Below are 53,296 nucleotides of genomic sequence, written 5' to 3' on the forward strand. Positions count from 1 at the left end.
ACGTCGAGATCAAGGACGACAAGGTTCAGAGCGACTTCATGAGCGTTCCCGTTCCGCAGAGGTTCATGGCCTTCAGGCACGTTTCCGAAGCGGGAACCGCTGTCAAGTTCATAAACCAGCTTGATGAGAGCGTCAGCGGCCCGATAGTTCTCCCGATACCGGAGGGGGCAAAGGTTGATCCAGAGGCCACGAACATAACCTACACAGTCCTCGGTGAGAGGCAGATAGCCGACCAGTACTACATAATGCTGAACGTCACGATTCCGCAGGGTGTCTCCCAGCTCGTTATTGACACTGGTGCAGACACCGAGAAGCCAGTGGTTCAGATAGCCTACCTTCAGCCGAGCCACCCCAAGCCGAACGCCAACTTCATGGCATACTTCACAGCTCAGGACAACCTTGGTATAAGAGATCTCTACGCCGTCATATACGACGAGAACGGAAACCGCGTTAAGTACGGCAAGGTCGACAAGTTCCCTGGAGAGCCCTCCAGTGGAAAGCCTGGAGACACCTTCTACATCGTCCAGCTCCCAGGTCTTGAGGAGGGCAAGTACAAGATTGAGATAGTTGCAGAGGACTTCCATGGAAACAGGGCGACCGCCACCAAGGAGATAACCATAACCAGCACCTCAAAGGCCGCTAAGACCACCACGGCCAAGCAGACGTCATCAGAGGGCAAGAGCACCTGCGGGCCAGCGGCCCTCGTTGGCCTCGCAGTTGTGCCGCTCCTCCTCAGGAGGAGGAAGTGACTTCCTTCCCTTCTTTTATTCCCGCCTACCGTAACTTTTATAAGAGCACCCCTCAAGTTCTCTCCAGAGGGCCCGTAGCCTAGCAGGATAGGGCGCCGGCCTTCTAAGCCGGAGGTCGCGGGTTCGAATCCCGCCGGGCCCGCCATTCTCCAGATAATAGCTTCCATGCGCGTCACCTTCTCTAAATGTTCCCGCAAAAGCTTGTTAACGAGGGCCGACAGGCTATAACCGGCTTCTCTGAGACCGCCGACCACTTCTTCATCAAGGTACAAATGAACACGCGTCTTTCGCCTTCTTTCGGGCCGTTCTCGTTTGTGAGAGCCGCTATTTTTGTGGGCCATATTGGGCTTTTGTCCCACTCTTTATCACCGAGGTCATATAGAGTATTATGATATATATGCATAGGGCATCACCAGAGCTCTGCAACTTTGCCTATCTCAAACTTCCACATCTTTGCAAGATTCTCCATCCTCTCGGAGAAGCGGTCGGAGAGCTTATACACTCCAGCGTCCTCTCTGACCATACCGAGGGCCAGGAGCTTTTTCATAACCCTAAAGTATAGGACCTTGTCAGCACCGTCCACGCCGAGGGCTTCTTGGTATTCATCCTTGAACAGGCCACCGTTCTGCTTGAGGTAATCAACAACTTTCCTGGCTATTTCCAGAGTCTTGCCATCAAAGAGGAGTTCAAGAACACTGTTCGGCGGCTGGTACACGGGAACTCGGATCGAAACATAGTCAGGGAACTTCCGCCTGCGCGGCATTATACCACCCCTATTATTTCGTTTACAACATTCATATTTTTCACCGTCCAGGACGCTTCGGAAGTTGGGAGGAATAGGTACAGGGCTTGTATATTATCCTTGGTTTTCTGGCGAATAAGGTTGGTTGTACGGGAAAGGTCCTTGGAAAAGAATGATACTATACGGGAAGTGTTAGTATTCAGCATGGCTTGGACACCACCCCTATAACTTTAGGACCGCTGAATGGTTCAATATTCACCTCATCCACCATGACCTCATCGAAGCATTGTTCGAAGTATTCTAATGCCAACCTTTCTGCACCTTTGTAATCCCAAGCAATTACAAGAACCTCCCAAACAGCTTCTTCCGCAAACGGGTCCAAATCTCTTGTCCAGACAGTTGCCTTGTATAACTTCAATTCACTCATCGCCCCGTCACCTCCCTCCAACCGCGTAGGCTGGCACCTGAGCCGGCTTCGACAAGTTCACACCGAGCAGGAGGCCGAGGTCATCCGCAAACTCCCCAAAGTCCCTGCTGACGACCACATCATCGAGGCTGATGACGGCGTAGTAATCTCTTGCCGAGCCACCGCGCCTGTACTCAAAAGAGGGCTCCACATTGGCGACATTGAACATCACGAACCGCTCCTGGCCCACTTGAATGAAGTAATAGAGCGGGAGAGTGAGGACTTCTGAAAGCGCCCTGAGCCTCTGAAACTGCCACCCATTCACGAGAAGCTCCCTCTTTGCCCATGAATCCTTAGCCACGCGCCAACTAATGAACTTGAGTTCAAAAGCCGCTAAAGGAACCTCAGAATGCTTTCTGAACACAAGGGCATCGAGGTCATAGAGCGAGAACTGACCAGGAAGGGCCTCTTCTATCAGAGTGCTGAACAAGTACTTGTTCTCTGCACTCCTGATTTCTCTTTGCATATAATCGAAAAAGGGCCTGTACACGTGGCGGCCGTACCTGGCCGCCTGGCGGATCATTTCCGCTCTTGCCGCGACCATCACGCCCTCACCCCGACGAACTGCTCCAGCGTCGCCTGGCCCTCGTGCGGCCTGACGCGACGGAGCTCCTCGCGAAGATCCTCAACTTTCTGGAGAACCTCAAGCCTGTTCAGGCGCTTTGGAAAGAGTATTGGAACCCCCTCGCGCTTGGCCTCGCGCTCCGAGAAGACATGTATCTCAACATCCTCGGAGCGGAGCCGGCCCTCGTGGAGCATCAGAGCGGCCTGAGCTATCGCAACCTCCCAAGCCGCGAGCACGTGAGGGGCTTCAGTGACGAACTGCTCGCCGTCGATGATGATGAGGTACTCGGTCATAGCCGTCCCTCCTGCACTTTCTTCTGAATGAAGCTGTCCTGATACGCGTAGGCGTACATCTTCGTGTTGATCTTGCCCGCCTGAATGTTGAAGTCAGTCCAGGCCTCTGCGATGAGACTCCTTGCAACATAGCCGTCCCTGCTCATCTCGAACAGGTCAATGACATCATTCAGCATGCCTCTCAGTCTGAGAAGCTCAGTGTAAAGCTCCTCTTCGTTCATCCCCACACCCCCCGGAGCGTGAAGCAGTACTCGTCCTTCACAACCGCGCCCTTGCGCCCGAGCTCGTCGAGCGCGCTGGCAACCTCTTTCGCGGGAAGGCCAGTCCTCCTGACCAGTTCGCTGAACGTGGCAGGGCCATCCTCGAGGGCCCTCTGGATTAGAAAGGCTGACGGGATGCGCGCGATCATGAGCGACCCTCCTCGACTCTTGGTGCGATCAGGAAGCTGACCTCACCGGCATCCCGAACCATGTACTTCAGAAGCAGTGGTATGTCAAAGCCAAACCGAATGATGACTTCATCAGCATCAGCGAGACTCCTTAGGATGTCCTCGAGATATGCAACCCCGTACGCACTCTTCGCCTTTGTCATCTTGTGCTCCAAGTCAAGGAGACCTGGATCCTCCATAGTGAGAACGGTTCTAACCTCGGAGTCGTTGCCCTCCGCCTTGAAAGTCAATTTCTCAGGGGTAGCCATGAAGTAGATTGAGTCGGAGACAAGCTTTGCGGCCTTAACGGCTCTTTTCAGAGCTCCAGCGAGCACGACGGCCTTGACAGTCCATGGCAGGCTCGGAATTTCAATCTCAGGAGTATTGGCGTCTATTAGAGGGAGCTTGAACCACGTGTTCTCATCACCGAGCAAGCCGACCTCGAGGAAATTCTCTCCACCCTTGCGGAGAACAAGCGTATCCCTGCTCCTTGCAAGCTTAAGAACCTTCAGGAAACGCTTTAGATCAAAGGCTATCGCTTCCTCACTCTCGACGGAGTACTTGGAGAAGAGCATTTCTGGAAGGTTGAGGTCAACGAGGACGACCCTGCTCGGGTCTATAGCACGCATCTGAATTCCTTCCATGTTAACCTGGAATACTGCCTCATCGAAGAACTTCTCAAGCGTGGCTATCAGGCTCTCAAACTCTCTAGCCGAATCAAACACAATCTCAAAAGTCATGCCATCACCTCCTCGGAAGAAGATGAAGAGGAGGGCTCGTCGCACTCATTTAGATACTCTTTCGTGTCGTCGGCGAAGACGTCAATGTCATCGTAGTCTATCTTCACGAAAACAAACGAATACTCTCTCATGCCCTCACCTCCCTGCGCTCGATCTTCTTCAGCAGGTCTTCAAGCGCGTCCGCGTACCCCGTCCAGTAGGCCGCGTTCTCGCGCTCTCCCCTCGCAGAGAGGGAGAACGCCGTCTCCCTGGCGATGCTGGCCTCGCGCTCGACGTACTCCAGCAGGGTCGGCACTTCCTCGACCTGCTCCAGCACCGCGTCCAGCTTGCGCTTCTCCAAAGCGACCCAAGACCAGATGGCGGACTCACTCATTCTCTATCACCTCCACGCCGTCGATGTCAAAAACCACTCCATAGTCCACGACCTCCCTTGCGAGCAACTCCCCCTTGAGCATCTCAATGGCCTCATCAGGGTCGTTATTGAGGAGCTCCTGGAACTCCTCGACGTCAATTCCCGGGGCTACACTCGAAAGGGCTTCAAGAGGCACGGCGGCCTCAATCTCCAGTCGAATATTCACCCACTTGCCCATTCCTCCTCCCTCCTTAGCCATACGCGGAACAGCTTGTAGCTCGACTCGACCGAGCGAACAACGAAACCATCACTTTGCAGGGCTTCAACCGCCTTGAGGAAGCCCTGAAAATCCTCCCACGAGGCTGGCGTCGTGAGGCTCAGCACTACGGCACCAGGAACCTCCGAGGGCTTGGTGATGCTCGTCTTCGGGCCGAAGTCAGGAGAGTTCTCCTGGAAAGGCTCAGACATTGGAAGCCACCCCCATAGGGCTAAATCTGAAAACAAGCGCGTCACGGTTCCGGTGGAAGTAAATACGCTCCAACTGGAACCCCTCCGCACCAAACACGGTCTCCAGATACACTAGCTCGCTGGCCTTGACCCCGCCATAGACTACCACTTCCACGCCGTTGCTGGCCGGCACTACATCAGCCCGGTTCGGAAAGGCCTTCACAACCTCCTCCCGGGCATACTCAAGCCCCGACATCATACACGACCACCTCCCGTGACGACATACGTGTCAACAATCTCAAACCCAAGCTCCCTCGCTCGGGCCTTGTTCAGAGAATAGCGCCCATCCTTCGGGAGAATCACCAACTCCCGCTCAAGCTCAGTGATAACCTCTCTGAGCTCCTCCTCCTGGACATTGAGGATCTTCAGAAGTTCGTCAAACGTGAAGCTGTTCACTGCAAGGACATCCACAACCCGCTCAGCGAGCTTGAGGTCAGCCTCAATCTTTGACTCCGAGACCCCGAGGAGATCAAAGAACTTATCGAGGGTTGTAACGGCAACCCTAGGCCTTGCTGAACCAAGTCTCCGTTGTACAGGGTAATCCCAATTAAGAAGATCGCAAAGAGTCTTGAAATTATAAACATCTAGTCTGGTGTCCGCCCTGATGGCTTCAAGTAGAGACTTCTTGATTATGACTTCATTACCTCTCACGACAAAGTATGGACTAAGCTCATGCTCCAGCACATAGAAGACTCTGTCTTTTGGAGTTGTGGAACTGTCCGCGTAGCGGGAATAACGGAAATAAGTCTCATCAAAGTGCCTCCTAAGCCATGTGACAACCTTTTCCCTCTTCTCATCATCAAGCTCCTCGCGGTAGTTATCCACCAGCTCGGCATTCTTTAGCCACTCAGGGATGTCAAGCCCGGCATACTCGTAAAGCCTCTTCACAAGTTTCTCGGCAAGATCTTCCCACGGTAAGGCAAGGAGTTCAGGCTCCTCTTTAATCACGTTGAAAACAAAGCGTCCAATATCAGCGAGGTAATCTAAGTACGGGACAATCGAAGTCTCAAAGTAGTGAGCGATCTCTGGAGGTATCTTATCCACCTTCGAGAACTCAACGGTGAAAAAGCGCCTCCTAATGGCCTCATCCTTAATCCCTGGCATATTAGCGTTGAAAGCAAGAGTTGCAAGGGCAGGATACGGCCTCCTGATGTTCTTCCCAACACTCTTGGTTCTGAAAAGGTATTGCTCGGGAGCGTTTTTAATGAGGTTGAAGAAATTGTCCCCCTCATCTCCAAAGTTCAGGGACTTGAATAGGGGCGCCGCCTCATTGATGACAATAACAGAAGCTACTGAAGAGATTGTTTCGCCAAAGTTGTAAACGCTCCAAGAAGAACCAATAGAGGTCACCTTACCAAGCGGCTTCCAAAGGTATGAAATTACCTTGGAGATGACCTGAGTCTTTCCTGTCAGAGATTCGCCTATGAACAAGAGATAAGGGATCCAGCGGCGCTTCTCGTTGTAAACTTTATATGCATAACCGAGGCCCGCAACTAAGGCCCACTTGAATATCTTTCCAAACTTGACCGACCAAGACTCATACCATCTCTTATCAGGATTGGCTTTAACGATCTTATCTAAAAGCTTCAACGCGTCATAAATCCTGACGCGAGAAGGCATTTGTGTATCAAAGCCGTACGCCTCAAGTTGCCTAGTCTTGGGGTTCCAGTAAATTCCGGGGGCCAGAGGTTCATGCACATGCTCAACAGCCTCAAGGAGGCGAGCAAGGGCAAGAATAGTATCTATCGCTTCCTTTGCGAGAGCCTCACTCAGAAAGAGACCTCCAACCTCATTCAACTTGTCGAGAAGCTCAACCTTTAAGGCAGGTCCAAGCTCTCGTATGTAAATCCCTGAGAGAGCTCTCTCGGCGATGACCCACCGATACAGGGTTGGAGCATCCATGTTGGCCTCCTCAGCGGCCAGCTCGATGGTGAAGTCGTGGACTTCTCTTATTGCAACAGGTACAAAGTTAAAGACAGTCCTGTCGTGAACAGCAAACTCTTCTTCAACTTCCTCGCCAGTATCTTCATCTTTATATTTCCTCTTCCGGATCCTGTAAAGCGCAACGCGGGGGTTCTTGTAGTCGAGGACCCAAAACTCCCTCCCCTTACGCTTGAAGAAGATTGTATACGGGTCGGGATCGTGAGGCCAGCCCCTGAACTCTGCAGGGAGAAACTCCATGTCGAGTTCTCCTGAGTCCTTGCTCGCTTTTGTAAGGAGGTCTCCGAATTTTATGACGATCGGTGAAAACTGAATGTTGTCACTGTTCCACTCTTCGTCCATTGAAACTCACCTCAGGTTTGCTCTACAAGCTCAGGCATCACATAGGCGAGAAGCGCGCGGAGGGTTTCATCCTCCGTCACTTTCTTTCCCCGTTCCATGAACAATTTGCCTCTGAACTTCTGAAACAGTTGATAGGTAGACTCCCGAACATACACAGCACGCCACCCTTCAGACGGCATCGTCACCACCATGTATACTGTTTATCAGTATTATACTGATTTTCAGGATATATAAGCTTTGTGTGGACCCTTTAAGACAGTATTGCTCAAAGGTGAGAATTTACAAATTCAAATAGTAAGGGTGTCACAGTCTGGCCAGGTGTGACGCAAGTGTGACGGATGTGACGGGGGTCTAAGGGCTTTAAATCCTGAAAAAAGGAATCTGCGGGGAGTTTAGTGTCACACATGTCACACCCCATAAAAATGTGCCTATATTATTTCACATAGCAACTCTTCAATATTCGTTATTATGACAATATACTATGGTTTAAATTATAGAATATTTGTCATTATGACAAAATACCGCGCAATCTGAAATTAATACCTTTATATATTTTTATAGAGTGTGACACTGTGACATTAAAGAAGACAGGAGAATGGCTTATTTCAAAAATAAAGCGAAAAAACCCTGCGTCACACCCGTCACACCCCGTCACAGTTGGTGGAACTGTGACACCCTTACTAATCATTATTGTAAATGCGCTCAAGTATCTTGCGCTCCTGCTGTTCGTCAATGGCTTCAAATTGACTTTTTGGGGATAGGGTTGGCCCCATCTTGTTCGTTATGAGCGACTTGACATGGATGTAATCCACAAGCAGAATCTCTACAAAATCGCCGACTTTAAGACCGAACCTGTCCCTGACGGGTTTGGGAATTGTGAAAACTCCACGATCATACAGCTTTGCTACCGCAAAAACGCGACCGATTATTTTGCGATTTTGATCTGGAATCCTTATTATTACTATAACAAAGTCTCCATCCTGCAAACCAAAGTATTCTCTGATATAAATAGGAACCATAACCCTACCCTGAGGTCTTACTCTGCTCTGAAACTTGGCTAGTGGCTCGACTACCTTTGCCTCTTGGTGATCCTGCTCGGTCATTGGTCTCAGCTCCGTTGGTTGTTTATCCCGTATCTATTCCGTATTTGTTATGGTTCTAATAAACTCTATGGTAGAAAAGGTTTGCGAAATTTTCTCCGCTATGGGAAGTTCCCCAAGGAGTGTTGAGAGAAAAGATAAAGAATTGGGTCTTTACTTGGGGAGGCCAAGGTTTCTTTTGAGTTGGGTGTCAATTTCCTCGAGGCATGCGTCACATATCCTGTCCTGTTGTTCTTGTGGGAAGTCTTTTAGGGCCTTGGCCATGGCTTTGTTGTACATATCCTCTAGTTTCCTAATCAAGGCGAAGATTTGTAGCAGGTGTTTGTAGTCTTGGGGTTCTATGTACAGCGAATAAATGATGGAACACTCTTTTTTCTGGTTTTCACAGTAGTATTTAGTAGCCTTTAGGATAAAGTAGAGGCTGTTGCCGAGGCATTGGAGTTCCATTAGGTAAAAGATGTATTTTCCTCCAGAGGTGCCGTCAGGATTGCGCTCAGTCCCTTTGAGTTCTATCTTTGCTATTTGGGTGGGGAGGAGGGTTATGTAGTCTTCGTAGGGTTCGTCGAATTCCCATTCTATGAGTTGTTTTAGGTGTTGGACTGTCTCAATAGTGTATGTTGTGGAGGTTGCAAGCTGGCTCCATACTTCGAATATTTTCCTCACTGTGCTCACCTCAGTCTCCTGGTTTCTTGAATCTGATTGCGAGGGTATCGCTGATTCGGTGATAATATATTCTGTCGAGGACCAGTCCGCCTTTCCAGGCCGCGTTTTCTATTTCCCTAAATTCTTGGCCAGAAATGCCTCCATGGATGTGAATCTCTATACCTCCATCCGTGATTCCTACATGCCCCTTGGTGGACACTATACGAGATACAATGTCTTGGAGTTCTTTTATAGAATACATGGGATCACCTCAATTCTAGAACAATGAGTGGTAGCTAATAAGACTTTTGGGTTTCATTATATCTCGTATCAGATCAAAACAGTATTAAGGAGTAAATATCATTAAGAGTTTTGGTGAAGTTGTATGGTGCGTGCTGTATATGAAATTGAAATTGGGGGGAAGATCTATACAATACCTTTCATAAACGGTGGTTCTGCAGGATATATTGTTGAAGAAGCCGAAGAGAAAAACGAACCGGCCGCATACATAGTCCCATTATCTTCTGGTCTTTTGGAAGTTATGATTGATTTAACAACGACTGAATTTGCACTGACTAAGGAGACTCAGGAGGTACTTAGGAAGCTGGTGCGAGAACTTCATAAAAAAGCTCTCTCAAATGATAATGAGCATGTGCCTAGAAATGAGTTGTGGTTTGAGGTCAACAGTGATTGGGTGTCCTTTTCTATACCTAACAGCCTTGTTGATGAAGCGGTTGCCAATGTTGCAAAAATAGCACTTAATCCTGAGAATTGGAGAAAGATAACTGTTCTGAGGTGCCCTGTGTGTGGCCGTAGAGTTAGGGAAACTGAAACAGATTTAATCGGTATCTTCCCTGATGATGAGAATATTCAGATTTTATTCTGTCCTGAATTTGATCAGCGGTTTAGGGGTCAACATGTTGTGGCGTTCAAGTGGGATGGAGAGTGGAAGCAACCAAGTTATTTTTACCATAATCCCGAGCGGGACGGTTTGATTGAAGTCAAGAAAGGTAGTTATGACAATGTGACTCTTTACCTCTTGTACTTGGAGGCAATTTCAGGAGACAATGTTAATTTCAAACGTCCTAACCTTGAGTGGATGAGGGCAAAGATCCTCTGGAAAAATGGGGAACCTGTTGGGTACTATGCATACTCGGTGGATGCCCATAAGTATCCGACACTTCATCAAATATTCGTGAGGAAGAAGTTTAGAAGACAGGGGCATGCTACAATGATGCTCAATGATTTTCTTAACTCGTTTCCGGGAACTGTGCTGATAGAAGATCCTAATGAAGCCACTCAAAATCTTCTTGTAAAGCTTAGCCTTGCAAGGCGCGTGGATAGAGGAATTGAATCAACCGGACGCATTATGTTTCTCCCTGGTGGAATATAGAGTATATTTCCTATCTTTTCCTCTCACCGTGGTCTAACCTGGCATGAAACTTGGCTAGTGGCTCGATCACTCGCGTTCCCTGCTCGTCTTGGCCGGTCATTACTCTTCAGCTCCTTTTGTCTTTTGGTGTGGTTTTGGGTGTGAGGAAGATTTTTATGTATTCGTCAATGTATTTTGTTTTGAATTTGCTTTCTAATTCGCGTACGGCTTTTCCACAGGTCTCTCTAAACATGGGTATCTGTTTTTTGTCTATGATTTTTATCCTCCAGGCGTGTTTGTGTCTGTGATTTCTTTTGAGGTACCCTTTTAGGGGCCCTGTTGAGAGTCTTTTCAGTGAATCATTAACTCTTTTCTTGATTAGATCTCTGTATTCTCCGTGTAGGAACTGGTAGATTGAGTAGGCGCTTGAGGTGTATAACTCGTGTGCAAGCTCTCCTGTAGTAAATTCGCGTTCGGTTAGGGTGTTCATATCAACTTCAAGATCGATTAGCATAATTAACTCGGCTCTCATTTCGTCTAGGGCTTTGCCAGCTTTCAGGAGTAGGATGTCTTCTGAGATTCTAATTTCGTCTTCCTCTACTTCGTATTTTCCTGGAGCTATCTTTTCGAGGGTGTTTAATAGTTGTTCCCATTTTTGGTCTTGCTCGTTGGGATCATCGATGGGCAATTCGCTCTTTTTGATTATTTTTCCTTTTGGGATGATGATATCATCTTTAAAGACCATCCCTTTTGTTGGCAGTTCTTGTCCTAATGTTGCAAATTCTATTAGTTTGTTTATGATGTGGATTTGAAAGATCTCAGCGTCGTCATTTGGATCAAAGGGGAAGAGTACATAAGAAGGTTTGTCTTTTAGTCTCCATTTTATTGGGAATACTTGGTTTAATTCGGGGTTTTTGTATTCTCCTTTTACTAACTCTATTTCTTTTACAACGGGATTGGTGGGGTCTTCGGATTTATCTGGTGGATTTATCTCGATGATTCTAATGATTTGGATCCGGGTCTCGTTGGAAAGCGTTTCGTTGTTATCTATGTCTTTATAAGAAAAGTATGAGACGTCCGCTTTGAGTTGAGTGGGACGTTTTTTGAAGGGTATTCTTGCTTGGTCAATTATTATTTCTGGATGCTCTATCAAGTAGAGATATTTTTGTAACTGTTCATGATTTGCTTGAAAGCTTTTACATTCAAAGACTACAATGTGTTCTTTCTCATAATTCGGAAGGATTATGTCGGGAGTTACCCCTTTCCCATTCAGGTCTTCTTTCTCTACATTCCTAAAATGGATGTGTGCTTCTATGCTGTTTTGTACTATTCTATAACCTTTTTTATAGAGATCGTTGGGGAATTTGGGTGTTGGGGTAGCAAGGTTTAGGATGATATTCATCAACTTAGTATGTGCTTTCTGGAATTTTGATAACTCTTCAAGAGTACGGATTGGGGTACCTTCATATTTAGATAGTTTAAGATATTTATCTAATCCTGATGCCATATTGGGGCACCTCGAGATAAGCTTTGGCATCATAAGTCTGTTGGATGTTTGCAAGGAGCCTTAGTGCAGTGTTCCCGCAGGAGCCCTTTGGGAGATATAATCTAGCCCACCAGGGAGTAACTTCTAACGAGAAATTATCTCCATTGTGAAGGTCAGTTCCGACTATAATATACATGTCTTTTTCTACTTGTTTTGCAAAGCCCCAAATCCTGAATGGCTCTTTGGGTGTTGTAATTGCTTTTGCAAAGAGATCTAAATCAGAGATTTCTTTTTTGAACTCATATACGAGTGGGATTTTCTTTTCCCAATCCCATGAGGAGTAATCAATAAGAGAGTCCTCTATGTATTTCAAGTTGTTTCTATATGTGTGTACAACACTATCGATAAATTCCAAATGTTCATCGAAGGATGTTCCTTTTGCTGTGAATTTACCCCAATAATACAGATCTTCTAAGACGAATTTGTCGGGGTACTCTTTCTCAACGAGTTTAATCCCAATTTTTGTTAGTCTGGTCATGTATCGGAACTTCTCATGCTCTTCAACGATCTCAAGGAGATCTTTAACCAATTCACCTGAGCCATCAATTCTTAGTTTGCTAACTTTGTTCTCCTTTTTTTCTTCCTCGGTGCTAAAAGCAGTCTCGTCATGTTTAATGGAGATGCTTCTAAGATAAACATCTTTAAAGGATATATGCATGAATTTCTTTAGAAGCTTGTTTGATAACCATAGTTTATCTAATCTCGATTTTATTTGGCTAACAAATTTGTTATAAGCACTATCAACGTCTTGGGCCTTGTCGAGAGTGAATACTCTCCAGAATCTCGAATCTTTGGCATCTAAGAAGAAGTGAACTTGAAGTTTTTTATCCTTATCCGTGATATCTATTCTGTATAGTAGGTAATCTTCAAGAGGTTCTACTTTAATTGAATCAAACAAGCCTCTCAGGACGTATTTGAGGAATTTTGGTGAGATATTCGACTCAATGACATACGTTTTAACAAGATTTTGGTCTGGTTCCAATTTTTGTTCTTCCAGTATCTCAGCATAACTGCGAGCCATGTTTACCTCTAACCATTCGTAGAGATCTCCACGAGTCTTAATGTCTTGCACATGTGTTTGCTGTCCTAATGTTTGAGGACTCATACTTCATCACTCTAAATCTTTGATGATTCAAATCTTAATTTTTTTGGTTAATGTTAATATGTCCTTGACTCCATTCTGCAACTTCGCTAGTGGCTCGACGACTCTGGCTTCGCTGGTGTCCTGGTCGGGCATTGGCTCACCCCTCTATGTTCTATCAAAATCAGAATATAATGTCTCCAAACATATTAAAACGTTTTCCAGCGTTTGGCAACGTTTAAAAATTAAATCGCACAATAAAAGAGGGGAGTAACTAGAGAGGGGGTTAGTGCATGCTCTCGGATGATAATAATTGGGTTAGTGGTTTTAATCCTTTCGATGAGGGTAGCAAGGAGGTCCAGCGCGAGATAGAATATAGCTTCTTCAAAAAGGCCGTTGTTGAGTTGCTACTGATCCCTCTGCTCGTGTGGTCTATAATGGTGCTCACTATAACTCCTTTCGGAGCCGATCCCAATTTTGAGTTGTCCTTTAGAAGTTTCCACGTTAAGGGATCTATGTTTGTGGTAGGGCCGTTTATAGTTATGCTGTTGTTCCTCTGTAGATTCCCAAGTGTATGGTATCAGATGTATCAGTTTAAACTCAAGTATATGGAAACGATATTAGAATCTCTTAAGCGTTCTCAAGAGTAGCGCAAAGCTGAGTATTCCCACAGGTACTGTCTTATAAATATTATCTTTCTTGGTTCTAGTTAGGGCTGTTGCAGTCTTGTTCACCCACCCTGTTATTGTGAGGTACCACGAGCCTTTTTCGAGAATGTAATAGTCCCATAATGGAATAAAGAATGGAATCCATTCCGAATGGAGGGCTATTCCAATTAAGGAGTATATGGTAATAGTTATACCCATTAAAAGGAGGGAAATCACGTTAATCTTGTTATCTACTTCACCAGCCTCTATTTTGTTAGTCACAAATTTCGAGATTATGTGCCAGTTTCTGAGCGTGAAGGCAGTATAAGCCAGTGCAAAGCCTGCAAGGGCTGTTCCTATGTAGCTCTGGAGACCGTAATAGTAGAGGATTATTATAGTTGGAAGTGAGCTGAAGAGTGCAAAAAACCAGTTAACCATAGCAAATACAAATATTATCTGTAACCATTCCATAGAGTCTTTCCAGGTTACTTTATAAGTATCTCTTTTTGTGAAAGTTACCTCGCTCATACTTCTCCCTTCGCTTGGTACTATATACGAACTCCTTAATAATTTATCTGTGGTTTAATCAGTACTATATCATTGCCTAGCCCAATAATCGTGGCGAAAGTTTAATATAGCTTCTCGTAAGAACTCTATCGCTTAAACTGGTTAAACAGCGGAGGAGGGCCCGGAGGATGAGCGAGGGTAATATTCCTTCGGTTAGGGATCTTGCTAAGCCAAAGAGAGTTCCTACGATTTATCCGGAGGGTGTTCGTTTCTCTAAGAAATTGCGATTCTTTAAGACAGCATGGGTGGGTGTTGCCCTTATTATTATAGCGTTCTTTGTGATGGGGTATGCGGCCGCAATGAGCCCTAAGTATTATTGGGATCCTGTTGACCACTGGTCTAAATCTTGGACAATTGGGCCTGGAGAAGTCTGGCACAATAGTTGGACCTTTAAGGAGCCTGCGAAGAATGAGCTCTTTGAAATTAATATTTCAGTAGCTGGAGGTAATAATGACCTCAAGGTTTATGTGGACACTCCTAAAGGTCGGATAGATTACGGGAAGCTTACTTCCCCGATTCACTTGAAGTTGAATATCACAAAGTATGGCTCTGGAGAGTATGTAGTTTATTATGACAATAGTTTTAGTGTGATTACTTCAAAGACAGTCCACGTAGTCCAAACCGCGTATGTCCTCAAGGAGGACACCACCGATAAGGATGGCCTATACTTTTTCGCAATCTTCTTTCTCATGATACCAGGACTGATCTTAGTTGGCGCAGGGGTGAGGAAGGTGGCGACTTTGACGGTTGATGATGATGTTATCGAGGCCAAGTTAGTCATGGGCGGTAAGCTTGAGCTGAAGGTGAACAATTACAAGCTGGACGAGCGCATAGATCATGCAGTTAAGTTCAAGGCAGGAAGGGATGAAAGTAGAATAGTGGAAATTAAGCCAATCAGAATTAAGTGGAACGCGCTTGGGTGGGTATTTTATGTGGATGACCAGGAGGTTGGCATGCTGCCGTGAGAAACATTTATATATTACATAATATATAACCCATAATGAGCCCGTGAGAATGATCGGGCGATGAGCCGCACTGGCATGAAGTCCCGTTGGGGACGGAGTTGGCGGGCCCTTTGAGTGGTGGCCCCGGCAGACGCTCATGAAGCCGGGGATGCACCGTGAGAGGGTTGGCGTCCCGAGAGGGTGCGGGCGATGAGCGACCGTGCCCGATGAAGATGAAAAGGGACGCCTTCACGGTCCTTTTCTCAAGAGTTCTAAAAACTCAAGGTCATTCTCCAGGTATGCGATTCTTGCAAAGTACGCAATGTTATCCACTAAGAGCATTAGGTGTTTGTACTGTTTTGCCGTTGTCTTGCTTTCTTTTTCTTCGATCGTCTTAAGGTCGGGATACTTTCGTTTCAGGATTGAGATAATGTCCTTATCTCCAAGTATGAATTTGCAGTCGGGATAAAGCTCTTCAAAGTCGTCATAGAAACGCTGTGGAAGATCTCTATCGCGAATTTTGCCAGTGACCGAGATTCTATAAACCCTTATGAAGTGTAAATGGCTGGTAAGGTTGGTGCGCTCTCCTTTGAGAGCGGCTTTTAGCATGTCCATTTTGGCCTTCTTCGCGCTTCCATATTTCTTTGCGTGCTTGAGATTGAGTTCTCTGAATATGATCCTTTTGAGATGTCCTACTTCAGAGTCCCAAACTCCGACTAATGCTAAAACAGTAAACCCTTTTCTAGTCTCATGCTCAGTGCTCCTGTCAATTATCACGATTAAGTTCTTAAAGCGCTTCATTCAACCACCAGCCAGCGTGGTCTTTTTCCCTCGGGAATAAGCTTGGCCAGTTCCCTGAGTTCTTCTGGAGTGAGGATGTAAACTTCCTCTGGAAGTTCAGCCTTGGACGGGATGTAGATAAGCCTTTGCTCAACGTTATAGACTTTTCCTCTTTTCTTTTGCTTTTTGATCTGCTTTCGAACCTGAACCTTAAGCATTCTCCTCACCATTATACGGTAGAAGGCTTTGCCTTATAAACTTTTCTACCGTAGAAAAGAAAAAGGCGGCTGAGGTGTTATTCTTTCTCCCTGCAGTCCACTCCTATTAGTTCACATGCAATACTATTCAGTATCATCAATTGTTCAAGGTCGTCGAGGATCTCATTGATCAGGATCCTGTCCTCTTTCTTGGGAGCATCGAGGTAAAGAATGCGGAGGCGCCGGACTATTGCAGTGATTAACTTTTTGTTCAGCTCCTTTTTAGGCAACCTTCCGGGCCTGCTGTTGCTACCCTTGTCTTTTCTATTTTCTTCCGGTTTTTGTTCCTCCTCGGAGAGTAGGCTGTCAAGTTCGTCGTTTACTACTGTGTAGGCCTCAGCCAAGTTAGACCCTCCAGCGCTTGAATGGGTTGTCTTCGAAGGCCACTTCTATGCCGCCGAATTTCTCTTCTTTTGTTCCCTCATCAGGGTTCTGTTGTTTAGTGCTCATGTAGGTCTTTATTCTCGGATTCATCTTCATGGCGTCTTCGACGACTTCTGGCACGCGGTAGCGGAGGATCGTAATAAGGTCCCAAAGCATGTCATTTTCCTTCTTGAGGGCTAGATAGAGTTTGGCGTCAGTTTCATCCAGGGCAAGTGGGATTGCTTCGTATTCGTAGTATTCGTTCATGATGAAGGCACTGGCTAGAATTGTTATCGTCTCGTCGCCGAAATAAGCGATTTTCTTGGGGACGCGAATTATGGCCGTTGGCGGGCTTTTACCCACGATCCTCAAGAGGCTATGGACTAGACTGTCGAGCCAGCTCGGAGGTCTGACTTGGTAGAGGATTACATAGTCATTGAGGTCCTCGCGAAGGCCAATGGGATAGCCGATTACTCGGCTCTCTTTCCCATTGAACCAAATAATGACGTTCTGCTTTGGCTCATAGACTTGGGCGAACTTATAGTTGAGTTCTCGGAGCTTTCTAGCGTGCTCTTGGATGCGTGCATCTGGAACTATTGGGATGGTATCAACTCTATCGGGGTAAACTTTTGTCTGCGAGGATTTCTCCTTCTTTTTCCCAAATCCGAACATTCTTCTCACCTCACAAGCTTTGTGGCGGGCGGAAGTAGATCCGCTCGGTGTACATTTTATCAAAGGAGAACCAACCTCGGCCCTTTAACCAGGGCTTCACGTCCTTATACTCGCGAAAGCTCTTCACTTTGGGGTTCTTGATGCGGTGGAAGTCCCTGATGACTTTCCTAAGAAGAAGCTCATCATCAGCGCTGGCTATTCTTCCGATGATGCCGATGTGTGCCGCCCCGTAGATCAGAAACGCTGGCAGGCCGTACATGTATTGGGTCCCGCTTATGATGTTTACCCAATTGGAGCGGCCCTCTCTATTCAGCTTATCGAGGGCTTTTCTGCCATCAGGATGTTCGAGAAGGTTCTGAACTTCATCAATGACGAAGAAGACGGGGGTGTTCCTGAAGCGGACGAACTTGGTGACGATGTACATGACTAAATGCTTGAAGATCCATGCCTCTTCTGCTGGTGTTAGCTCGGAGTTTGCTGAGAAGTCAATTACATTGATGACATCCGTAGAGAGCTCCGAAGTAAAGTCTTTGTTTTTTGAGAAGATCGTATCACTCCTCAGCAAAGCGCAGACTTCGAGGATGCTGAGGAGCGTTGAGCTTGGCACGGTTGAGTTTGGGCGGTATTTTTTCTCCCACTCGTAGCCGAACCTTTCAAGCTCATCAGGATCTCGTTTTTTCTCTAGATCCCAAGCCTGTCGGATGACGCGGCCATAAATAGTATTCCTGTTGATCTGTGCAAGTCTAGCTATGAAATCAAAGTCCACGTCTTTGTAGCGGATTTTCCCTTCTCTAGCGATGCAGTTGTTGTCTTTTTCTATTGCTTCTAGGTTTCTCACCGGACGGAAGACTATCCTCTTTACGGGGAACGCCTTTGGTTTTAGGCCATGCCAACTGAGGATCGAGTGTTTATCACCTGGAAATGGGGGATATAAGGTGAAGGGGTAGTTGGGCCAGCCAAAGGCGAAGTCCCCTGGCTTTCCGTGGAGCACTCCATCGTTTTTAAGAATGTTGTAATACTGGAGTAACGGTTGAAAGTTCTCTTTCACGAAGTCGGGGCCTTTCTTCTTCGTTATAATGGTCAAGAAATCCATTAGGTCTTTTGCCTTGTTCTTATCGTATTTCTGCTCGATGACGACTACTAGTGCTCCAGGGATGTTTTGGAAGATCTCTTCAGCTATGGCTCTCATAACTGTGGTCTTCCCGCTACCGCTTGGCCCGAGGAAAGTTATGTGGTTGGCTTCGTTTTCCTTTAGCTCCACGTAGCGTTTTTCTTTGTCTGTGTTCTTCCCAATATAGATTGATACTCCCATCTAACCCACACCTCTGTCTGCTTTCTATGATTGCAGGGGTCTGCGTGACATATCACGATTTCACACTTTTGGGCTTCCTCTACCCGTCTTTTTCAAGATGGGGGTTTCTCCTCTTGTGCTTTGAAAATAAAACTATGCAACTCTCCCACAATGCTTTTTTAGAGGCCGCCAAGTTCCCACGACCTTTTCTTCCTGTACAGGCCATACCCAATCAAGCCCACAACGATAACGCTGAACGCTATTGCCTTGATGATGACAGAGCCGACCAGCTTCTCTTTCTTTGCCTTCTCGATGTAGCTCTGCTCGCTCTTCTGCGAAGCATCTTCGAGAAGGGTCTGTATCATCTTCCTGTACTCATCGTTCTGCTGTTCAAGAAAGTCCGCTTTTGCCTTGACTGCGTTGTACTGGTTCGTCAGGTTCGCTAACTGTGCCTTGAGCTCGCGATTTTCCCTCGTCAGGTTCAGAATCTTTGCGTTCAGCTCGGCTGTGTTGGGCTGGTTCTTGAGCTTGCTCTGAAGCTCTGAAACCTGCTGCTTGAGCTGTTCGTTTTCTTTCGCGAGCTTGTTGTATTTGGTCGTCAGGTTCGCCAGCTTTTCTCTCAACTCTGTGTTCTCGTTCCTCAGCTCCGCGGCCTCGTCTGGAGCACTGAAACTCACTGCGAACGGCTTCTCGCTTTCAACGTGAACGTAGCCCTCATCGCCGAGCGCCGCGAAGAGTATTTCCAGGCCCTTAGTGGTGTAGTTCTCGCCGTCGCCGAGAATCGTTTGAATCTGGCTATCCTGCTCAATGACGAGGACGGTTTCATTTGTCTTGATGTTCTTATCAACGAGTAGGCTCAGGTCGTTGATGTAAACGCGCTCGCCGACACTAAGGCTCCCGCTCCAGTCGTAGAGAGTCCCTCCTGACGCGAGGCTGGCAGTCAGCAGGAACAAGATAAAGGCGAAAACCAGCCGCTTCATATCACTGTCCCTCCGGGTTGTTTACGATGACCGTCAACTTTTCAGGACTCAGAATCGTGATGTTGGCGATGTAGTACGTCGTGCCCGTGAAGTAGCCAGTCCCAATTATTGTTATGTTGTTGATAGTGACGTTCATCGGCTCCCAATAGATCGTATCCGGGAATATGAAGAAGAACTTGCCCTTGTTGGGGTCGTAGTCGGGCCTAATTGTCAGGTTCAGCTCCTGGATCGTCAGGTTTCCGCCAACGTAAACCAGCTCCTCGTACCTGTGTATGGTGAGTTCCGAAGTTGGGATTGTGGAGTTTGTGCTGTTAGAGGTGTTAAGTGGTATCGTGTAGGTCTCGTTGCCAAAGCCGATTATGATTCCACCATCACCCCAACCAATGCACCCTGCGGTACTCACAACCGCCGCGAGGACTATTATCATATATAATATATGAATATATGACTTCATACCTATGAACTTCATTCTTCTCACCCCAAAAGGCCTTTCACCGAGACCGCTCCCGTCTTCCGGTTCACCCAAATGAAGCCAGCAAAGAGCTTAGAACCACCAGTATCGAGCTTCAGCTCGAAAACCCAATACTTCTGGCCGTCCTTTTCCTTCTCAGTGAGGCTCTTTTTGTCTGGATAGAGCTTGTAGTTGTACTTCTCCAGTTTCTTGTTGTAGCTGGCTAGATACTGCCGAGCGATCTCGTACGCCTGCTCGGCTGTGACCGGATAGTCCTCAACATAGGCCCCCTGGACTATCGTGAGGTGTCCGTCAGCCCACCGTATTGTGTTGTTGCTGAAGATGAATCCCTCAGTCGGATAACCAAGCTCATACAGTCTTTCTTTTAGTGGGTCGTGCTCGGCAAACGTCGAATAGCTGAAATAAGCCAAAAAAATTAAGCTAACCACCGCGAAGAGCCTTAGAATGACTTTTGAAAAAGATGGGGTGGAGCGGTGGGCGTACATTTCAGCCCACCTCAACTAGAGCTCTGCTCGGTCACAACAACCGGCCAGGTAGCGGTCGCGTTGGCCTGAATCACATATGGGGCGGTCTCGTTGTAGAGCATGGCCTTGTTGCCGCTGATGTCCTCAACTACAAAGTAGAATGCATAGTAGTCATTCGCAGTGACGTTGGTGATAGTGATTGGCAGGGCCGTAGCGTTAACCTCGGTGAAGGTCGTAGTGTTGCTCACGGTGTTGCTGGTGCCTAGATCAGCCCAATAAACGTAGTACTTGGCTATCTGGTCATTGTCAGTCGCGTTGAAGTCAATGCTGAAGGTTCCAGCCGTGCTGTTATAATCGAGGCTAACACTTGAGAGGGTCGGAGCGGTCGTGTCGGTAACAGTAATGCTCTGAACGTCGCTTTCAAGGGTCTTGTCAGTGTCATAAACGACCTTGACCTTGTAGTAAACCACGTCACCGAATTTGCTTGGAATCTCAGCCTTGTATGTGCCGTTCTCGGCTGTGGCGTTCAGGGCAGTATAGGTCGCGTTGTTCGGATCCGCGACGTTGAGCGCGTAAAGAACCTGAACGCTGGATATGTTGAAGTGCTCCTCGTTGGCCAGTTGGAAGCTCACGAGAACGTGGCCAGTGCTCTGGTCAACTATAGCCAAAAGGTTGCTGACGGCGAGTTCATAAGTGGTGTTCTCAGTACTGTTGTCGCTCAGGGCATTGGTTATGTCAACAAAGCCGCCTCCGCCGCCGTGATAGGCCCACCAGCCGATGGCGGCGAAGAGTAGTATCAGGCCAACGGTTATGATCTGTCTCTCTTTCTTTCTCATTTCTCAAACACCTCCAAACGACTTAACAAGTTCTGGAATCTGTTTCAGGAAAGAAAAGAAAGTGTCAACTAAGCCGAATGACTTTAAGAGTGCCAGGGCCCCGAGAGCGTAGAACACCAAGCTCACCTTGCCTTTTGCCAGGACGCCGATGAGGATGAGGATTAGGCCGAGCGCGAGGTATGGGTGGCTTCCTGCAAGGTTGTGGAGCTGATCAATGATGCTGTTCGCGTCCATGTCAATCCCTCCTGTTCTTTGCTGCTAATCCTGCCAGAACGCCAGCTAAGCCGAAGCCCGTGACTCCCTTAATGAATTCCAGGGCCGTTGCTGTTGGATCGCCGGTAATCGCCAGCATGAAGATTCCGCCGAGGATAAGGAATGCCGCCGCGTCCCAAAGTCCCCAACTGTCTAGGTCGCTGATTCTGTACACTGCGAGCCCTATGAGGGCCGAGGGAATGAAGAGCGCCCAAAAGCCACTGAGGCCGAGGAGGTTGCCTGCTGTAACCATGCTGTTCTGGAAGTGGAAAATGCAAAGGAGGTAAGCGATGAGAGCTGCTGCAACCCTGCCGAGCATTGTCAGTCACCTCAGATCAGCCCGGGGATGTGTGGAAGTATTGAAATGAATGCACCTTTTGTGGCGATCGTTGCGGCGGTCCAGAACCAAAGTATCAGCTCATTGTTGCCAGTCTCTGGAGCGAAGATGTATAGGCCGATCAATCCGGAGACGAAAAGATTTGCTGGCCCGACATCGCCGATGTTGAGCGTCATGGTTCCTGTGATTGCCCACATGACCCCTAGCATTCCGAGCGCTGCGAAGAGCAAACTGATGAGGATTGCACCTACTCTGCTCTTCTTTTTGCCTATTGAGCCGTAGATTCCCGCGTAGAGCTTGTTGTAGTAGTCGTTCTTATCTGCGAGCTTATCGAAGAGTTCAACGAGCACTACGAATGCCAGCGGCACCGATGCCATTGCTTCTGTTGTCTGCTGTACTGTTATGCTGTGTTGTCCTGCATACCACAAAAGTAAACCAAGAAAGCCCGAGGCTAGGGCCGTCTTTAAGGCCCATTGCCCGGCCTTCAGTTTTTTTGGTTGTTGTTCCTCCCCCATCTTCAATCACCACCTCAAAGCAGTTTTCTCCAAACCACGAAAGCGCCAACTAACACGAACACTATTGCGAGAAGCGCCCAAAGTGGAATTCCGAGAATCTTCTTACTCAGCATGCTCTTTGCAGTTGTTAGGATGTCAATGTGTGGCTTGTACTCATCGGCAAGCTGACTCAGCTCATCACCCTTCTGTGCGTCAAGTTCGGCCTGTTCGTACTCGCCGTAGAGCGCCTTCTCAGCCGCGCTCATGTAGAAGTCTCCGGCCTGCTCAAGCTTTTTGGCAACGTTTAGCCAGTTGAGGTACTCTTGGACAGCATCGGTCTGTGTAATTTTGTTGAGAGCCTCAATGGCATCCTGGTATGCCTGTATCGCTTTCTCAGCGTAGAGGGAAGCCTTTTCATTGCCCTCGGCGTCTGCCTTCTTCTTGAGATCCTCGGCGGCAGTGATCTTCTCCTGGAGACCGTTAATGAGGCTGGCTGCGATCGCTTTAGTCTGATTGATCTCACTCGCTTCGAGCTTGCCATCGTCAGTAAACTGAACGAGCTGGTCTATCTGATTATCCGCCAACACTGTCCTTGTGTTCGGGATAACAGAGACCTTCGGATTGACAACAAGCCAGAGCGGTATTGTGATATTGTCATCTCTCGTGATCGTGAAGTAAGCCAGTCCATAGACCTTATAGGTTAACGTGCTCAGGTCTTCAGTGTAGTGGGCTGTCAGGAGCTTTTGAGTTGGAGTGTCCGGACTCATCGTGCCGAGGTTTCCAAATATTGAATCTGCAACTGTCCAGCTTAGATCCTTGTACTCTCTCACTGCTACGAACCTGAAGTCGTCATTGAAGGACGGATTAAGAGGCTCAAAATAGCCTGGATTAGGCACAATATAGAACTTGTAGTCTGCTGTTGAACCAATGACATGAACTGGAGTCGCAAAGGTCAGTATAATGAAGTTTGAGAGCGCTCCAGCGTACTTCTCCTGATAAAGCGCCCATTTCGTTGAGGCTTCAGTATTGAGGAACTTAACTGGTAGAGATGCATAGAAACCATCTGCAAGATCGGCGATGTCGTGGGCCATGCTCACGTGCCGCCAGGCGCTGGTGGTGTAAGCAGTATACTTAATGTCATCATTCCTAACGAAGACGTAGCACGTAGAGGTGTTTGAGTCCCACTTATGGTTAGGTTGAGCAGTACAGGATGACTGATCAGTGTACTGCGGGTCGTTCTGCCAGACCTCACGGTAAGCGTCAACCTTAACGAAGATCTCCCACGTTGAAGTGTTCGCGCTGAATATCTGTTCGATCAAGTCTCTAGTGACCTGACCGGTTTGAATAGCGTTCTGCACCTGGTAGACCCAATCGTCCGGAACCTTGAGAATTGTTGAATAAACCACACTTTGGCCGTTTAGGCCCTCGCTACCAGTTCCGTAATCCCAAACGCGCTTCCAGAGCGGGACGCTACTGTTCTCCTTCTGAAGATAGATCTCAACACTGCGAAGGTGTATGACGTTAAATGGTATGTTGCTCTCTTTTGTGTAGAGTTTAGCCTGGACGGGGAAAGCTGAAAAGCCATAGATCTTTGAGGGAGCATAGATCTCAATCCAGAGGTCGCCAGTTGCTCCATCTTCCTTAGTGTCATACCTCACCAGATCAGAGCGGAGCTTCGCGGTAAGCTCTGCAATCCTTTCATATGCCTGCTGGTTAGCGTCGTCTATGACTTTATTGAGTTCATCGTCATCGTTTTTGACGGTAGTTCCATTTGCTTGGCGCTCGTAAGTTATTGTTGCACCACTGTCACTATCTCCACCCCGAGACCCTCCAAACGCTAGTTCTAGCGCTGAATATGTCAAACCTGCGGCTGCCATTCCCATTGCAACGCATGCACCTGTACCGAAACCCATGGTCCCTGCCATGCATGCTCCGCCAACGACAACACCCACTACTGTCGAGACGACCATTTTGCCGGTGTTGCTCGCCCTCTCTTTGACACCATTCCACCAGCTGCCGAAGTCAAACGCTAGGGCTGGCTGTGCATAGATGCTTGTGGTAAAAATGAGGAGTAACAGTAACCCTGACAGGCGCTTTTTTCTATTACAGGTTTTCCTTTCCTGCTCTTCTTCCTCGCCTCCTTTCTGCTCAAAAAGTGAAAAGAAGAGCCTCATTACCTCACCTCCTCCTGGCAAGTCCAACTAAAGCGAGAAGCCCAAGCCCGCCAACACCGAGCCAGAGCCAGGTGTTCCCACTTGAGCCGCCGAAGAGCGTGAACCCTCCAGAATCTCCAATGCTAACGGCAACCTTGTCCTGGAAGACCGTCGCGTTGCCCTGAAGAACCTGCACCTGGAGCTCGTAGGCGTCGTAAGTCAGGTCTTCTGGCACGGCGAAGGCTATGCTAACATCCTTCTCGGTGAGCGGGCCGACCGAAATGCTCTGGTTGATCTCGCTCGGCAGGAAGCCGCCCGAGACCTTGATCGTGTAATACTGCACATCGCTCGACGGGTTCTTGAAGTGGAGGACAATCGTGCCCTCGCCACCCTTCTCGACTGTCAGCTGCTTCGTGGTGAGCGTGATTGCAGGATTCACGGTGACGTCATAGGTCGCGACCTGGCCGTTCCACTGGAGTTCGAGCGTGTACTGGCCCTCACTCGGCACGTTGACGCTGAAGGAGTACGCCTCGTAGGGGCTGAAGGCGTGGGAATCACTCCAAACCTCGTTGCCCTGGCTGTCCTTCAGAACCGCCGTGATGAGGTAACTCTGGCCACTGCTTTCCGAGATGCGAAGCTCATTCTGGCCGACCTGCCATTCAGAGGGCATCTGAACCGAAAACGGGAGCGGCTCGACGGTGTAGGTGACACTCTTTGTCGTCGTGTAGGTCTTGCTCATTATTGCGTCATGACTCTCAAAGCTCAGAGTGAACCCGTGCTGGCCGACCGCGCCCGCCTTGAACTTGATGGAAATCTGTGTCGGGCCTGAAATGTCGCCGAGATAGTACTTGCCCGACTCGGGAGAGACGGCCTGGCCGTCTTTCTGGACTTCGAGGACGTTGGAGAGGCCGCTCAGGCTCAGGTAAGTGTTGTAAGCCGCGTCGGTGCTGATCGGCGAGAGAGTGAAAGTGAGCGTGTAAATCGTGTTCTCGGGAATGCTGATGTCAGACGGGAAGTTTTCAAACTTGAAGGCGGCGCTGTCAGGGTACATCTCGACACTGACAGTCATGTCACCCTGGACGTCTATCGTCTTCGTGACGCTCCAGTACCCGCTTTTCTCGAAAGTGAGTGTATGAGTGCCCTTAGTTAAATCTAAACTTCCACCATCGTCCAGCGTGCCGATAACGTTACCGTTCTCCTTCACCGTAACGCCCGTGAGGGGTTGATTACTCAGAGCATCCTTGAGCGAGAGCTGAATATGATACTCAACCTCATAAATCTGTATATTATTAAACTCGACCTTCCCCTGCCAGCCCAAGTTATTACCAATGCCTACAGCCGGAACACCAAAAACTACCTTCTCGATTGACAACGGGTCAATATGCTGCTGAACATTCGTCAGATTATACAATAAGAAACCGTCCTTATATACCAGTAAATCCCACTCCGTGCCCCTCTGCTGAAACTCAATTCTAAAATGTACGTACTTATTCCTAAAGCTCGTCCCTGCATCAATAGAACCACCTATAGTGTCGCTACTCCCATCATACTGAGGATAATTAGCCCCTGAGATTTTCCTAACCTCGATTGAACCCGTATCATACTCAATGAAAGTTAAGCCAACCCCTGAACTCCCTGACATAAAAGACACACCAGATAAAACGTTATTTGCGTACGCCTGATAATCAAACTCGATAGCCTGAAACTCAGTAACATTAAGCCAAGCCCTGACGTACTCAGACCCCGTAGCATCTAAGACCAACCGACCGTCCGATATTGTTACATTAGACGAAGACCCAAAGATATACACCCCGAAATCTCCACTAGACGGAATATAAACAGCCCCAACCGTGCCCGTTGCCAGCGTTCCGAACAGCACCAACAGAGCGAGCAAAACACCGAGTTTCTTCATCTCTTCATCCCTCCACTCCGTAGTCAACACCAATGCCGCCGAGCAAGGCCAGCAGAAGCGCGAGGTTCTCAACAGAGTCCTTGAGCGCGTCGAGAAGAGCTGCACCGTTCGCCTGCCAGAGTGCCGCCAGGAAGCTCAAGAGCATCATGTCATAGAGGAGCACGCGCCAGCTTGATGTAAAGGGCTCGATGATTACTAAAGCCTTGTTTCCCTTGTTCGTGAGCGCCCAATGCATGAGCACGCCGCCAACAGCTCCGACCGCTAGAGCCTCCTTTGTCATCATGGGCCAAGCGATGTAGTACCACGCTCCCGCGAGCACAAAGAAGATGATTAGCTGGATGAGGCTCTTTGTCTTCATACTGCCATCACCTTGCGCGCCTTTTTGAGCTTAGAAACCTCTGCGAGGAGCTGTTGCTTCTTCCTCGTGACTCGCGCGAGCTCCCTCTGCGCTGCCTCAATCTGTCTCCTCAAACGCTCAGCGTACCGATCGAGAGTTTCAATCTCCCGAGAAATCCCATCTAGGTCGTCCATACTACCGCCTCCGGAGGGCTTTGCCAATTTGACGAGAACTGATTTAAGCGGAGGAAGGCCCAAAGGCGCCAGAGAAAAGTCGCAGGAGGAGTTTAAAAGCAAATAAGAACATTTTAAGCTTAAATTAAGCGTAAAAAAGAAGTCAGCCCTCAAGAATTTCCTCCGGCCTTGTGTTACCTAGTTCCAGCCGATAGAGTTTCAGAACCGCCTCTCTGAATACCTGGTTGATGCTCGTTCCCTTGGCCTTGGCAAGGGCTTTTGCCCTTTTCTCAACCTCCGAATCAATATATATTCCACGAACAAACTTAGATTGGGCCATTCCTCCGCTCACCTCCTACATTTTTTCAAATAGATCAGCACGAACACGAGGGCAACCATAACAAGTGTCAGCACGAAAAAGAAAGTCAATGTGAGACAAATCGTGTAGCAACTTGCTTGATAGAGGGCCTTGTCGAGGGCAGGCATGAGGTCAATCACTACCTCATCCTCCTTTCATTTCTTCATGACTTTGCCATATTTCTCGGCCCATTTGCGGGCCTCCCGCCACTCCATAAAGGCTTCGTAGGCAAATGCGGAGAGCACTACCGCGAAGACTCCGCCGAAAGCAAGCCAAATAACGGAGAGGATGGTCATTTCTCCTCACCTCTCAACGAGATGCCCAATTTGGCGCGTTTCGAGCGCCAGCCGCCTTCTAAAACGAGCTTCAGGTCGTCAACAACCGAGGAATACCACTCATCGGCCAGGATCTCAAGGTTGAGGTAGTGTTTTTCCAGAACTCCGCGCTCGGCCCTGCCCTGGATGAAGTTAATGACCTCAAATGGGCAGCCTTTCCTCGCGAGGAACGTTGCGAACCACTCCCTTACCGCGGCCGCGGAGAACTGAACGCTCTTCTCAGTGTTTCTAACCGAGCGGAGCTTGACGCGTAGCCTGTTCTTTACATGTTCATAGTCAAGGGGAAGTTGCTCAAGCTCAGTGAGGGCAAAGTCGCGCGGTAAGTAAGCGTAGAAGGCTTTTTTCTGGCCCTTCTGTTTGTGAATTGGATACTTGGCAATGTTTGGGTACTCTCTTGGGAGGATCAGTTTCTCAGGATCAAACTCATTGAAGAGCTCAATTACTGCCTTTAGTCTCAGGCCAGAGAAGACGAGGGTCTTGTAGATCGTCGCCAGAATAGGGTCTTTTTGTTCGTAGTACTTTAGAGCCTCCCTAATCTGCGCGTCTGGAACGTTCACTTTTCTCGGGTGTGTTGGCTTGACCCAAATAATCTCCTTCAGATCAAGGTACTGGTCGCGAGTGATTATGCCGCGATTCCTCAGGAACTTCGCAAAGCTCCTCAGGGCCTTGGTTATGTGTCTTTTGTAGCCTGTCTCGGCAAGGATCTCCTGGAGGTCTTCATATGTCTTGATAGCGTATGTATTGAAAAACTTCTCAAGGGTTGAAATATAGCGGAATTTCGTTTCCTCGGTGGAGACTCTGAGGGAGAGCCATTTTGCATAGGCATCTTGGAGCTGAGACCACTTTTCGTTTAGGCTTATATCTGGCGAGGACGTCCCCTTCTGCCTTTCGAGCCCGCGCCCCGGGTTCAAATCCCGGCCGGGGCACCAGAATTCTTCAATAGGCTTTTTCTGGCAAGTTTAAACTTACGGTTGTCGTGTGCCCTTTTATCTGTGCCCTTTTATCTTTAAGAGATGCTAAGAAGAGACAATATTCTCTGCACAAAAGAAAAAGAGCAAAAATCAGCCGTGTATAACTTTCACGATTTTTCCGTACTCTGTAACAACAACGGCTGTAACCTGAAGCTTGAACCAACATCAAAAACTTTTCGAGTAATCATCTGGTGGGTTAATATTGCGAATATCCTGGATTTATCCACAATTATGTCCATGCAAAGATTTATAAAACGTCTCCAGGAAAACACTCCAGTCCGCGAATAGCGATAATCCTGAGGTGATGCTCATGGGAAGGACTACTAAGGTCGGATCCGCTGGAAGGTTTGGCCCCAGGTACGGTCTCAAGATAAGGAGAAGAGTTGCGGCCGTTGAGGCCAGGATGAAGCAGAAGCACGTCTGCCCGGTCTGCGGAAGGAAGGCAGTCAGGAGGATAAGCACTGGAATCTGGCAGTGCCAGAAGTGCGGTGCCACCTTCGCCGGCGGCGCCTACCTGCCGACCACCCCGGCGGGGAAGGTCGCCAAGCGCGTTACGGCCTCCAAGGCCTGATCCTTTTTTCATCTTGAGGTGATACTATGGCGACCGCCGTTTATCGCTGTGCAAAATGCGGTAAGGAAGTCGAGCTTGACCTCGCGACCGCGAGGGAAGTCCGCTGCCCGTACTGCGGCAGCAAGATACTTTACAAGCCCAGGCCCCGTGTTGCCCGCAGGGTCAAGGCCATCTGAACTATTTTTCCCTGCGAAAAGCTTTTATCAAACATTCCAAACAAGTGATTGCAATGATGCTGATAACAACGTCCCACCGGCCGACCAGGAGGACGAGGAGCTTCGGCCACGATCTTGAGAAAGTCTTCCCGAACTCACTTTACCTGACTAGGGGTAAGAAGACCATCCAGGATCTTCTCATGGAGGCCTACGATAGGGGCTACGAGAGACTCCTAATAATCAACGTCTGGAAGGGCAACCCGCTCAAGATGACCTTCATCAAAGTTGATCCAGAGGACTGGGGATACATCGGCTACCTCTACCTTCACGGGATAAAGCTCCAGCGCGAGATTGGCTTCAGGAACATACCCCCGATAAGGGAGGAGATGCCCTTTGTGGTGACGACGGCCAAGAGGGTCGGGATAGATCACACGGCCTTCGCCCAGGTCTTCGCCGAACTAACCGGCGGAAAGTTCGTCCCGAGGGGCAACAAGAGCCTCCAGACGATAGCGGACAAGAACAACACAGACGTTATCGGCGTCATAGAGAACTACCCGCGCGGAATGGCTGTGAACTTCTATCGCTTTGACATAACCCGGGAGCGCCCGGTCGGTCCGCTCATCCTCGTCAAAATATGGATAATGGAAGACGGCCGGAGATGGGACTACAAGGAAGCACTCGGCATCAAGCCGAAGGAGTAGCCCGAAACCGTTTTTAACATTGAGAACCTAAACAATCCTATGAGCCGCATGCATTTCTATCTCCGACAGCGTCTTGAAGAAGTCCGAAAGAGGGTTCTCTACGAGAGCTATGAGGCCCAGAAGCTCCCGGCGTGGGAACGGGCCGGAATCACGTGGCTGGCCCTCTTTGCATTCTGGATCATTATAAGCGGGAAGTTCTCGCCATCGCACGTAATTACCGGGGCACTCGTGACGCTTCTGATAGCGATTATAACTAGGGACTTTCTTACCGACGATATAAGGCGGACGGGACACCTCCTCTCGAAGGCGGCCTACATATTCCTATTCCTCGTTCCGCAGTACCTCTTCATCATGGCCTTTCGACTGCTTGAGAGCAACCTGAGGGTCGTCAAGAACGTCATCCTCATGGATATAAACCCTGGAATAGTGAAAGTGAAGGCTGATCTTCACTCGGACACTGGTTTAACCGTCCTTGCGAACTCCATAACGCTCACACCCGGCACTCTAACGCTCGACGTCACCAAAAAGCTCGGCGAGGCCTACCTCTACGTCCACTGGATTGATGTTGAGACGCTCGACGGGGAGAAGGCCGGAATGAAGATAAAGGGGGAGCTTGAGGAATGGCTCAAGAAAATTTTCTGGTAGTTCTGCCCTACGCGGTGGCTTTCCTCGTGTTTACAGCTACCTTGGTCAGTTACAGAGTTATCTTCGGCCCGACGCTCGCTGATAGGGCGGTTGCCCTGAACACTGCGACCACAAAGGCGGTGGTGATAATAGCGATGCTCTCGATCCTCTACGATGCCCCCTACCTGCTCGACGTGAGCATAGTGCTCCTCATGGTGAACGCCGTAGGAGGACTTATCATAGCGAAGTACCTGGAGGTGAGGGCGTGATAGAGCTCCTATTCCTCCTCTTCGGACTGTTCATAATGTTCTTCGGGGCCCTCGGTTTGCTCCGCTTTCCCGATGTTTACACGAGGCTACACGCGACTGCGAAGTGCGATACGGGAGGGGCGATAAACATACTTCTGGCCCTGGCCCTCGCATCGGACTTTCCCCTCACGGGAAAGCTGAAGTTTCTGGTGATAGCGTTCACGATAGCCATGATAAACCCGATGGTCAGCCACGCGATAGCGAGGGCCGCTTACAAGAGCGGAATAAAGCCGAAAGCGGTGGTGGACATGTATGCTTGGGACAATCCATGAAGTTCTCCTTGCGGCGATAATACTCCTCTCTGTCTCGGTGGTCGAAGCCGAGAAACTTTCAGCCGCGGTGCTACGCTACGGCCTCCTCAGCCTGGCCTTTGTAATAGTTTTAATCCAGCTCAAGGCCCCCGATGTTGCCCTCTCTGCCGTCGTGGTTGGGGCGATAGTCACGGGGCTCTTCCTCTACACGATAAAGGAGGTGGGGGAGTGAAGCGCCTCGTCGGAGCCCTCCTCGGTTCAGCCCTCCTGCTGGAGCTCCTCAGGCTTGACTATACCAAAGTCCCCTGGGGGAGCTACGCTTACTACTTAGCTAACTGGCGCGAGGTGGGAATACCAAACCTCGTGACGGCTATCCTCGCTGACTGGAGGGGCTATGACAGCCTGGGTGAGGCGACGCTCCTGTTTGCGGCAACCACCGGCTTCTACCTGCTCCTTGGGGGGAAGCGGAAGTGAAGATGAGCCTCGTTGTGAGGACGACTACAAAGCTCGTTGCCCCGTTCCTGGTTACCTATGGGGCCTACCTCACCATCTACGGCTACGAGAGTCCCGGAGGAGGCTTCCAGGCGGGGGTTATATTTGCCGTGAGCGTTATCCTGCTCATGACCGCCTACGGCTACAGGAGGACGAGAAAGCACTTCCCCCTCAGGACTGTCCAGCTTGTGGAGTCTTCAGCGGCCCTCTTTATAGTGGGGACAGCAATAGCCGGCCTTGCCTTTGGAGCCTTCTTCTTTAACTTCCTCCGGCCCTACATCCCCGGAGGCACCGTAATGACCTTCAACATAGGCGTGGCCCTCAAGGTGGGGACTTCCTTCGTCCTCGTATTCTACATCCTGTCGAGGTGGGTTGACCGTGATTAACACCGAGACAGCTGGAATAATCGTGATGCTCATCGGCCTCTACGGCCTGATATCAAAGGATAACCCGATAAAGCAGGTGCTCTCAATCAACGTGATCTCCCTTGGCCTGGTACTTTTCTTCATAGGCGCTGGCTACGTTGAGGGTGGGGACTTTCCGATAATGCCGTCTAACTCGGTCGATCCGCTTCCTGCCACGCTGATGCTAACGACGCTCGTAGTTGACGTTGCCATAACCGCGCTGGCCCTGGCGATGATACTGCGCATAGGGAGGGAGTGGACTTGATAGCGGTTCTGGTAGCCCTTCCGCTTCTCTTCGCGTTCCTCACTGCGCTCACAATACCCTTAAGAACGGAGAAGTACGCGAGGTACTTTTTCCTGGCAGGTGCGCTGTTTCCATGGTTGGTCTACCTTCTCGTAGGGGAAAGAAGCGAGGTTGTGGGTGGCTGGCCGAGGATGGGTGGAATAGAGGTCGCGCTCGATACCTACAACTCCCTGTTAGTACTGGGTGAGTTAATCCTCTTCTCCGCCGTTGCCTTGTACTCCATTGACTACTTCAAAAAAGACGTAAAGCCCCTTGTACTGCTCCTCCTAGTTCACGCCGGCCTCCTCGGAGCTTTCATAAGCAGGGATCTCTTCAACTTCTACATTTTCATGGAAATAGCATCGGTCTCGGCTTTTGCCCTAGTGGGCTTCTCTGGAAGAAAAGACGCACTCAAGGCGGCTTACAAGTACCTCATGCTCTCGCTCCTTGCCTCATACTTCTTCGTGTTCTCCATAGGGATTATCTACCTCAAAACGGGCTACCTGAATCTTGAACTGATTTCCAAGTCTCCTCTCTCCCCCGAAGTGGAGGCTGCCGTCGCAGTTGCGTTCACTTCGCTCCTCCTCAAGGCCGGAATCTTCCCGCTCCACCTCTGGCTCCCCGATGCCCATGCCAACGCTCCCTCTCCAGTTTCGGCGCTCCTCTCTGGGGCAGTTGTCAAGGCCCCTGCTTACGGCATGGTGCTCCTCTCGCTTCACTTTCCGTTTAGCGGGGTTCTCAGGACGGTTCTACTCGGCACGGCCTTCGCCTCCATGCTCTTTGGAGTGGCCTTAGCCCTCATGCAAAAGGACATCAAGAGGCTCCTCGCTTACCATACCGTCAGCCAGATGGGCTACGTCCTCCTCGGGATAGCCACGCTTAACCCATTAGGCGCTGTCTATTACGCCTTCGCCCACATGCTCTTCAAGGGTGGCCTCTTCCTCTCCGCCGGGGCCATGGTGGACAAAGCCGGAACGAGGGAGCTTGATAAGCTTTCCTACAGGGGCGACCCCCTCCTGATGACCTCAGTCCTTATGCTCAGCCTTGCGATAGGCGGAATATGGCCCTTTGTCGGCTCTCCGGCGAAGGCTGCCCTTCTTAAGGGACTACCCTATGGCAGGGAACTGTTTTACGCAGCTGGTCTGGGAACTCTAACATCGTTCACAAAGCTCAATTACTACCTGATGAAGGGGAAGGGAGGACAGCACGGCTTTACAGTGCTTCCGTCGTTTATGATGGCGCTCACCGCATTCTTCGCAGGTATTTCACTCGGAGGCTCCCCAAAGGCAATGGATGCCTATCTGCTCCTGGGAGGGGTGGCGCTCTTCATGTTGCTCAAAAAGAGCGGCCTGCTTGGAGTAAAGCTCCCAAGGACGGAGATAACGCCGAAAGAGATAAACGTTGGCGCCGTCATTTTCGCCATCTTCCTTCTCCTGTTACTCCACCTCTCTCAGGGTTAGCTCCTTGACTTCCTTCAGACCCATGAGGGCCCTTTTAAGCTCCTCAAGTGAAATCCTGCTCCCGCTGACGTCCACTATCGCGACTATCGCCGCGAGGCCCAGCTCGGACAGCTCCTCGCTCTCGTTGAAGAGGATGTTTATCCCGTGCTTTCCAAAGAGCCCGCTGATCTTGGCCAGAACTCCGGGCCTGTCCTCCACTACAAGCTCGACCTCAACGAGCTTCTTTCCCGGAAGGGCTATCCTCTCAAGATGGGCCTCCTTAAGGTCAGTGTCAATCTCAACAAGGAAGTATGCTCCCCTAACGAGTCCGAGTTCATAGGCAAGCTCAAGGGGAATCTCAATTTTTCCATCTTCCTTGACTTTTACAAGCTCGTAGTGCCTCATATTTGTCCCTCACTTTGTCTCCTAAAAAAGTTTGGCATCTCAAAATATTTAAAGGGAGGAAGCTAAAGCTTTTGGGGATGCGTCGTGGCATTCGACGTCATAGGCTACGTCTTCATAATAATCGCAGTTGCAAGGATTTTCGCCGAGGTCTTTGAGAGAATAGGCTATCCCGGCTTTCTCGGCGAGATTACGGCGGGTTTGATGCTCGGTGTCTTCCTCCATGATCTTCCCAGAGAAGACCTCACCCTAATGGCCGAGTTCGGCGTGTTCTTTCTCATGATGTACGCTGGGCTGGAGCTGACTCCTGAAGAAGTCCGCATCGGCGGGAAGAAAAGCCTCCCCATCTATGTGATCACGCTCGTCGTCATGTTCTTTCTCACCCTACCATTCACGGGTTACAGGATAGGAACGGACAACTTTATCGTAGCGTCTATTCTAGCCGTCGCTTCGGCGCCAATAGTCATACGCCTTACTAGGTTCTTCGGCCAGGAGTTCCTCCACATAGCCCTCTCCTACGCAGTTATAAGCGAGGTGGGTACCCTTGTAATCCTCTACATCCTCATAAACTTCGAGCTCCACCACCTCAGCTACTTTGAGCTCTTCCTTGAACTGCTTAAGGATGCGGTCTTCCTGACGATTGTTCTCGGCCTGAACTACGTGATCGGGATAAAACAGAGGCTCAGAATAATCCGGGCCCTCCGGAGGCTCCAGAGCGACGAGGCCGTTTTTGGCATGGTGATGATTTTGGCAACTTCCCTGGCCCTGATCAGCGAGGAGCTCGGGCTACACTTCAGCATAGGAGCCTTTCTGGTTGGACTCATGCTCCACAGCGACCTTCTTGGCACCAAGCAGTATGAGAGAGTGCACACAATAATATCGGGCGTGACCTACGGCATCTTTGCCCCCATATTCTTCGCATGGAGGGGAATAAACTTCGAGACCGAGTTTTCGCTTGAGGTTGTGTACTTCTTCCTAGTGATCTACCTCGTGAGGATACTCCTCACAACCGTCTTGGTCTGGGAGAAGGACTTAAAGGTTTCCCTGACGAGGGCTGCGGGCATTTCTAGCTTCGGCGTCCTCGGCCTGCTCGTTGGTGAGGTTGGCTATTCCTACGGCGTGCTTAGTGAGCACATGTATGCTCTGGCCTCGCTCGCCAGCGTTTTGGGCATATTCGTGTCCGCGAGCATCGGCCTCATACTTTCCAAGCTCTCTTCGAGTGGGTAGGCGGAGATTCGAGCAACACTTAAATAGTTTGTGAGTGTACTTATTTCGCCGGGGGCGCGCTAAAATGGACTACACTAGCATCATAGCCGCTGGAATCGCAATTGGTGCATCGGCCTTTGCAGTTTACTATTCCCACGATACAAGTGAAAAGGTCAAGAACAGGCTCTTCGAACTTAAAAAGGAAGCAGACTCTCTCGGCGAGAATTTTGAGTCCCTTAAGAAACAGTTACTTGAGAAAATAAACGAACTTGAGAGAAAATCAACGACCCCGCAGGCCCCTTCTGAAGTTGATTACGATAGGATATCCCGCCTCTCGGAGCGTGTATCAAAGCTGGAGTCCCTCTTTAAGGAGAAGCTCAAAAGTCTGGAAAAGACCAACGTCCAGCTTGAATACGAGTTGGGTTCTCTCAAGAAGCGACTGGATGAAGTTGAGAGGGAAGTTAGTGAAGTTTCAGAATCTTTCCTGAGTTCAAGGGAGGAGATTAAGGAGGAGCTCAAGAGGGAGCTTTTAGCCGAGGTTGAGGAGGAGATCGAGCGGCTTGAAGAGCTGATAGAACGGAGAAAGGAGGAGGAAGTTGAGGAGTTCCTGGACATGCTGAAAACAGCAGTCACGATGAACCCCGAGAAGATAAGCGCGGGCCTCCTTGAGGCAAAGAGGGCGCTTCTCTCACTGCGAGACATAGCCAAGGTCTACGTTCTGACCGGAAAGGGCAGAGACGAGTTTCTGGCCCTCAAGGAGAACCTGCTTGGCCTCCTCAAAAACCTGCGCAAGCTGGTTATAGTTTCGGTCCCTGATGAGAACATTTACTCCAAGTTCAGGGACATCATAATTGAAGTAAAGCGCCTAGACCTTCCCATGAAGGATGAGAAAAGTGGTAAAGAGCTGAATCCCGAGAGGAGCTTCATAGAGATCCACAAGCTTGTTTATGCGCTAGCGGGCGGAATAGACGAGATAGCCAGCATGATAAACGAGCCCGTCCCAGTAACTCCAGTTGAGAAGGAATTCTATGAGAAGCTCCGCTATCAGTTCGAAGAGTTGAGAAAGCTCGAAAAGCAGGTCGAAATGCTCATGGCAAGACTGGGGGAAAAACTTCCAGAGGCATCAGCAGAAAAAGACGAGAGAAGGGAAATAGAGGATCTCCTGAGAGACTTGGGTGTGTGATCACCATTCCTCCCCGAGGAGCTTGTCCAGGTCAACCATTATCAGCAATCTTTCGCCGTTGTTTATCTTCGCTATGCCCTTTATGAACCGGGTGTCCATTCTCGATGCGAGAGTCTTTGGCGTCGGCTCGATCTGATCCTCCGTGAGCGTGACAACGTCCGAAACTGCATCCACGATTATGCCTACTATTTCTCCCTTGACCTCTGCTATGATGATCTTCTTGTTGCTTAGATCTTCATCGTCGTAGTAGCCTAGTTTCTTCTTGAGGTTCACGACCGTGGTTATCTGGCCGCGGAGGTTGATAACGCCCTCGACGTAGTCGGGAGCGTTGGGGACTCTTGTTATGGGCATCATTTCCTTTATTTCCCGAACCTTGGATATCTCGAGGCAGAATTCCTCGTTCCCGACCCTGAAGGCAACGACCTGGATCTCGGACATTTCAATCACCTTTACACCTTAATATTGGACAGCGTGCCTATAAGGTTACCTATTTTTGAGATGAGGCTTCCGAGACCGCTCTTTAGGGATCTGACATTGTCCATCACTGTACTTAATTCCTCCACGACTCTCTGGGACTGCTCAACAACCTCAGAGTTCTGGGCGGATATATAATCGACTGTGCTGACGAGGCCCTGTACTGAGCTGGCCTGCTGATCGATTCCGTTGGATATCTCGTTCATCATCGATGCTATCTCGTTAGCCCTCCTCGCTATGTCGTCGAAGGCAGCGATTAACTCCTGTATCGATTCGGCAACTTCCTGGGTTGCTTCGGTATTCTCGTGTATCGAGTTCACGACCTTGCCAACGCTTTCCTGCATCTCCTTGATCAGGTCTCCTATCTGTTTGGCCGAGTTCCTTGACTGCTCGGCCAGCTCACGGACGCTGTCTGCAACGACCGCGAATCCCCTTCCCTGCTCCCCTGCTCTGGCAGCTTCAATCGCAGCGTTAAGGGCCAGCAGATTTGTCTGCTCTGCTATGTCCGTTATGACGTCGACTATCTGGCCTATCTTCTCCGAGTAGTCAGACAGTATGGCAACGGCCTTCTCCATTTCCTTACTGACGTTGTTTATCTTCTCAACTTTGAGGGCTGCCTCGTCTGATATCTCCTTGCCTTTCTCAGCCGCGTTAGCAGACTCAACGGTGAACTCGGCAACCTGCTGACTCTGCGTGCTTATCTCTTCTATTGCCGCGGAGAGAGCCTGTATGTGGTCGTTGAGTTCGGCCATTTTGACACTCTGATCTTCGAGGCGGTTTATAAGGTCCGTTAGCGTTTCGTATATGTTCTCTAGTTCCTCTAGTGAATATGTGCCATCCTGTATCTCTTTCATTGCGTCTTGGAGCTCATGAAGGGTTTTCTGTATTTCGCTCATAAGTTCCTTCCATTTCGTCTTAACGTCCGAGTACACCTTTAGGAGGCCGGAAGTCGATGGAACTGGAGCACTTAGATCGCCCTGAAGGACTCTGTTTAGATCCTGTATTAGAATCGTCGTGTCTTCCCCAGCCCGGGGCTTAAGCTTGAGGAGATAATCCCTAACGTCGGCCAGTTCTGGAGGTATGCGGACGTCTTCTCCCCTGCTCATTCTCCTGAGAATCTCTTTCAGCCGCATATACTTGCCAGAAGCGCTGGCTCTTGAATCAACGTACCATGCTACCAATGCTCCTGCCCCGATTCCCCCAATGAGACCCAGTGCCGTTTGGCCTGAGTATGCGAGCGCCCCCGTAAGTATTGGCGGAATAGTGATGAGACCCAACGTTGTGGCTTTCATCCCCACCACCATTTTTGGATGTTATCCAATCAGTGTTCTTTCCCGTACATGCCCAACTAACAGCACTGATCAGCCCGAAGTGCTACTAACTTATTCAACTTTACGATATAAAAGGTTTTCGACCTTTATTTCGTACTAATTGTTTGAAATTTTTCCCAGTATCCTCTTGGTAAGAGCATGCATATGCACCTACATAAACACATACACATAATAATTTTTTAATGGAAGTGCCATAAACTATGAATAGGATTCAACGCGAAATACATTTGTTTTAAATTGGGGCCCACCTAGAGCAAAATCAGAACTGCAAAAGCGGTGGTTTGCGTGAACGAAATTAAAGATCGGGGATATCAGCTAATAAAGCAGGAACTGTTTCGGTATCTGAATGCCGACAGTAACGCCTACAAGGACTCATACCTACTTCGGAGAATACGCGCCAGAATGAGGAAGCTCGGCATAACGGACTTCATGGAGTACTACAGGATAATAAAGAAAAACAAGCAGGAGCTTGACGACCTCCTTCTAACCGTTGCAATAAACGTTACCGAGTTCTTCAGAGATCCAGTAGTCTGGAAGACCCTTGAAAGGAAGGTTCTCCCAGAATTAATTGAATACAAGCGCAAGCACTACGATACCACGATAAGAATATGGAGTGCGGCATGCTCAACCGGCCAGGAGCCATACTCAATAGCCATGCTCTTCAGCGAATTCCTGGGGGATGATCTCAAAAGATACAGGCTCAAAATACTTGCCACCGACATTGACAGGGAAGCATTAAACACTGCCATCAGGGGTGCTTATCCCAAAGAGATCGTCGAGAAAAGCGTTCCAAAGCCGCTGATAAAGAAATACTTCCTCCCTATGGGAGATCACTACCGCATTTCTCCTCAGATACGGAGATACGTTGAGTTCAGACATTTCAACCTCCTCTCAGACAGATACCCTACGGGCTTTGACATGATATTCATTAGAAACGTTCTCATATACATGACCAAGGAGGCCCAAGAGGAAGTCTTCAAAAAGCTGTACAATTCGCTTGAGGATCACGGTTATCTCGTACTCGGTAAAACCGAAACGATTCTGGGCAGTGCCGCCCGGCTGTTTAAACTCTATGACCTGGTCGCTCGTATCTATGTGAAAAGGAAAAACGTGGAGGTGAAGTGAATGGCACGCGTGCTTGTTGTTGACGATGCCGCGTTTATGCGGATGCTGGTTAAGAAGATACTGACTCAGGCCGGCCACCAGGTGGTTGGGGAGGCAAGCAACGGAAAGGAGGCGGTTGAGAAATACAAACAGCTGAAGCCTGATCTGGTGACTATGGACATAGTCATGCCCGAAATGGACGGAATTACCGCGGTCAAAGAGATCATGAAGATAGATCCGAACGCCAAGATCATCATGATCACCGCCGTCGGTCAGGAGGCAAAGGTCATGGAAGCCCTCAAGAGTGGAGCCAAGGGCTACATCGTTAAACCGTTCCAGGCTCCGAAGGTGATAGAGGAAGTGAACAGGGTTCTCTCCTCTTAACTTTCATTTAGGGTGGTACTATGCCGCTCAGCAAAAAGATACGGGTGATGGTGGTAGATGATTCGGCGTTTATGAGGCGGATACTTAGGGATATCTTGGAATCTGATCCCGACATCGAGGTCTGCTGTGAGGCTCGTGATGGAATCGAGGCCATTGAGAAGGTCAAAACCGAGAAACCGGATGTGATAACCCTCGATATCGAAATGCCTAGGATGAACGGTCTCGATGCTCTCAAGTTCATAATGAGCAAGTATCCCACACCGGTAATCATGGTGAGCGCCCTCACGCAGGAGGGTGCCGAGGCAACGATAAAGGCGCTCGAATATGGTGCCATAGACTTCATTCCCAAGCCGTCATCATCGATCTCGATAAACATGCGTGAACTTAGGGACGAGATTATCGCCAAAGTGAAAGAAGCGGCAAAAGTGCCCAGAAGGTTTCTCCAGCTCCGGCGCAGGAGAGTATTGTCGGAGCAGCTGAAAAAGGCAAAGAAGGTTGGAGAACCCGCCAGAAGGGCGGTTGCGATAGCGGCTTCCACAGGTGGCCCCCAGTCCCTTCTTAAGGTGTTTGAAAAGCTTCCCGGCGAGCTCGACGCCGCGATACTTCTCGTTCAGCACATGCCCCCAGGTTTTACCAGATCCTTCGCTGCTAGGCTCGACAGAATTTCAAAACTGAACGTCAAAGAGGCCGAAGATGGTGAGGTGGTGAACAAGGACTGGGCCTACGTTGCTCCTGGTGATTATCACATGGAGGTAACCCTGAGGAACGGAAAGCCCACGATAAAGCTCTACAAGGGCCCAAAAATTCACGGCGTAAGACCAGCAGCCGATCCGATGATGAAGAGCGTTGCGGAGGTCTTTGGGCGAAGAACAGTCGGCGTCGTTATGACTGGAATGGGAAGGGACGGTGCGGAGGGAATAGTTGCAATCAAGAGGAAAGGCGGCATCACGATAGCCCAGGACAAGGAGACGTCGATAATCTACGGAATGCCCAAGGCCGCGGCTGAGACCGGCATGGTGGACTACATTGTGCCGCTTGATAAAATCGCCGACACCATAGTGATGGCCCTCAGGAAGATACCGAGGTGAGGATTTATGGAAGACATGTCCCAATACCTTGAGGAATTCCTTTCAGATGCCCGGGATAGGATCGACAGCATCAGCAACGCAGTCCTCCGGCTTGAAGAGGCTGTAAAAAACGGAGACGAGGAGGCAAAACGAGCTAGCATAGACCAGATATTCAGAGACGCCCACACCCTCAAGGGAACGGCCGCCACAATGGGGTTCATGAAGCTCAGCGAGGCCGCCCACAAAATGGAGAACCTCTTCGACGCCATAAGGAACGGCCTTGTTGAGGCGACGCCGGATGTCGTTGACCTCGTCCTTGAGTTCATCGAGGCAATCGAAGAAATGATAAACAACATTGAAGAGACGGGAAAAGAGGGAGACGTTGATGTTGATGAGCTCTTTGAAAAGGCCAACGCCCTGCTGAAGGGGTACACCAGGGAGAAAGGGGCAAAGAAGGCCGAGGAAGAAAAACCAAAGGTACCTTCTACTGAAGAGGGTCCCCCTCAGAGCCAGGAAGCGACTCCAACGGAAGTTTCTGGAAACGTTTACCACGTAAAAGCTATCTTCTATCCAGATGCACAGCTGAGAGGTGTCAGGGCTTTTCTGATCCTCCGCGATCTGGAGGAGATAGGTGAAGTTCTCGAGACAAAGCCAGAGAGATCGATCATAGAGGACGGCTCCGCCGACGTTGATGAACTGGAGTTTAAGGTAGCCACAAAGGCTTCTCCTGAGGAGATAAAGAAGCTCGTTGGCAGACATCCCGAGATAAAGGACGTTATAGTGACGCTCCTAGAGGAGGGAACACCAAAGCCCGTCAAGACCGAAGAGGGGACTAAGACAGCCGAGGAGCAGCCTTCCGAGGGTGGAGGCATAACTTTGAGGATACTCCTAGAGAAGGACGCTCCTCTGAAAGGAATTAGGAGCTTTTTAGTTCTCCAGGAGATAGAGAAGAGGGCCAAAGTCCTCTCAACCAATCCATCTAGGCTTGACATACAGAACGGGGACCTTATAGACGGCCACTACTTTGAGGTAACGCTCGCTCCCGATGCTAACTTGGACGAGATAAAGGAAGCCGTTCTAAAGCATCCAGATGTGGCGGGTGTTGAAGTCGTTGAACCCGGCTCGAAACCACCGGAGAAACCCTCTGAGGCTCAGGGAACACAGGCAGAAGCCAAAAAACCCGAGGTGCAGCCAAAACCAGAAGTTAAAAAGCAGCCTCCCGCCCCCAGGGAAAAGATCAAGATGTCGAAGCTGATCAAAGTAGACGTTTCTCACCTAGACAAGCTGATGAACCTCGTCGGTGAGCTGGTCATCAACAAGGGAAGACTTGAGCAGATAGCCGAGCGCCTGGGCGACAGGGAGCTCATCGAGACCCTCTCAACGACTTCAAGACTGATGGCGGAGCTCCAGGACGAGATAATGCAGATGCGCCTCACTCCAGTTGCTGAGGTCTTCAACAAGTTCCCGCGCATGGTCAGGAGTTTGGCCAGAAAGGAGGGCAAGGAAGTCGAGTTCATCATGGAGGGTACCGAGATAGAGGTTGACAGGACTATCCTGGACAAGCTCGGCGACGTTCTTGTGCACCTCTTAAGAAACGCCATAGACCACGGGATAGAGCCGCCAGAGGAGAGAGAGAGAAGCTTGGAAAACCGCGCAAGGGCAGACTTGAGCTGATAGCAAGGCGTGAGAGGAGCCATGTTGTAATCATAGTGAGGGACGACGGCAGGGGCATTGACCCAGAGAAGGTAAAGAGAAAGGCCATTGAGAAGGGGTTAATCTCACCTGAGCAGGCAGCGGAGCTCAGCGACGAGGAGGCAATAAACCTGATCTTCCTACCAGGGTTCAGCACGGCTGAGAAAGTTACGGACGTTTCTGGAAGGGGCGTTGGTATGGACGTCGTTCAGGATGTCATAAAGGCCCTTAACGGCAGTATAAGCGTCAAGACCGAAGTCGGCAAGGGAACGACCTTCATACTCAAGCTCCCGATAAGCATGGCCATCATACAGGCCCTCCTCATCAAGGTCATGGACGAAATCTATGCCGTGCCGATAAACAACATCCTCGAGACTATAGAGGTCAAGAGGAGTGACCTGAAGTCCATAGGTGGCAGGGAGGTCATAGTCCTGAGGGGGGAGATAATCCCAATAGTCTCGCTCCACGAGCTCTTCGGTCTTCCCGATTCGGAGTCCGAGGAGTTCCCGGCCATTATAGTTGACCTCGGCGCCCAGAAGCTTGCCATAAAGGTGGACGAGCTCCTCCACAAGAAGGACATAGTCATCAAGTCCCTCGGGAAGGCATTATCTAGTGTTAAGGGATTTGCTGGAGCTACCATACTTGGTGATGGTAGCGTGATTCTGATTATTGACATAAACAGCCTGCTGGGAGGTATCGGCGGTGGACTATGAGGAGTACATAAAGAATATGGACGAATTCACCAAGAGCGCTCTCCTTGAGACGTTCAACATAGGAGCATCCAGGGCAGCGGACGCTTTGAGCGAGATGCTGGGGCATCCAGTCACGATCGAAGTGCCCCAGCTTGAGATAACGTCGCTGAAGAACCTTCCAGAGAAGGTTGGAGAAGACGTTAAGGTCGCTGTTTACGTCGGACTCGGAAACGAGTTCAGCGGGCACGCGTTCTTCATAATGGACTTCGACGACGCGACTAGGCTCTTCGACCTCATGATGATGCAGGAGCCCGGAACTACTACCGAGATAGACGAGATGGTCCAGTCCGCGATAATGGAGATGGGCAACATCCTGATCTCGGCCTATGCAAATGCCCTCAGCGAGTTCCTTGGCCTCACGATAGAACAGACTCCCCCAGAGATCGCCATTGACTTCCTCCCCGCGATACTCGACTTCGCCCTGGCCGACATAGGACAGTACTGCGACTACACGATGCTCCTTGGAACGGTGATAAAGGTTGAAGGTATTGAGTTTAACGAGCACTTCTTCATTCTTCCGAAGCCCGAAGACATGGTTAAGGTCCTTGAAAAGCTCACGGGGGGAATGTTATGAAGATTAGCGAGTGGTACAAGGACATATTCCGAGAGGCCTCTAACATCGCGATGTCCCACGCCCTAACATCGCTCTCCGAGATGGTTGGCGGACCAATAGAGATGGAGCCTCCTGAGGTTGAGGTGCTCTCCAGGGTGGAGTTCCTGAAGAGACTCACCCAGAACGGCATCTCAAACAGCTTCGTGGTGGCGTTTGATATAACCGAGGGACTTGGCGGTCTAACGGTTCTCCAGTTCCCGACGAAGAGTGCAATAAACCTTTCCGCGGCCCTGATGGGAATGGATCCGTCCGGAATGAAAGAACTGGACGAGATGGGCAAGTCAGCCATAACCGAGGTGGGCAACATTCTGATATCAGTCTACACCGATATTCTCGCTAAGCTGGTTGGGGAACCAGTATCGCTGAGTCCACCAAAGCCAATAAATTCCCTCTACGACATCGAGAAAGAACTTAACAGACCGGATTTAAGGAACGTCGACAAGATCATGCTCTTCAAAACGCGCTTTTACGAGGAGAACATCGGATTTGAGAGCTTTTTCTATTTGGTGCCTGACGAGGAGTCCTTTGAAAAGCTCGTGAAGAGGTTGGAGGCCCAGGTGAAGGAGGAAGGTGGTGAGTGATATGGAGTTCAAGAAGAAGATCATATCCATCGTTGTTTTGGGTTTTGTTATCGTGGCAGTGCTGACGAGCGGGATGTTGCTCTATAGCGAAAATAACATGGCAAACGAGATCGAGACCCAGCTAACGCCCCTGATGCAGCAGTGGGCAGAACAGACCGTAAGCGCCAAGTCGGAGGCCTTAGCAAAGGAGTTCCAGGCCTTCTTTGATGAGGTTGAGGCCCTCGGAACCACTACCGAAAAGTTAGCGGTAATCGGAATCCAGGAACTTGAGAGTGAGGGCTACAAGTTTGGCGAAGGGGACTATGTAGAGCCCCTCAACGAGATTCTCATGGAGCACTTCGAGACGGTGGCGGCCGCCGACAGCAGGATAAGCTCCGTGTACTTCGGTGACAAATACGGCAACATGTTCATCTACCCAGAGCAGGAGCTTCCCGAAGGATACGACCCGCGTGTGAGGCCCTGGTACCAGGAGGCAGTTAAAGCAGGCAAAGGAGTGTGGAGCGACCCCTACCAGGACGCTTCAAGTGGTAAATGGGTGGTAACCTACGCAGTGCCCATCTACCGCAACGGCGAGCTGATAGGCGTCATAGGCCTCGACGTGTTCATAGACACTCTCGTTAACGAGATAAAGAGCGTTAAGGTGGGAGAAACCGGCTACGCCTACGTCGTCAACGAGGATGGCCTCATAATAGCTCACCCAAACGAGCAGTACGTCATGAAGCTCAACGTCTTTGAGCAGGAGAGTCTCAAGCCAATAGCAGACATAGTCAGGAGCGGAAAGGACAGTGGGGTTGTGACGTACGAGTGGCAGGGGGTTAAGGCCACCGCTGCCGGTTACAAGATACCCAGTACGGGCTGGTACGTCTTCACTAAGGTCCCAACCGCAGAAGTTACTGAGGGTGTCATGGCCGTCATCAGAACTGTGCAGGACAATACTCAGAAAACAACGTACATGATGATAGTCCTTCTCCTCGCGATATCAACGGTGATAGTTCTGGCTGCCTACAGACTTATCAGCACCTCTCTCATGCCGCTCGTCGCGCTCGGTGCCGCGGCCCAGGCTCTCGCTGAAGGTAAGCTCAGCGAGGTCAAGGAGAAGCTCAGGGGAATACAGTATCTTGAGGAAGATGAGATTGGAATGCTCATCAAAGCGTTCGAGTCCGTATCCAAGGACATGGTTGGAACACTGCAGGGAATAGCGGAGAAGCTTGAGCGTCTTGCCGAAGGTGATCTGAGCAACGGCCTCAGCGTCGAGGCAAAAGGTGAGCTGAGGGAGATCATAGAGGACGTAAAGGACATGAGCACCAAGATGAGGGAGCTTCTCGGCAACATCGTCGGCCTCACCGAGAAGCTTGAGAAGCACGCAAACATGCTTGCCCAGGTTGCGAATGATGTTACTGAGGCGATTAATCAGGTGAATGAGGCGGTACAGCAGGTTAGTATTGAGGCGCAGAGGCAGCAGGAGAACATTAACGAGATTACTGAGGGCATGCGGCTTGTTGCTGATATGAGTGAGGAGAGCGTTAGGGCCATGGAGGAGTTCGAGGGTGCTGTCAACGAGGTTGTTCACATTGCTGACGAAGGCAGGCAGAAGGGTGAGGTTTCGGCACAGCAGATTCAGAGCATTCAGGAGATGATGGGTAACATAGAGGCCGCAGTCAACAGGGTTAATGAGATGAGCAGGAGTATTGAGGAGATTACGAATGTTATTACTGGTATCGCCGAGCAGACTAATCTCTTAGCCTTGAACGCGGCTATTGAAGCAGCAAGAGCGGGAGAGGCTGGTAGGGGCTTTGCAGTTGTCGCGCAAGAGATCAGGAATTTGGCCGAGGAGAGCAAGAAGGCTGCGGATAATATTAAGGAGATTATTGGCAGGATGACTGATGAGATCAAAGATGCTGTTAACGCCACGCAGAGGGGTGTGAGTGTTGTTAGTGAGTCGTCGGAGACTCTTAGAGAAACCACGGAGTACTTGACGAACATTGCCGAGTTGATTAGTGATACTGGTGCTAGGTTGGGTCACGTGAAGGAGCAGATTCTTAGGACGCAGGAAGAGGTTGATAAGGCTCTGAAAGCCTTGGAGAATTTGGCTGCTTCGGCTGAGGAGACAACTGCTTCGGCAGAAGAAGTCAGCTCCGCCGTCGAAGAACAGACGGCAGCCATTGAGGAGCTTAAGAGGGCAGCCGACGAACTCAAGAAGATCGTTGACGAGCTCCGTAGGCAGACGAGCAACTTTAGGCTCTGAGATCTCCCTTCATCCTTTTATTGTTTGAACGGTGGTGACAAGAGTGGAGGTCAAGGTCGGCATCGGGGACTACGCAGTGGCTAAGAAGACCGGGATAATAAGCACGTACGGGCTAGGTTCCTGCGTGGGCATCACCCTATACGACCGTCTGAACAGGGTAGGCGGCCTGCTTCACGCGCTCCTCCCTGAGAGCGCCCGCTACGGTGGCAGAGGAAACCCAGCAAAGTACGTGGACACCGGGCTGGAGCTCCTGATAAAGGATATGATGAAGCTGGGTGCATCGCCGAGAAGGCTTGAGGCAAAGCTCTTCGGGGGGGCGCACATGTTCACCAACGTCAGCAACGAGAACCTAATGGTAGGGAAGAAGAACGTTGAAGTTGCAAAGAGGGAGCTCAAAAAACGCGGTATAAGGCTGGTCGCTGAAGACACTGGTGGAAAGGGTGGAAGAACCATATACCTGGACGTCAGCACTGGGAAGGTTAGGATGAGGAAAGTCTCAAACGGTAAGGTTATCGAGGCCGTGTTTTAGGGGGTGGTATCTTGGACGTGATAACACTGGTGGTGCTCCTAATAGGCATCGTCGTTGCAGTTGGTATCTCGGCGTTCCTGGTAAGCCGGATGATGCAGTCTTACACCAGGGAAATCTACCAGGTTCTTGAGAGCACCATTGCGGAGTCCAGAAGTGTGGCACCAGTTCAAACGGCTCCCGAGGTGACGGAGGGGGCAAACGAGAGCGAACTTAAACTCAAAACCCCACAGAAGACCAAGGTCACCAAAAATGAGGAAGAACTACTTGAACAGCTTAGGAGCATCATAAACGAGAGGATGGGGAAGATACTCGACGAGGCGAAGGAAAAGAAGAAGCGCATACTCACTCTGCTGGACTTTGCGAGGGGTTATGCCCTCGGATACGTCACGGAGGACGACTACAACGCTTTTCTCGTCAAAGTGCTCAACGAGCTTGAGGAGTTCAAGAGGCTCTGGCTCATGAAGTTTCCGGCCAAGAAGGACAAAGAACAGCTTGAGCTTATGATCACATACGTCTCAAAGACAAAGCTTCCGCTGGCTATAAAGACCAAGGACAAGGGTACTATTGTCCTGAAGCACGAAGAAGCGTTGATAAAGATGACTGAGTACATAAACAGCGCCGTCAGCATCCTCGACGACCTGATCGAAAAGCGCGGCGGAGACCCGGCGGTTACTCCACTGGAGATAAGACTGAGCAACGAGGTACGGAAACTTCAGGAGAAAGTTAAAAAACTTGAGGCCCGTCTTGAGGAGTTGAGTGCTATATGAAACTGAAAGAGGATGAGAGCTATGACAATCGCCCAGGTTAGGGTCAAGGCTACCATACAGTCAACTTGGAAGGGATCGACCTCAATAAAGTGGAGGGACGCGATGGCCTACTTGGAAAACGACAGGATTACTCTGAGGTACCTTAGAATGGGCCAGGTAGTTGGTGAGGACGTGTTTCCATTTTCTTCATTAATAGACATCGGTATTAAAATACCGGATGAGCTTAAGCTCGATCCCCAGCTCCCGCATTTTGGGATGAAGTTCTACGTTCCTGGCTCCGGGGAGAAGACCCTCGTTCTGACCATCGGGAGTAACCTTCTGATTTATGATGAGAAGGCCTTTAAGACTTTCATTCACAGAGTGTTTGAGGTTCTGATCAACGGGGTTAAAGTTAAGCTCCTTCTCGCGAGGATGCGCGGCGGTGCGCTCAACATGGACGCCAAGTGGGAGGATGGTACACTCCGTATTGTAACCGTGAGATCAGTTAGGAAGAACAGGCGCGAGAGGAACATCATAGTCCTGACTTCCGAAGGGAAGCCCGTGCCCCTCTTTTCCGATATGGAAGACCTAGACATAGAAGAGATAGAGATGGACAACAAAAAGGTCGAGGCCTGGAAAATAAAGCACTTCTATGAGAAAGAGAGCGTCGTTTCATACCTCTTTGTTGAGGACAAGAAGGTCCGCCTTTACATTCTGAGGTACCTTCTCACATACAGGAAGGATTACGTTGAGCTTTTAATAAAGGCCTCTGAAGAGTTCCCAACGATCAAGGCAGAGTTCCAAGAGGAGCTTGAGAGGGAGCTCAAGGAACTCGGTGGACTCGATGAAATGGAGCAGCAGGTCCTCATGGCCCTCTACTCTGGAATGGATCCCCTCACCCTCCACGAGATGTTTGGAATAAGTGAGAAAGAGATAGAGGACATCTATGACCGTCTAATAGACAAGGGGCTCCTCAAGCTGGTCATGATAAGGAAGGTAGTTGACCTGACCAGAGACGGAAGAAAGCTCGTCAACAAGCTTATGAAGTACAACATGGGTGTCATGTGAGGGGAGTCATGATGAAGAGCCCAATAGAGGCTGTAATTGAACTGGAGTTCCCCAATGAGGAAGTTGCCAGGGTGGTTTACGAGAGCGTCAGGATAGAGCACGATACCGTTCCATACAGGAGGACGAAAGGTGAGTTCGTTCTCGACGGAAGGAAGATAAGGCTCAAGTTCATCGCGGAAGACAACTCCGCCCTGCGGGGGACTCTCAACTCCTACCTGCGGTGGATAAAGGTCGCTATGGACTCCATTGAAGTCTGAGTTTCCCCACCGAAACTATTTAAAGCCCCTCCCTTATTCTCATAGGGATTACGATTACGGAGGTGTTGGTATGCAGAACATTCCGCCGCAGGTTCAGGCGATGTTGGGCCAGCTTGAGAGCTACCAGCAGCAGCTCCAGCTCGTCGTTCAGCAGAAGCAGAAGGTACAGCTTGAGCTCACCGAGGCCAAGAAGGCCCTCGATGAGATAGAGAGCCTTCCCGATGATGCCGTCGTTTACAAGACCGTCGGCACACTCATCGTCAAGACCACCAAGGATAAGGCCGTTGCGGAGCTGAAGGAGAAGATAGAGACCCTTGAGGTTCGCCTGAACGCCCTTGAGAGGCAGGAGAAGAAGCTCAACGAGAAGCTCAAGGAGCTTACCGCTCAGATACAGTCGGCCCTGAGGCCGCCGACTGCCGGCTGATCCTCTTCTTTCTTACAGATTATTTCCGTCAGCGGTGATGACCATGGAAAGCGAGGGAAGGAGAGTAGTCCACATAGGCCTGCCGGAGCTTACCGAGGAGCAGATAATCGAGGTAGGTGAGCTCGCACAGAGAGTCGTGATAAAGCACGTCTTTGATGCCCTCAACAGGAGCGACGTGAAGGACATAGAGGTAACGACGAGAATAAACAGGGGCGAAACCCTCGACCTTGAGCTTGAGGTGTACCTTGAGGTTCCGGTTTTCGTGAAAGTTGACGTGGAGAGGCTGATTGACGAGGCGGTTGAGAAGGCCTACGCGGCCGTTGAGAAAAAGCTGAGGGAGATCGCAAATGAAGGGCAAGATAAAGCTTAGACGCTTCCTTGAGACAGCTGGGGACAAGTCATTTCTCCTTCTCTGCCACCATAACGCCGATCCCGATTCCCTCGGCTCTGCAATAGCGTTTGCCCGTTTTCTAAAGGCGAGGGGAGTTGAAAGGGTTAGAATTGGCGTTGCCCAGAGCGTTTCCTCCTACGCGAAGAGGCTTCTCACGCTTTCTCCCGTCCCGGTTGAGAAAAACCCTTCCGTTGATGAAGACGTCGTTGTGATATTCGACACATCTTCCCTCGAACAGCTTGAGCCGATTGATATTCCAAAGGATAAGTTTACAATCCTAATAGACCACCACGTCGAGAAGAAGAACCCGATAACAGCAGATATTTCTGTCGTTGATTCAACGCGAACATCCACGGCTGAGATCGTGTGGGAGCTCTTTAAGTACCTTGGGTTTGCCGATGGTCCCTCCGTTAAAGCCCTCCTTGCCGGGATAGTGACCGATACTGCCAACTTCAGGTTCGCGAACTCGAAAACGTTCAAGTCCGTATCCGAGATGCTTGAGGCTTTTCCGGTTCAGATGGGAGAGATTTTCCAGCTGGTTGCCCCGGTGAACGACGAGAACATTGACCAGGCGAAGAGGATGGCCGTGCTGAAGGCCTGCCAGAGGATGGAGATAAGGAAGTTCAGGAAGTACATAATAGCCGTCTCAAAGGTCTCGGCCTACGAATCCCTTGCCTGCAAGGTCTTCCTCCAGCTTGGGGCGGATATAGCCATCGTTGGGAGCGAGAAGAACGGCGTCAGGATTTCCGCAAGGGCCAGGGAAAGCCTCGTCAGGAAGGGTCTCCACCTCGGGAAGATAATGGAAAAAGTAGGGCCAATCATTGACGGCTCGGGTGGGGGGCACGCAGGAGCCGCTGGGGCAAATGGCAAGAAGAACCTTGATGATGCAATCAAGCTGATACTTAAGGAGATTGAGAAGTTTTTGAGGGAGGTGGGTTGAGTGGCCAGGTGTCCTCTCTGTGGAAAGGCCCTCGACTGGGCCGAGCTGATAAACCAGATGCTCGAAAAGGGTGTTGGTGAGGACGTTTTCAAAGACAGGGATAAGTTCATGGAGACCTTCAACGACTTCGTTTTCAAATGCCCTCACTGCGGTGAGGAGTTCTACGGAAGAAACCTTCCAGCTTCGGAAACCGAAAAGGTGTTCGAGCTGTTGAACGACTTCAAAGGCTCAATAGATTGGGACAACAAAAGGGTACGCCTCAGGCTCAACAGCCTTCTGGCGCTCGATTCAATGCTCGAGAACTGGGACAGGAAGATGTCGCAGAAGAGGTCTTAGCCGACCTCTGAGTTCTAAATCTTTGGAACTACACGCACATTTCGAGAGGATGATTACCACTAGACGCTGTGACACACCGAAAACTTAATATAGAATTCCATGAATATTTTGGTCGGTGGTACCATGAAAAGAGTAATCCCTGCAATGCTTCTGGTGGGTTTGATTTTTTTCTGGATTTTTCGTAACGGCGAGTGATATACAGCTGCCGTATTTCAGGAACCTGGCAAGTGTGAACATCCAGAATGCTGGAGAAGCGCGCGTCTTCGTTTCAGCCCTTTATCCCGAAGGGTTCAGACAGATTGCCGAATACGACATCAAGAACAATAGACAGATTATCCTGAACCTCGGCGACCTCAGAAAGGCCTGGGAAGACGAGTACAGGAAAAACAAAAGGCTGTCACAGCCGCTGATTCTTCTCACGATAGTCACAAAAGACGGCAACGTCTCCATCGAAAGCGTCAGCTTCGATTGGAAGGAACTGCCCCAATCAAGAGGTGTAGTTCCCAAGTTTAGGCCATTAAAGAACGCCGTGAAGACGTCCTCCGAGCAGACAAACGACGTGCAGCCCCTCTACTATTACAGCCGCACGCTGGTGGACTCCTACGAGTGGACAGCACCAACCGTAGTGGCCCAGGTAATCCCGGACAGTTCAACTAAGGGGTACATCTCGTACACCTACTCCATCAACAAGAAAGTTGGGTTCAGCATCAACGCGTTTGTGGACAAAGACTGGACCCGGCTGGCTTCGTACAACATCGTTCAAAAAGACGAAACTGGTTCTCATTACGCCAATTTTCCCCAGGGTAGTCCCTACTACATCTGGATGAACGTCAAATACCGTTACGAGAGATGGAGGGTTTACAGTGCAGGCTGGGTGTGGTACGAAGAGTACGTCTACGTTAAGGACTTTTACCCCAGCACAATAACAGGGGGGACGTCAAAACCATCGGATGCCCAAGTTCCGCCAATTGATAGGTGGATAGATGAAGGAGTTCATGAGTCCACAGGGGATATAGGGTACTATGCGTTCCATATATGGGACCTCAACACGAGCGATTTTGCAGTGGATGTTCTAAAGTTCATCGATATTCTCGAGGCCGTGGGGAAGATAAGCGAAACCGCCGCCGAGAAGGCCAGTCTCGTCGGGCTCTTTATCGACGTGGGTTTTGAATACGACAACATGAAAGCGTTCGACTTTGACCTTTCTTTAGACTCGGATGTGCAAACAAGGCACCACGTCTGGAGGGGAGAGAGCACGGACATATCCACGGTTCCTGTTCTGTGTTTCAAAGTTGATTAATATCTCCTTTCAAATTTTTCGTTTTCATGTTGGAGAAGGCAGTACACGATTGAGCCAGGAGTCCAACCCATAGCCGAAGGGTTAGGCTTTTAGGCTCTATGCATATTTTCTTCTTGGTGGTTTCTGTGGAAGCGGTAAAGAGGTACCTCTCACGAAAAGATTTCAAAAGCGCCTTTAATTCTGCACTTAAAATTGAGGATAGCTTTGAGCGTCTTCTTGCACTCCTGAGAATCTTTGATGAGTTCCCGAGAGAGGAGGTTCTCTCCGAGATGCTCCAAGCCCTTGAGGGCATCGAGGACAAGAGGGAAAAAGCGCTCGCCTATTCCATAGTGGGGAGAGCCTTCTATCAGCTCGGACGCGAGAGCGCAGGGGAGAGGTACATGATACTGGCGGTTTCCCTCGCCAGGGAGTTCTCCTCCCCCAGGATTAGAGGAGAGCTTCTGGCGGGCATTGCCAGAAACCTTGCCATCTCAGACAGGTATAGAGACGCTTATCTGCTCTTCTGGGAGGCCGTTGAGACCCTCCAGTCTGCGAGGGGCCTGTCTTCAGCAGTCCTGTCATCCCTTCTCAGCGTCGCCAGGCT

The 53,296-nt window shown here is 49.8% G+C and carries 73 protein-coding genes, 1 tRNA gene and 1 pseudogene (2 of these 75 running past the window's edge); 34 read left to right on the forward strand and 41 right to left on the reverse strand.

Annotated features, from left to right (window positions below):
- A protein-coding gene (locus TK_RS02830) for a CGP-CTERM sorting domain-containing protein (protein WP_011249529.1) crosses the window boundary here: on the forward strand, positions 1-749 show its 3' portion. Its footprint begins 1,264 nt before the window's first position; the window shows 749 of its 2,013 coding nt (coding positions 1,265-2,013); its start codon lies off the left edge, out of view; the stop codon is at positions 747-749.
- A gap of 68 nt (positions 750-817) precedes the next feature.
- A tRNA-Arg gene (locus TK_RS02835) sits at positions 818-894 on the forward strand.
- 264 nt (positions 895-1,158) lie between these two features.
- Here the strand turns inward: TK_RS02835 and TK_RS02845 are convergent.
- From TK_RS02845 to TK_RS02920, 16 genes are all read right to left on the reverse strand, one after another.
- Positions 1,159-1,512 carry a hypothetical protein gene (locus TK_RS02845; RefSeq protein WP_011249531.1) on the reverse strand — a complete coding sequence of 118 codons (354 nt, stop codon included), beginning with the start codon at positions 1,510-1,512 and terminating at the stop codon, positions 1,159-1,161.
- Positions 1,513-1,690: 178 nt separating this feature from the next.
- Positions 1,691-1,918 (reverse strand): hypothetical protein, encoded by a 228-nt coding sequence (locus tag TK_RS02855; protein WP_011249532.1) that lies wholly within the window; start codon positions 1,916-1,918, stop codon positions 1,691-1,693.
- 7 nt (positions 1,919-1,925) lie between these two features.
- Positions 1,926-2,501 (reverse strand): hypothetical protein, encoded by a 576-nt coding sequence (locus tag TK_RS02860; RefSeq protein ID WP_011249533.1) that lies wholly within the window; start codon positions 2,499-2,501, stop codon positions 1,926-1,928.
- A complete protein-coding gene (locus TK_RS02865) occupies positions 2,501-2,815 on the reverse strand; it encodes a hypothetical protein (protein WP_011249534.1) in 315 nt (104 codons plus the stop codon). The genes TK_RS02860 and TK_RS02865 overlap by 1 nt, the downstream gene beginning before the upstream one ends.
- The gene (locus tag TK_RS02870; RefSeq protein ID WP_011249535.1) at positions 2,812-3,036 is read right to left on the reverse strand and encodes a hypothetical protein; all 225 of its coding nucleotides are present in this window, start codon (positions 3,034-3,036) and stop codon (positions 2,812-2,814) included. Before TK_RS02870 ends, TK_RS02865 begins: the two co-directional genes overlap by 4 nt.
- Positions 3,033-3,224 (reverse strand): hypothetical protein, encoded by a 192-nt coding sequence (locus TK_RS02875; protein ID WP_011249536.1) that lies wholly within the window; start codon positions 3,222-3,224, stop codon positions 3,033-3,035. The genes TK_RS02870 and TK_RS02875 overlap by 4 nt, the downstream gene beginning before the upstream one ends.
- Positions 3,221-3,982, reverse strand: coding sequence for a DNA polymerase sliding clamp (locus tag TK_RS02880; protein ID WP_011249537.1), 762 nt, complete (start codon positions 3,980-3,982; stop codon positions 3,221-3,223). The genes TK_RS02875 and TK_RS02880 overlap by 4 nt, the downstream gene beginning before the upstream one ends.
- Positions 3,979-4,113 (reverse strand): hypothetical protein, encoded by a 135-nt coding sequence (locus TK_RS12295; protein ID WP_269763429.1) that lies wholly within the window; start codon positions 4,111-4,113, stop codon positions 3,979-3,981. The genes TK_RS02880 and TK_RS12295 overlap by 4 nt, the downstream gene beginning before the upstream one ends.
- Positions 4,110-4,355 carry a hypothetical protein gene (locus tag TK_RS02885; protein ID WP_011249538.1) on the reverse strand — a complete coding sequence of 82 codons (246 nt, stop codon included), beginning with the start codon at positions 4,353-4,355 and terminating at the stop codon, positions 4,110-4,112. Before TK_RS02885 ends, TK_RS12295 begins: the two co-directional genes overlap by 4 nt.
- A complete protein-coding gene (locus tag TK_RS02890; protein ID WP_048053670.1) occupies positions 4,348-4,572 on the reverse strand; it encodes a hypothetical protein in 225 nt (74 codons plus the stop codon). Before TK_RS02890 ends, TK_RS02885 begins: the two co-directional genes overlap by 8 nt.
- Positions 4,557-4,802 (reverse strand): hypothetical protein, encoded by a 246-nt coding sequence (locus TK_RS02895; protein WP_011249540.1) that lies wholly within the window; start codon positions 4,800-4,802, stop codon positions 4,557-4,559. The genes TK_RS02890 and TK_RS02895 overlap by 16 nt, the downstream gene beginning before the upstream one ends.
- The gene (locus tag TK_RS02900; protein ID WP_048053671.1) at positions 4,795-5,040 is read right to left on the reverse strand and encodes a hypothetical protein; all 246 of its coding nucleotides are present in this window, start codon (positions 5,038-5,040) and stop codon (positions 4,795-4,797) included. The genes TK_RS02895 and TK_RS02900 overlap by 8 nt, the downstream gene beginning before the upstream one ends.
- Entirely contained in the window at positions 5,037-7,124 is a 2,088-nt protein-coding gene (locus TK_RS02905) for a hypothetical protein (RefSeq protein ID WP_011249542.1), read from the reverse strand. The genes TK_RS02900 and TK_RS02905 overlap by 4 nt, the downstream gene beginning before the upstream one ends.
- A 680-nt stretch (positions 7,125-7,804) precedes the next feature.
- Positions 7,805-8,227 carry an AbrB/MazE/SpoVT family DNA-binding domain-containing protein gene (locus TK_RS02910; protein ID WP_011249543.1) on the reverse strand — a complete coding sequence of 141 codons (423 nt, stop codon included), beginning with the start codon at positions 8,225-8,227 and terminating at the stop codon, positions 7,805-7,807.
- A 150-nt stretch (positions 8,228-8,377) separates the two neighbouring features.
- The gene (locus TK_RS02915; RefSeq protein ID WP_011249544.1) at positions 8,378-8,887 is read right to left on the reverse strand and encodes a hypothetical protein; all 510 of its coding nucleotides are present in this window, start codon (positions 8,885-8,887) and stop codon (positions 8,378-8,380) included.
- Between the two features lie 10 nt (positions 8,888-8,897).
- The gene (locus TK_RS02920) at positions 8,898-9,128 is read right to left on the reverse strand and encodes a hypothetical protein (RefSeq protein WP_011249545.1); all 231 of its coding nucleotides are present in this window, start codon (positions 9,126-9,128) and stop codon (positions 8,898-8,900) included.
- A gap of 123 nt (positions 9,129-9,251) precedes the next feature.
- Between TK_RS02920 and TK_RS02925 the strand changes: the two genes are divergently transcribed.
- Positions 9,252-10,259 (forward strand): GNAT family N-acetyltransferase, encoded by a 1,008-nt coding sequence (locus TK_RS02925; protein WP_011249546.1) that lies wholly within the window; start codon positions 9,252-9,254, stop codon positions 10,257-10,259.
- A 106-nt stretch (positions 10,260-10,365) separates the two neighbouring features.
- On the opposite strand, the gene TK_RS02930 is transcribed toward TK_RS02925, so the two are convergent.
- The 3 genes from TK_RS02930 to TK_RS02945 all read right to left on the reverse strand — a co-directional run bounded on the left by TK_RS02930 (position 10,366) and on the right by TK_RS02945 (position 14,040).
- Entirely contained in the window at positions 10,366-11,745 is a 1,380-nt protein-coding gene (locus tag TK_RS02930; RefSeq protein ID WP_011249547.1) for a hypothetical protein, read from the reverse strand.
- Positions 11,726-12,889: a hypothetical protein gene (locus tag TK_RS02935; protein ID WP_011249548.1), complete on the reverse strand. Its 1,164-nt coding sequence runs from the start codon at positions 12,887-12,889 to the stop codon at positions 11,726-11,728. The genes TK_RS02930 and TK_RS02935 overlap by 20 nt, the downstream gene beginning before the upstream one ends.
- 596 nt (positions 12,890-13,485) lie before the next feature.
- Complete coding sequence (locus TK_RS02945) at positions 13,486-14,040, reverse strand: hypothetical protein (RefSeq protein ID WP_011249550.1); 555 nt, start codon at positions 14,038-14,040, stop codon at positions 13,486-13,488.
- A gap of 167 nt (positions 14,041-14,207) precedes the next feature.
- On the opposite strand from TK_RS02945, the gene TK_RS02950 reads away from it, so the two are divergent.
- Entirely contained in the window at positions 14,208-15,044 is an 837-nt protein-coding gene (locus TK_RS02950) for a hypothetical protein (protein ID WP_011249551.1), read from the forward strand.
- Between the two features lie 228 nt (positions 15,045-15,272).
- Here the strand turns inward: TK_RS02950 and TK_RS02955 are convergent, their stop codons facing one another.
- The 19 genes from TK_RS02955 to TK_RS03035 all read right to left on the reverse strand — a co-directional run bounded on the left by TK_RS02955 (position 15,273) and on the right by TK_RS03035 (position 28,400).
- Positions 15,273-15,824: a hypothetical protein gene (locus TK_RS02955; RefSeq protein ID WP_011249552.1), complete on the reverse strand. Its 552-nt coding sequence runs from the start codon at positions 15,822-15,824 to the stop codon at positions 15,273-15,275.
- Positions 15,821-16,021, reverse strand: coding sequence for a hypothetical protein (locus TK_RS02960; protein WP_011249553.1), 201 nt, complete (start codon positions 16,019-16,021; stop codon positions 15,821-15,823). The genes TK_RS02955 and TK_RS02960 overlap by 4 nt, the downstream gene beginning before the upstream one ends.
- A gap of 77 nt (positions 16,022-16,098) precedes the next feature.
- Positions 16,099-16,404, reverse strand: coding sequence for a hypothetical protein (locus TK_RS02965; RefSeq protein ID WP_011249554.1), 306 nt, complete (start codon positions 16,402-16,404; stop codon positions 16,099-16,101).
- A 1-nt stretch (position 16,405) separates the two neighbouring features.
- Positions 16,406-17,095, reverse strand: a complete 690-nt coding sequence (locus TK_RS02970; protein ID WP_011249555.1) for a hypothetical protein — start codon at positions 17,093-17,095, stop codon at positions 16,406-16,408.
- Positions 17,096-17,105: 10 nt separating this feature from the next.
- Positions 17,106-18,407, reverse strand: coding sequence for an ATP-binding protein (locus TK_RS02975; protein ID WP_011249556.1), 1,302 nt, complete (start codon positions 18,405-18,407; stop codon positions 17,106-17,108).
- 158 nt (positions 18,408-18,565) lie between these two features.
- Complete coding sequence (locus TK_RS02980) at positions 18,566-19,366, reverse strand: hypothetical protein (RefSeq protein WP_011249557.1); 801 nt, start codon at positions 19,364-19,366, stop codon at positions 18,566-18,568.
- Between the two features lies 1 nt (position 19,367).
- A complete protein-coding gene (locus TK_RS02985; RefSeq protein ID WP_011249558.1) occupies positions 19,368-19,835 on the reverse strand; it encodes a hypothetical protein in 468 nt (155 codons plus the stop codon).
- Positions 19,836-19,840: 5 nt separating this feature from the next.
- The gene (locus TK_RS02990; RefSeq protein ID WP_011249559.1) at positions 19,841-20,323 is read right to left on the reverse strand and encodes a hypothetical protein; all 483 of its coding nucleotides are present in this window, start codon (positions 20,321-20,323) and stop codon (positions 19,841-19,843) included.
- A gap of 11 nt (positions 20,324-20,334) precedes the next feature.
- Positions 20,335-21,138 carry a hypothetical protein gene (locus TK_RS02995; protein WP_011249560.1) on the reverse strand — a complete coding sequence of 268 codons (804 nt, stop codon included), beginning with the start codon at positions 21,136-21,138 and terminating at the stop codon, positions 20,335-20,337.
- A 3-nt stretch (positions 21,139-21,141) separates the two neighbouring features.
- Positions 21,142-21,372, reverse strand: a complete 231-nt coding sequence (locus TK_RS03000; protein WP_011249561.1) for a hypothetical protein — start codon at positions 21,370-21,372, stop codon at positions 21,142-21,144.
- Between the two features lies 1 nt (position 21,373).
- Complete coding sequence (locus TK_RS03005; protein ID WP_011249343.1) at positions 21,374-21,709, reverse strand: hypothetical protein; 336 nt, start codon at positions 21,707-21,709, stop codon at positions 21,374-21,376.
- A gap of 11 nt (positions 21,710-21,720) precedes the next feature.
- Positions 21,721-22,104: a hypothetical protein gene (locus TK_RS03010; RefSeq protein WP_232500597.1), complete on the reverse strand. Its 384-nt coding sequence runs from the start codon at positions 22,102-22,104 to the stop codon at positions 21,721-21,723.
- Between the two features lie 152 nt (positions 22,105-22,256).
- A complete protein-coding gene (locus TK_RS03015; protein WP_232500603.1) occupies positions 22,257-24,191 on the reverse strand; it encodes a hypothetical protein in 1,935 nt (644 codons plus the stop codon).
- A gap of 208 nt (positions 24,192-24,399) precedes the next feature.
- Positions 24,400-26,313, reverse strand: coding sequence for a carboxypeptidase-like regulatory domain-containing protein (locus tag TK_RS03020; RefSeq protein ID WP_232500604.1), 1,914 nt, complete (start codon positions 26,311-26,313; stop codon positions 24,400-24,402).
- Positions 26,291-26,644, reverse strand: coding sequence for a hypothetical protein (locus TK_RS03025; RefSeq protein WP_011249339.1), 354 nt, complete (start codon positions 26,642-26,644; stop codon positions 26,291-26,293). The genes TK_RS03020 and TK_RS03025 overlap by 23 nt, the downstream gene beginning before the upstream one ends.
- Positions 26,641-26,817, reverse strand: coding sequence for a hypothetical protein (locus TK_RS12015; protein ID WP_158298044.1), 177 nt, complete (start codon positions 26,815-26,817; stop codon positions 26,641-26,643). The genes TK_RS03025 and TK_RS12015 overlap by 4 nt, the downstream gene beginning before the upstream one ends.
- Positions 26,818-26,959: 142 nt before the next feature.
- Positions 26,960-27,136, reverse strand: coding sequence for a hypothetical protein (locus TK_RS03030; protein ID WP_048053656.1), 177 nt, complete (start codon positions 27,134-27,136; stop codon positions 26,960-26,962).
- Between the two features lie 173 nt (positions 27,137-27,309).
- The gene (locus TK_RS12020; protein WP_011249564.1) at positions 27,310-27,450 is read right to left on the reverse strand and encodes a hypothetical protein; all 141 of its coding nucleotides are present in this window, start codon (positions 27,448-27,450) and stop codon (positions 27,310-27,312) included.
- Positions 27,447-28,400, reverse strand: coding sequence for an integrase (locus TK_RS03035; protein ID WP_011249565.1), 954 nt, complete (start codon positions 28,398-28,400; stop codon positions 27,447-27,449). The genes TK_RS12020 and TK_RS03035 overlap by 4 nt, the downstream gene beginning before the upstream one ends.
- Positions 28,401-28,770: 370 nt before the next feature.
- Here TK_RS03035 and TK_RS03040 point away from each other — a divergent pair, with 370 nt between their 5' ends.
- Genes TK_RS03040 through TK_RS03090 form a run of 11 tightly spaced genes read left to right on the forward strand, consistent with a single transcriptional unit; the run spans position 28,771 to position 33,709 of the window.
- Entirely contained in the window at positions 28,771-29,031 is a 261-nt protein-coding gene (locus tag TK_RS03040; protein ID WP_011249566.1) for a 50S ribosomal protein L37ae, read from the forward strand.
- Between the two features lie 26 nt (positions 29,032-29,057).
- Complete coding sequence (locus tag TK_RS03045) at positions 29,058-29,207, forward strand: DNA-directed RNA polymerase subunit P (RefSeq protein ID WP_011249567.1); 150 nt, start codon at positions 29,058-29,060, stop codon at positions 29,205-29,207.
- 53 nt (positions 29,208-29,260) lie between these two features.
- Positions 29,261-29,887 (forward strand): ribosomal biogenesis protein, encoded by a 627-nt coding sequence (locus TK_RS03050; RefSeq protein ID WP_011249568.1) that lies wholly within the window; start codon positions 29,261-29,263, stop codon positions 29,885-29,887.
- 39 nt (positions 29,888-29,926) lie between these two features.
- Complete coding sequence (locus TK_RS03055; protein WP_011249569.1) at positions 29,927-30,532, forward strand: monovalent cation/H+ antiporter subunit E; 606 nt, start codon at positions 29,927-29,929, stop codon at positions 30,530-30,532.
- Positions 30,508-30,780 carry a monovalent cation/H+ antiporter complex subunit F gene (locus TK_RS03060; RefSeq protein ID WP_011249570.1) on the forward strand — a complete coding sequence of 91 codons (273 nt, stop codon included), beginning with the start codon at positions 30,508-30,510 and terminating at the stop codon, positions 30,778-30,780. The genes TK_RS03055 and TK_RS03060 overlap by 25 nt, the downstream gene beginning before the upstream one ends.
- A complete protein-coding gene (gene mnhG / locus TK_RS03065; RefSeq protein WP_011249571.1) occupies positions 30,777-31,091 on the forward strand; it encodes a monovalent cation/H(+) antiporter subunit G in 315 nt (104 codons plus the stop codon). The genes TK_RS03060 and mnhG overlap by 4 nt, the downstream gene beginning before the upstream one ends.
- Positions 31,072-31,302 (forward strand): hydrogenase subunit MbhD domain-containing protein, encoded by a 231-nt coding sequence (locus TK_RS03070; protein ID WP_011249572.1) that lies wholly within the window; start codon positions 31,072-31,074, stop codon positions 31,300-31,302. Before mnhG ends, TK_RS03070 begins: the two co-directional genes overlap by 20 nt.
- Positions 31,299-31,544: a hypothetical protein gene (locus TK_RS03075; RefSeq protein ID WP_011249573.1), complete on the forward strand. Its 246-nt coding sequence runs from the start codon at positions 31,299-31,301 to the stop codon at positions 31,542-31,544. The genes TK_RS03070 and TK_RS03075 overlap by 4 nt, the downstream gene beginning before the upstream one ends.
- Entirely contained in the window at positions 31,541-31,948 is a 408-nt protein-coding gene (locus TK_RS03080) for a Na(+)/H(+) antiporter subunit B (RefSeq protein WP_011249574.1), read from the forward strand. The genes TK_RS03075 and TK_RS03080 overlap by 4 nt, the downstream gene beginning before the upstream one ends.
- Positions 31,941-32,231, forward strand: a complete 291-nt coding sequence (locus TK_RS03085; protein WP_011249575.1) for a cation:proton antiporter subunit C — start codon at positions 31,941-31,943, stop codon at positions 32,229-32,231. Before TK_RS03080 ends, TK_RS03085 begins: the two co-directional genes overlap by 8 nt.
- Positions 32,222-33,709, forward strand: coding sequence for a monovalent cation/H+ antiporter subunit D family protein (locus TK_RS03090; protein WP_011249576.1), 1,488 nt, complete (start codon positions 32,222-32,224; stop codon positions 33,707-33,709). Before TK_RS03085 ends, TK_RS03090 begins: the two co-directional genes overlap by 10 nt.
- Here the strand turns inward: TK_RS03090 and TK_RS03095 are convergent.
- Complete coding sequence (locus tag TK_RS03095) at positions 33,686-34,093, reverse strand: ACT domain-containing protein (RefSeq protein ID WP_011249577.1); 408 nt, start codon at positions 34,091-34,093, stop codon at positions 33,686-33,688. The two genes, TK_RS03090 and TK_RS03095, sit on opposite strands and share 24 nt — an antisense overlap.
- A gap of 84 nt (positions 34,094-34,177) precedes the next feature.
- On the opposite strand from TK_RS03095, the gene TK_RS03100 reads away from it, so the two are divergent.
- Both TK_RS03100 and TK_RS03105 read left to right on the forward strand, forming a co-directional pair.
- Positions 34,178-35,317 (forward strand): cation:proton antiporter, encoded by a 1,140-nt coding sequence (locus tag TK_RS03100; protein WP_011249578.1) that lies wholly within the window; start codon positions 34,178-34,180, stop codon positions 35,315-35,317.
- A gap of 64 nt (positions 35,318-35,381) precedes the next feature.
- Positions 35,382-36,479: a hypothetical protein gene (locus tag TK_RS03105; protein WP_048053673.1), complete on the forward strand. Its 1,098-nt coding sequence runs from the start codon at positions 35,382-35,384 to the stop codon at positions 36,477-36,479.
- Here TK_RS03105 and TK_RS03110 read toward each other — a convergent pair whose 3' ends face one another.
- Positions 36,480-36,917 (reverse strand): chemotaxis protein CheW, encoded by a 438-nt coding sequence (locus TK_RS03110; RefSeq protein WP_011249580.1) that lies wholly within the window; start codon positions 36,915-36,917, stop codon positions 36,480-36,482.
- Positions 36,918-36,928: 11 nt separating this feature from the next.
- Complete coding sequence (locus TK_RS03115; protein ID WP_011249581.1) at positions 36,929-38,245, reverse strand: methyl-accepting chemotaxis protein; 1,317 nt, start codon at positions 38,243-38,245, stop codon at positions 36,929-36,931.
- Positions 38,246-38,569: 324 nt separating this feature from the next.
- Here TK_RS03115 and TK_RS03120 point away from each other — a divergent pair, with 324 nt between their 5' ends.
- The 17 genes and pseudogenes from TK_RS03120 to TK_RS12195 form a co-directional block, all read left to right on the forward strand.
- Complete coding sequence (locus TK_RS03120) at positions 38,570-39,409, forward strand: CheR family methyltransferase (RefSeq protein WP_011249582.1); 840 nt, start codon at positions 38,570-38,572, stop codon at positions 39,407-39,409.
- Positions 39,410-39,772, forward strand: coding sequence for a response regulator (locus TK_RS03125; RefSeq protein WP_011249583.1), 363 nt, complete (start codon positions 39,410-39,412; stop codon positions 39,770-39,772). It begins immediately after the preceding gene.
- A 20-nt stretch (positions 39,773-39,792) separates the two neighbouring features.
- Complete coding sequence (locus TK_RS03130; protein ID WP_011249584.1) at positions 39,793-40,860, forward strand: protein-glutamate methylesterase/protein-glutamine glutaminase; 1,068 nt, start codon at positions 39,793-39,795, stop codon at positions 40,858-40,860.
- Positions 40,861-40,866: 6 nt separating this feature from the next.
- Positions 40,867-43,244, forward strand: a pseudogene (locus TK_RS03135) (chemotaxis protein CheA).
- On the forward strand, positions 43,234-43,857 hold the full coding sequence (locus tag TK_RS03140; RefSeq protein ID WP_011249587.1) for a chemotaxis protein CheC: 624 nt from the start codon (positions 43,234-43,236) through the stop codon (positions 43,855-43,857). Before TK_RS03135 ends, TK_RS03140 begins: the two are co-directional and overlap by 11 nt.
- Positions 43,854-44,477, forward strand: coding sequence for a chemotaxis protein CheC (locus TK_RS03145; protein WP_011249588.1), 624 nt, complete (start codon positions 43,854-43,856; stop codon positions 44,475-44,477). Before TK_RS03140 ends, TK_RS03145 begins: the two co-directional genes overlap by 4 nt.
- A gap of 1 nt (position 44,478) precedes the next feature.
- Complete coding sequence (locus TK_RS03150; protein ID WP_011249589.1) at positions 44,479-46,722, forward strand: methyl-accepting chemotaxis protein; 2,244 nt, start codon at positions 44,479-44,481, stop codon at positions 46,720-46,722.
- Positions 46,723-46,765: 43 nt separating this feature from the next.
- Positions 46,766-47,251, forward strand: a complete 486-nt coding sequence (locus TK_RS03155; RefSeq protein ID WP_011249590.1) for a chemotaxis protein CheD — start codon at positions 46,766-46,768, stop codon at positions 47,249-47,251.
- 17 nt (positions 47,252-47,268) lie between these two features.
- Complete coding sequence (locus TK_RS03160) at positions 47,269-48,018, forward strand: hypothetical protein (RefSeq protein ID WP_232500634.1); 750 nt, start codon at positions 47,269-47,271, stop codon at positions 48,016-48,018.
- 21 nt (positions 48,019-48,039) lie between these two features.
- On the forward strand, positions 48,040-49,065 hold the full coding sequence (locus tag TK_RS03165) for a CheF family chemotaxis protein (RefSeq protein WP_011249592.1): 1,026 nt from the start codon (positions 48,040-48,042) through the stop codon (positions 49,063-49,065).
- A gap of 8 nt (positions 49,066-49,073) precedes the next feature.
- Positions 49,074-49,322, forward strand: a complete 249-nt coding sequence (pcc1, locus tag TK_RS03170) for a KEOPS complex subunit Pcc1 (RefSeq protein ID WP_011249593.1) — start codon at positions 49,074-49,076, stop codon at positions 49,320-49,322.
- A 70-nt stretch (positions 49,323-49,392) separates the two neighbouring features.
- The gene (locus TK_RS03175; protein ID WP_011249594.1) at positions 49,393-49,746 is read left to right on the forward strand and encodes a prefoldin subunit beta; all 354 of its coding nucleotides are present in this window, start codon (positions 49,393-49,395) and stop codon (positions 49,744-49,746) included.
- Between the two features lie 43 nt (positions 49,747-49,789).
- Positions 49,790-50,116: a DUF3194 domain-containing protein gene (locus TK_RS03180; protein WP_011249595.1), complete on the forward strand. Its 327-nt coding sequence runs from the start codon at positions 49,790-49,792 to the stop codon at positions 50,114-50,116.
- Positions 50,094-51,077 (forward strand): DHH family phosphoesterase, encoded by a 984-nt coding sequence (locus TK_RS03185; RefSeq protein WP_011249596.1) that lies wholly within the window; start codon positions 50,094-50,096, stop codon positions 51,075-51,077. The genes TK_RS03180 and TK_RS03185 overlap by 23 nt, the downstream gene beginning before the upstream one ends.
- Positions 51,078-51,413 carry a hypothetical protein gene (locus tag TK_RS03190; protein WP_011249597.1) on the forward strand — a complete coding sequence of 112 codons (336 nt, stop codon included), beginning with the start codon at positions 51,078-51,080 and terminating at the stop codon, positions 51,411-51,413.
- A 229-nt stretch (positions 51,414-51,642) separates the two neighbouring features.
- A complete protein-coding gene (locus TK_RS03195; RefSeq protein ID WP_011249598.1) occupies positions 51,643-52,713 on the forward strand; it encodes a hypothetical protein in 1,071 nt (356 codons plus the stop codon).
- 116 nt (positions 52,714-52,829) lie between these two features.
- On the forward strand, positions 52,830-53,296 hold the 5' end (the start) of the coding sequence (locus tag TK_RS12195) for a tetratricopeptide repeat protein (RefSeq protein WP_232500606.1). Its footprint extends 727 nt past the window's final position; the window shows 467 of its 1,194 coding nt (coding positions 1-467); the start codon lies at positions 52,830-52,832; the stop codon falls past the right edge of the window.

The organism is Thermococcus kodakarensis KOD1, assembly GCF_000009965.1.
Classification (GTDB): Archaea; Methanobacteriota_B; Thermococci; order Thermococcales; family Thermococcaceae; genus Thermococcus; species Thermococcus kodakarensis.

Bases quoted from the DNA above. Each gene is read 5' to 3' on its own strand.
- TK_RS02845 (WP_011249531.1), bottom strand. From the start codon at position 1,512: ATGCCGCGCAGGCGGAAGTTCCCTGACTATGTTTCGATCCGAGTTCCC.
- TK_RS02855 (WP_011249532.1), bottom strand. From the start codon at position 1,918: ATGAGTGAATTGAAGTTATACAAGGCAACTGTCTGGACAAGAGATTTG.
- TK_RS02860 (WP_011249533.1), bottom strand. From the start codon at position 2,501: ATGGTCGCGGCAAGAGCGGAAATGATCCGCCAGGCGGCCAGGTACGGC.
- TK_RS02865 (WP_011249534.1), bottom strand. From the start codon at position 2,815: ATGACCGAGTACCTCATCATCATCGACGGCGAGCAGTTCGTCACTGAA.
- TK_RS02870 (WP_011249535.1), bottom strand. From the start codon at position 3,036: ATGAACGAAGAGGAGCTTTACACTGAGCTTCTCAGACTGAGAGGCATG.
- TK_RS02875 (WP_011249536.1), bottom strand. From the start codon at position 3,224: ATGATCGCGCGCATCCCGTCAGCCTTTCTAATCCAGAGGGCCCTCGAG.
- TK_RS02880 (WP_011249537.1), bottom strand. From the start codon at position 3,982: ATGACTTTTGAGATTGTGTTTGATTCGGCTAGAGAGTTTGAGAGCCTG.
- TK_RS12295 (WP_269763429.1), bottom strand. From the start codon at position 4,113: ATGAGAGAGTATTCGTTTGTTTTCGTGAAGATAGACTACGATGACATT.
- TK_RS02885 (WP_011249538.1), bottom strand. From the start codon at position 4,355: ATGAGTGAGTCCGCCATCTGGTCTTGGGTCGCTTTGGAGAAGCGCAAG.
- TK_RS02890 (WP_048053670.1), bottom strand. From the start codon at position 4,572: ATGGGCAAGTGGGTGAATATTCGACTGGAGATTGAGGCCGCCGTGCCT.
- TK_RS02895 (WP_011249540.1), bottom strand. From the start codon at position 4,802: ATGTCTGAGCCTTTCCAGGAGAACTCTCCTGACTTCGGCCCGAAGACG.
- TK_RS02900 (WP_048053671.1), bottom strand. From the start codon at position 5,040: ATGATGTCGGGGCTTGAGTATGCCCGGGAGGAGGTTGTGAAGGCCTTT.
- TK_RS02905 (WP_011249542.1), bottom strand. From the start codon at position 7,124: ATGGACGAAGAGTGGAACAGTGACAACATTCAGTTTTCACCGATCGTC.
- TK_RS02910 (WP_011249543.1), bottom strand. From the start codon at position 8,227: ATGACCGAGCAGGATCACCAAGAGGCAAAGGTAGTCGAGCCACTAGCC.
- TK_RS02920 (WP_011249545.1), bottom strand. From the start codon at position 9,128: ATGTATTCTATAAAAGAACTCCAAGACATTGTATCTCGTATAGTGTCC.
- TK_RS02925 (WP_011249546.1), top strand. From the start codon at position 9,252: ATGGTGCGTGCTGTATATGAAATTGAAATTGGGGGGAAGATCTATACA.
- TK_RS02930 (WP_011249547.1), bottom strand. From the start codon at position 11,745: ATGGCATCAGGATTAGATAAATATCTTAAACTATCTAAATATGAAGGT.
- TK_RS02935 (WP_011249548.1), bottom strand. From the start codon at position 12,889: ATGAGTCCTCAAACATTAGGACAGCAAACACATGTGCAAGACATTAAG.
- TK_RS02945 (WP_011249550.1), bottom strand. From the start codon at position 14,040: ATGAGCGAGGTAACTTTCACAAAAAGAGATACTTATAAAGTAACCTGG.
- TK_RS02950 (WP_011249551.1), top strand. From the start codon at position 14,208: ATGAGCGAGGGTAATATTCCTTCGGTTAGGGATCTTGCTAAGCCAAAG.
- TK_RS02955 (WP_011249552.1), bottom strand. From the start codon at position 15,824: ATGAAGCGCTTTAAGAACTTAATCGTGATAATTGACAGGAGCACTGAG.
- TK_RS02960 (WP_011249553.1), bottom strand. From the start codon at position 16,021: ATGCTTAAGGTTCAGGTTCGAAAGCAGATCAAAAAGCAAAAGAAAAGA.
- TK_RS02970 (WP_011249555.1), bottom strand. From the start codon at position 17,095: ATGTTCGGATTTGGGAAAAAGAAGGAGAAATCCTCGCAGACAAAAGTT.
- TK_RS02975 (WP_011249556.1), bottom strand. From the start codon at position 18,407: ATGGGAGTATCAATCTATATTGGGAAGAACACAGACAAAGAAAAACGC.
- TK_RS02980 (WP_011249557.1), bottom strand. From the start codon at position 19,366: ATGAAGCGGCTGGTTTTCGCCTTTATCTTGTTCCTGCTGACTGCCAGC.
- TK_RS02985 (WP_011249558.1), bottom strand. From the start codon at position 19,835: ATGAAGTTCATAGGTATGAAGTCATATATTCATATATTATATATGATA.
- TK_RS02990 (WP_011249559.1), bottom strand. From the start codon at position 20,323: ATGTACGCCCACCGCTCCACCCCATCTTTTTCAAAAGTCATTCTAAGG.
- TK_RS02995 (WP_011249560.1), bottom strand. From the start codon at position 21,138: ATGAGAAAGAAAGAGAGACAGATCATAACCGTTGGCCTGATACTACTC.
- TK_RS03000 (WP_011249561.1), bottom strand. From the start codon at position 21,372: ATGGACGCGAACAGCATCATTGATCAGCTCCACAACCTTGCAGGAAGC.
- TK_RS03005 (WP_011249343.1), bottom strand. From the start codon at position 21,709: ATGCTCGGCAGGGTTGCAGCAGCTCTCATCGCTTACCTCCTTTGCATT.
- TK_RS03010 (WP_232500597.1), bottom strand. From the start codon at position 22,104: ATGGCATCGGTGCCGCTGGCATTCGTAGTGCTCGTTGAACTCTTCGAT.
- TK_RS03015 (WP_232500603.1), bottom strand. From the start codon at position 24,191: ATGGTCGTCTCGACAGTAGTGGGTGTTGTCGTTGGCGGAGCATGCATG.
- TK_RS03025 (WP_011249339.1), bottom strand. From the start codon at position 26,644: ATGAAGACAAAGAGCCTCATCCAGCTAATCATCTTCTTTGTGCTCGCG.
- TK_RS12015 (WP_158298044.1), bottom strand. From the start codon at position 26,817: ATGGACGACCTAGATGGGATTTCTCGGGAGATTGAAACTCTCGATCGG.
- TK_RS03030 (WP_048053656.1), bottom strand. From the start codon at position 27,136: ATGGCCCAATCTAAGTTTGTTCGTGGAATATATATTGATTCGGAGGTT.
- TK_RS12020 (WP_011249564.1), bottom strand. From the start codon at position 27,450: ATGACCATCCTCTCCGTTATTTGGCTTGCTTTCGGCGGAGTCTTCGCG.
- TK_RS03040 (WP_011249566.1), top strand. From the start codon at position 28,771: ATGGGAAGGACTACTAAGGTCGGATCCGCTGGAAGGTTTGGCCCCAGG.
- TK_RS03045 (WP_011249567.1), top strand. From the start codon at position 29,058: ATGGCGACCGCCGTTTATCGCTGTGCAAAATGCGGTAAGGAAGTCGAG.
- TK_RS03050 (WP_011249568.1), top strand. From the start codon at position 29,261: ATGATGCTGATAACAACGTCCCACCGGCCGACCAGGAGGACGAGGAGC.
- TK_RS03055 (WP_011249569.1), top strand. From the start codon at position 29,927: ATGAGCCGCATGCATTTCTATCTCCGACAGCGTCTTGAAGAAGTCCGA.
- TK_RS03060 (WP_011249570.1), top strand. From the start codon at position 30,508: ATGGCTCAAGAAAATTTTCTGGTAGTTCTGCCCTACGCGGTGGCTTTC.
- TK_RS03070 (WP_011249572.1), top strand. From the start codon at position 31,072: ATGCTTGGGACAATCCATGAAGTTCTCCTTGCGGCGATAATACTCCTC.
- TK_RS03095 (WP_011249577.1), bottom strand. From the start codon at position 34,093: ATGAGGCACTACGAGCTTGTAAAAGTCAAGGAAGATGGAAAAATTGAG.
- TK_RS03105 (WP_048053673.1), top strand. From the start codon at position 35,382: ATGGACTACACTAGCATCATAGCCGCTGGAATCGCAATTGGTGCATCG.
- TK_RS03110 (WP_011249580.1), bottom strand. From the start codon at position 36,917: ATGTCCGAGATCCAGGTCGTTGCCTTCAGGGTCGGGAACGAGGAATTC.
- TK_RS03115 (WP_011249581.1), bottom strand. From the start codon at position 38,245: ATGAAAGCCACAACGTTGGGTCTCATCACTATTCCGCCAATACTTACG.
- TK_RS03125 (WP_011249583.1), top strand. From the start codon at position 39,410: ATGGCACGCGTGCTTGTTGTTGACGATGCCGCGTTTATGCGGATGCTG.
- TK_RS03130 (WP_011249584.1), top strand. From the start codon at position 39,793: ATGCCGCTCAGCAAAAAGATACGGGTGATGGTGGTAGATGATTCGGCG.
- TK_RS03145 (WP_011249588.1), top strand. From the start codon at position 43,854: ATGAAGATTAGCGAGTGGTACAAGGACATATTCCGAGAGGCCTCTAAC.
- TK_RS03150 (WP_011249589.1), top strand. From the start codon at position 44,479: ATGGAGTTCAAGAAGAAGATCATATCCATCGTTGTTTTGGGTTTTGTT.
- TK_RS03165 (WP_011249592.1), top strand. From the start codon at position 48,040: ATGACAATCGCCCAGGTTAGGGTCAAGGCTACCATACAGTCAACTTGG.
- pcc1 (WP_011249593.1), top strand. From the start codon at position 49,074: ATGATGAAGAGCCCAATAGAGGCTGTAATTGAACTGGAGTTCCCCAAT.
- TK_RS03175 (WP_011249594.1), top strand. From the start codon at position 49,393: ATGCAGAACATTCCGCCGCAGGTTCAGGCGATGTTGGGCCAGCTTGAG.
- TK_RS03180 (WP_011249595.1), top strand. From the start codon at position 49,790: ATGGAAAGCGAGGGAAGGAGAGTAGTCCACATAGGCCTGCCGGAGCTT.
- TK_RS03185 (WP_011249596.1), top strand. From the start codon at position 50,094: ATGAAGGGCAAGATAAAGCTTAGACGCTTCCTTGAGACAGCTGGGGAC.